Origin of the sequence: Brumicola pallidula DSM 14239 = ACAM 615, assembly GCF_000428905.1 — a bacterium.
GTDB classification, from domain to species: Bacteria; Pseudomonadota; Gammaproteobacteria; order Enterobacterales; family Alteromonadaceae; genus Glaciecola; species Glaciecola pallidula.
This window is the reverse complement of sequence record NZ_KE386815.1, coordinates 115,343-173,013: the sequence shown is the minus strand read 5'-3', so window position 1 is coordinate 173,013 and position 57,671 is coordinate 115,343. Positions and strand designations below refer to the sequence as shown.

Here is a 57,671-nt window from a genome sequence, read left to right as displayed (position 1 = left end):
TCTAATTGTAAAAATAGCTTACCAACAACTTGCCCTTTTTCAATAGGAGCTTCAAGACTTTCGGTTAGTTCGAAATGTGCTTTCAACTTACTTGATTGTCCGCGCGGTATTGTAATCGGAGTCGCTTGATTTAATCCTAGCTCAACTGTGTCACGGTCGCCCATGTAGATACGATGAGCAACAAAACTATCACCCGCTTGATAAGGAGTTACGGACTCGAAAAACCGAAAACCGTAACGCAGTAATTTTTTATTTTCAACTTTGCGAGAGCGTTCACTATCAGTGCCCATAACAACGGATATTAAACGCATATCGCCTTGGCTTGCTGATGTAATCAAGCTATAGCCAGCATCTGATGTATGTCCGGTTTTAATACCATCTACATTTAAACTCTTGTCCCACAAAAGACTATTGCGATTAAATTGTTTAATACCATTATACGTAAACTCTTTTATGCTATACAGGGCATATGCTTCAGGTAACTCAGAGATCAAAGCTGAAGATAATGTTGCCATGTCGCGTGGCGATGTATAGTGGTCTGCGTCATGTAAACCGTGGCTATTAACAAAGTTACTAGCGGTCATCCCTAGGTTTTGTGCATGTGCATTCATCATACTCGCAAACGCCTCCTCGCTGCCGGCAATATGCTCAGCCATGGCGACACATGCGTCGTTACCCGATTGCACAATAATGCCTTTCAATAAATCTTCGACAGATACTTTGGTGCCAACTTCAATAAACATTTTTGATGAGTCAGGAAAGTTTTTCGCCCATGCGTTTTCAGATATTGTCACCATGTCGGTTAAACTAATATTGCCGGCTTTGAGTTCTTTTCCAATGACATAGATGGTCATTATTTTGGTTAAACTTGCCGGTGCAAGTCGCATATCAATATTTTTTTCAGCGATAATATGACCCGTGTTGTGGTCAACCAGCAGAAAACCACCTGCTGCAACATTAGGTGGAGGAGGTATAACAACCGCTGCATTTGCTAAAAAGCAACAGGCTGCAAGAACTAACATAGAAACTATTTTTAAGCGCATTTATTCAACCATTATCTTGAGATTTTTATCATCGTGCATTAACTTGCAAGGCATATTCTACCGAAATTTTCGGATCCCTCGGAGTGCTTTCTTAATGAGCATATAACCACGTGATTTATTAAATATGGATCTTATATCAATCCACCTATGAACCGCCAGTTATTCAGCGGATTGTTTTATTTATTTCGCTTGTATTTCTATTGACACTAAAAGTCAATAACTGAACTTAAAAATTGTTAGTTATTTTAACTAATTAGCAGGCAATGTTAACGGAAAAGCACTGTCGAAACCGATACTTTTCAAATCTTGGATTAACTTTTCAGCCTTTTGTTCATTTTTTAATGGTCCAAGTCTTAGTCTATAGATATTATCAATCATAGGAGCGTCAAACGGCAGTTGATATAGTCGCGCTAATCCTTCAGATAATTCGATGACCGTTTCTTGATTAGAAAAAGCGGCCACTTGAACAAATATTTGATTTGGCTTGCTATCATTTGCTATTGCTGCCGCCAAAGCCTTAGAAATCGGTGGTGCCGCGGATTCGATTTCCACTCGGTCTTCTAATGTCGTTTTGGTATTCAGCATAGCTACCATTACTGGTGAGTTTTCGCCTTGCGCTAAAGATGGTGGTACGTCTGGTTGCTGGGGTTTACCGGCGCCAACTGTCATTACGCCAGCTTCATCGACATGCACTACTTCAACTTTGACATTAGCAACACCGGTCGACAAAATATCTAATTTTTTTGCTGCTGCGTAGGATAAATCGATGACTCTACCTGGATGAAAAGGACCTCTGTCGTTAACCCGAACAATAGTGACTTTTTGATTATCTAGGTTAGTGATCTTAACAAACGAAGGAAGAGGCAAGGTTTTGTGTGCCGCCGTCATAGAAAACATATCGTATATTTCGCCATTGGAGGTTAGATGGCCATGAAACTTCTGTCCATACCAAGACGCCTGTCCATATTCTTCAAAACCTTTGGCTGTGCGCATTGGTGTATAATATTTACCCAGCACAGTGTAGGGGCGAAAATTAGCCGGCGCGTACGATTCATATCTCGGCGTGGCATCGACAAGTGTCAGTTCACCGTAATGAAACTCAGGCACACTGTCCTGTTTTTGTGAATAACGACTATTGTTGACACTGCAAGCACTTAAACCCGAAACAGCAAATATCAATATTGTGTAATTTTTTAGCGCATTCATTCCATGGCCACTTTTATTATGATTATTATTCTATCGCGACATTAATCGCTTTTGCGTGCTAATTGACATTAGAATACCAAAACCGGCTAACAACGTCACCATTGAAGTTCCGCCATAACTGACGAGTGGTAGGGGAACACCAACAACAGGCAGCAAACCAGAAACCATGCCCATATTAACGAACACGTAAACAAAAAAGGTCAGTGTTATACTGCCAGCAAGTAATTTACTAAACGCATCTTGGGCATAATTTGCGATCATTAATCCGCGAATAATGATACACATGTAGATGAACAATAGTCCAATAACGCCAATTAGACCAAATTCTTCACTAAAAACCGCGAAGATAAAGTCAGTATGTCTCTCCGGCAAAAACTCGAGCTGTGATTGAGTGCCTTGCAGCCAGCCTTTTCCGCTGACGCCACCTGAGCCGATAGCAATTTTTGATTGGATAATATGATAGCCAGCACCTAGGGGGTCACTTTCTGGGTTCAAAAAGGTGAGAACACGTTGTTTTTGATAACCCTGCATCAAGAAAAACCACATTATTGGCGCAAAAGCACCACCTAATGCACTGATGAAAAAGATTAAACGCCATGTCATACCTGACAGAAAAAGTGCGAATATACCGGAACTAGCAACCAGCAGACTGGTCCCTAAATCGGGTTGTTTAGCAATCAGAATAGTGGGAATAAAAACAATGACAAAGCCAATTGCGATGTTACGAGAACGCGGCGGCAAATTAAATTTACTGATATACCAAGCGACCATCAGTGGCACGGCTAATTTCATTACTTCGGATGGTTGAAAACGAATCACGCCTAAATCCAACCATCGCTGCGCACCTTTGCCAATCACTCCTACTAGCAGCACGAGGATTAGCATAATAAGCCCAAAGCTATAAAAGTACACCGCCAAACGTCGATAAGCCATCGGTGGAATTTGAGCCAGAATAAACATCACGATGAGGGCAATTCCCAAGCGGGTTAGTTGCCTGTTTACTAAGTTCCAATCTTGACCTCCAGAGCTATAAATGGTCACAAGGCCAATACCCATGAGGCACATAAGTGCAAACAATAAAAAGCCATCAATATGCAGGCGTTCTAACATCGTTGTTTTTATCGTTGTAAATTTAGCTTCAGCCACCGCTTGTCTCCGTCGTAATTATTGCAGCGGTATTGGCTGATACGCGTGCTTGACTGATACTATCTGAATCATTTTTTTGGGTTTTTAAGGCAATGCCTTTAGGCTTGACTTTACTAAAGTAGTAATCCATTACAATCCTTGCTGCAGGCGCTGCATTTGAGCTACCGCCACCCGCATTTTCGATAACTACTGAAATACTAATTTCAGGATCGACATAAGGTGCGTAGCCAATATACATTGCGTTATCTTTTAATCTGGCCGAGACATTTTCTTCGTCATACTCAGCGTCTTGAGCGACTGAGAAAAGCTGCGCAGTACCGGTTTTGCCCGCTGACACATAATCGGTATCTTTAAAGGCACCACGCGCAGTGCCATGGCTACGATTTACTGTGCCATATAGCGCATCTAGCACAATATCCCAATTGTGTTCATCTATGATAGGTATAGGCGACTGCATTTCAACAGGCAAGACATCTATCGCCCCCTCAATCATGTAACCCTTAATCAGACGGGGAGTGTGGCGTTGACCTTTATTAATCAGAAAGTTTAGCGCTTGTGCTAATTGCAATGGGGTTGCGTTCCAGTAACTTTGACCGATCCCGACCGGGATCGTATCACCAATATACCATGGTTCATTAAATCGAGCTCTTTTCCAACCCCGGCTAGGCATATTAGCACCGGACTCTTCCAATAAGTCGACCCCAGTGTGTCTACCAAAGCCAAATAATTGCATAGATTCGCTAATCCGGTCTATGCCTAATTTATAGGCTAAGTCGTAATAAAAAATATCACAAGATACTTCAATCGATTTAGTCACGTTAACCGTGCCATGCCCATACTTTTTCCAATCACGCCAAACATGATCTACGTTTTTTAAGCGATAGGTACCGCGATCATTTATTTCGGTGGTTTCGTCAATCACACCCTCTTCAAGGCCTACAAGTGCTAAAAAAGGTTTAATGGTCGATGCTGGGGGGTAGCGTCCTTGTGTTGCTCTATTCAGCAAAGGACTGTCTTTGGACGCCAGAAGCTTATTATATTCTTTTTGACTTATGCCGTGCACAAATAAATTGGGATCATAGCTTGGACTGCTATACAACGCCAAAACGCCACCATCATTTGGATCTGTAATTACAACTGAACCTCTTCTTCCGGCTAGCACTTCTTGTGCTTTTTTCTGTAAATCAATATCGATATTTAGCACAATATCTCGGCCAGGCAAAGGAGGTTCAAAACTCAATACACGAATAACTCGCCCTTGATTATTAACTTCAACTTGCTGATAGCCAACTTTACCGTGAAGTGTTTCTTCATGAAACTTTTCGACACCTTGTTTGCCCATATCATGTGTAGCAGCATAGTTTGCAAGTTGGTCATCTTCGTCAAGCCTGACTAACTCTTTCTTATTTATCTTTGCTACATAGCCAAGCATGTGAGTTAACGAATCTTTGAAGGGATAATAACGCGATAATCTTGCCTCGATACTGACACCTGGAAATTGGTGTTGTTTGGCGGAGAAAAGGGCCACTTCGTCATGTGATAGTTGTTGCCGAATAGACACGGGTTTAAAGCGTCGTTGGCGTCTAATATTACTTTTAAATTCTTTGACTTCGCTGTCAGTTAACGACATAAGTGCTGACAGATGCTCGATTGTCGCGTCCAGATCGTCAACGTCTTCGGGTGTTATCTCTAAGCTAAATACCGGTTTGTTTTCCGCTAGGATCTCGCCATTCCGATCGTAAATAAGGCCACGATTTGGGGCAACCGGCACCACTTTAATTCGATTGCCATTAGAGCGTGTTTGATAATCTTCATATTGGAGAACTTGCAACTGGTATAGGTTTATAATAATAACCGACATAAGAACGCAAACAAATACAATAGAAACAACAGTGCGTCTGGCAACCAGATTAGCTTCTGCTGTGTGATCTCTTATTATTTGACGCTTTGGTGGCATATAATACTCTTGGCTCTACAACCTGCTTTATTCTCGATGGTACGGATGATTTTGCGTCACTGACCAAGCGCGATAGATGCTTTCAGCTACAATGACTCGTACCATGGGATGAGGCAAGGTCAATTTTGACAGTGACCACTTTTGCTCGGCCGCATGTTGGCATTCTTCTGATAGCCCTTCTGGACCGCCAATTAAGAGGCTAATATCGCGCCCATCCATTTTCCATTTTTCTAACTGTTCAGCGAGTTTTGGCGTACTCCAGCTTTGCCCCAATACTTCAAGTGTGACGATTTTATTTCCTTTAGGAACTTGCTGTAAACACCGTTGTCCCTCGTCAATAAGGATGCGTTTTACGTCAGCGTTCTTGCCTCTTTTACCTGACGCTACTTCCGTAAAATACAGTTGGCAATCAGCCGGAAATCGTCGAACATACTCCTGAGTGCCTTCGACAACCCATTTAGGCATTTTGTTCCCGACAGCGATAACTTGTATCCGCATCTTTTATGATACCAAAATTGCAGAGCTTATATTTAGGCTATTGCCAAAGCTTCTCTAACTGGTAAAAGTCGCGGCTTTCGTCTTGCATTACATGCACTACAACGTTGCCTAAATCGACTAATACCCATTCACCTGTTTGTTTACCTTCAACGCTTAATGGCGGTATGTCTGCAGATTTCATTTCAACCACAAGGTTTTCAGCTATAGATGAAACATGCTTTTTTGAGTTTCCTGAGCATACTATTAGCGTGTCGGTCACGGTAGATTTACCTTCAACATTTATTTGTACAATGTCTCTGGCTTTCATGTCTTCAAGTTTGTCTATGACAAATTGAACGAATTCACTTTGATTCAATGTTATTCCTATGATTTTTTCTGTTCGTATAATTGATGTTGTTTTATATATCTAAACACCTCTAAAGGCAATATTTCGCCGGTTTCCAACTGTTGGTAGTCCTTCTTTTCGACTTTTTCTCGAATTAGAGTTGAAGACACCGCAACTGATGGAAAATGGCAAGACACGACAATTCCGCTTTTTGTCGATAATGCCTGCTTGTTCGCTAAGGATACCGCATGATCGGGTCCACATGAAATATATTGCGTTACTTCCTGTAATATTTTTAACGCCTGGTTGTTTCTGTTCAATACTATAATATTACAAAGCTGCAATATTTCCTGCCATCTATGCCAAGTTTTGAACGATTGAAATGAGTCTGTGCCCATTACAAAATAGGGCGTTTTTTGATTGTTTTGTTTTAGTTTTTGTAAGGTATTAACGGTAAAGCTCATCTCATTATTTTCTAATTCCATATGCTCTATATACAGCGATGGCTCTAGTTTGCAAACAATCTCTAACATTGCTAATCGGTGCTTATTGCTGGTTTTTAGCGTTTTTTTATGCGGCGGAATATTACATGGCAGCAAGCCTACTTTGAGAATGTCAAGTGCCTGCATAGCCTGTTTCAAGGGCTTAATATGACCCCAGTGCGGGGGATTAAAAGTGCCACCAAAAAGTGTTATCTTCTGAGAATTAGTCATTGTTTAATTTAACGACATATTTTGCAGTGGTGCTGGTAAAAACAACAATGCCAAATGACTTAACAATATATATGGTCTTGCGGTTGTTTCACTTTTTAAAATAAGGTCGGCTTGCTGTAAGTGAGTGTTCAACAAACTGATATGACTAGGCGTGAGTCGTCTCAACGCATTTTGATATAACACCTGTTTATTTTGCCATATACGTAACCTAGTAAAGTTAATATTGCCTTCTAGACTTTGCATTGCTTGGCATTCAGCCAATGTTTGTGCTTCTTTTATCAAATTCCAGAGGATAATGTTAGGTTCAACACCCTCGCTTTCCAAGCGATATAAAATTTTGATTGCTTTTTGGATGTCACCAGCAAGTAAATCATCAACAAATTGAAATACAGTGAATCGAGACTGATCAACCATGCCGGCTGCTAGTACTTTTTCATTCACTTGCTGCCCACTGTCAGCATATACTAGTGCGAGTTTTTCAATTTCTTGCTTTGCTGCAAGTAAGTTCCCTTCACTAAAATCCGCTAAAAGGTTTACTCCCGCTGGACTGATATTAACCTGCGAGGCGCGGCAACGTTGTTCAATCCATTGCACTAATTGTTTTCCTTCAAGGGGATAACAAATTGAAAATATACCCTGTGAATCCAGTGCTTTAAACCATTTTGCTTTTTGTACATCTTTGCCAATCTTAGGGCCTTGAATTAATATCAAGATGTCCGTCGATGGGTTTTCAGCAATTGCAGTCAGTACTTTGCTGCCTTCCGCTCCCGGTTTACCGGTTGGTAGCGTCAATTCAATATACTGTTTATCAGAGAATAAAGACATTGTTTGGGTTGCTTCGATGAGCTGTGACCACGAAAAATCAGTATCAGCAACCAGTGTTTGACGTTCGTCGAAGCCTTGCGATTTAGCCACAGCACGAATGCTATCAATCATATCCAGTTTTTGTTGAGGTTCGTCACCAAACACCAACATAAAAGGTGCTAAGCCTTGCTGTTGAATATGTTGCTTAAATCGATTTGGATAAACTTGCATTAGGGCTTGTTTACCTTAATTTTTGCCGCTTCTCTGGTTTTTCTAGCTTCGATAGAAACTAAAGCTTGCGTATATTGACTCGAGAGTAATCGGATCATTCGGTCAGCTGACTCAGCTCGCATTTCATCAAGCACCAATTCTAGCTCTCGTGACTTGGCAAGTACTTGGTCTGGATCGTCTTGATATTCTCTGGCCACAGTCATGAACGCACTAATGGGTTCGGCAAAAGGGAAGATAACTTCATAACTAACCGAATAAATAAGTTCGTATTCAGCCACTTGGCCACTTGCAAATATAGACAGTAAACGGCGTTCAAGTGCTTCAGGTTCTAATTTTATTACCACCACCGTTGTCGGCTCAATACCGGGTGGAATTGTTTTTTCGCCAACAATACTTTGCAATTGATAGACTGGAAGTCTTTTGTCCAATGCTCTGGATAGCGGTAAATAATCAAATTGAGAAAGAATAACCACGTTATTTAAATAACTTGGTAATGCTTGTGAACCACGCAATTTAAAACCGCATCCTTGTAGAACGAATGCCATTATCACAATAATAAAAGCCAATTTTGACTTTTTAATCATTGCGCAAATAATCGGCCCCCATTTGGGCGGGCTTGCGAAAACTTGGCTCAATAGGCTAATCAAGATCTTACTCCATTAATATGGCCTAAAACGGTCGTGGTTCTAGGCCTTTAAATTAGTACTTTAGGGTTAACGGCTTCAGAAAATAGGTATTAACAGTATCACTATTCGTCGCTATTTAAATGTCAAAGTCGGGTGCATAATATGACTAAATAACTAGTTAGCGACAATATTCACCAGTTTACCTGCGATATAGATAACTTTTCGTATGGTCTTCCCCGCAATGAACGGTTGCACATTTTCTTGCGCCAACGCCTCTTGTTGTGCTTGTTCACTGCTGATGTCAGTTGCGACTGTCATTTTTGCGCGCACTTTACCGTTAACTTGAACAACAATCAGTTTTTCATCTTCTACTAAAGCAGAAGCGTCGACTAGAGGCCAAGGCGAAATTTGTAATTCCCCTTTACCGCCGAGTAACGACCACAGCTGTTCGCAAATGTGTGGTGTAATTGGGTTAAGCAATTTAACCATTGCCATCAACCCTTCGTGCAGAAGCGCGATATCATTGTCATTACTTATTCCAGCTTTCTGTAAGCTGTTTAATAATTCCATGACCTTAGCCACTGCCGTATTAAAAGTTTGTCTGCGACCTAAATCGTCAGTGACTTTTTCAATGGTTTGATGAATTTCTCGGCGCAACGCCTTTTGCGACTTACGCAACGAAGCTGCATCTAATGCCGGCACTGCGCCTTTACTCTCGCACAACTGCACATGTTCATTGGCCAATCGCCAAAAACGTTTCAAGAAACGGTTTGAACCTTCAACGCCTGAATCAATCCACTCAAGGGTTTGCTCTGGTGGCGCGGCAAACATAGTGAATAATCTCACCGTGTCAGCGCCATAAATATCGATAACTGCTTGGGGGTCAATACCGTTATTTTTTGACTTACCCATTTTGATCATTCCCGCGTGCTGAACTTCAGTGCCGTCAGCTAACGTTGCTCTGGCAATGCGACCCTTGTCGTCTTTTTCAACAGTAACGTCGGTTGGTGCATGCCAGATTTCTTTACCTTTCTCGTCCTTAGTAAAAAACGCATCAGCTAATACCATGCCTTGGCATAACAGTTTTTTGAATGGCTCGTCGCTGCTAACTAGTCCTTCATCACGCAAAAGTTTGTGAAAAAAGCGGGCGTACAATAAATGTAAAATAGCGTGTTCAATACCGCCAATATATTGATCAACAGGAAGCCAATAATTGGCTTCTTTGGGATCAAGCATCGCGTCAGACGGGGCTGAGGCATAACGAGCGTAATACCATGAAGATTCCATGAAGGTATCAAACGTATCTGTTTCCCGTGTAACTGGCTTACCATTGTGCAATGCTTTTGCCCACTCTGGGTCGGCTTTTATTGGCGAGTTTACTCCGTCCATTACAACGTCTTCAGGTAATACAACCGGTAAGTCTTGTGCATTTACAGCAAAAGACTCACCTTTCTCGTCAGTGACAACAGGGATCGGTGCTCCCCAATAACGTTGACGTGATACACCCCAGTCGCGCAGACGATAGTTAACCGACTTCTTACCTTTACCTAATGACGCTAGTTTATCAGCAATGGCATCAAAACCATCTTGGAACGATAAACCACTGTATTGAGCTGAATTCACTAATGTGTTTTTTTCGGTATAAGCTGCGTTCTTAATATCAGCAGTGTCGACATCGCTAGCCTTGAAAGCGACGACTTGTAAAATAGGCAATTGGTATTTAGTCGCAAACTCCCAATCTCGCTGATCGTGGGCGGGCACCGACATTACAGCACCTGATCCATAACTCATGAGTACAAAGTTGGCTATCCAGATCGGTATTGTGTCGCCCGTTAACGGATGAATGGCAGTCAAACCTGTTGGCATGCCTTTCTTTTCCATTGTTGCCATGTCGGCTTCAGTCGTTTTAGTATTTTTGCAGTCGTCAATAAATGCGGTTATATCGGGGTTTGCCTTTGCCATTTCTAAGGCAAGGGGATGCTGTGCTGCAACTGCTAGATAAGATGTGCCATAAAGCGTATCGGGTCGAGTGGTGTAAACTTCAATCTGACTAATGCCGGCTGTTTCAGCTGTTAAATCAAACGTAACGTCGACACCTTCAGAGCGACCAATCCAATTTCGTTGAGCGGTAACGACTTGCTGCGGCCAATCGCTGAGTTTGTCCAAATCGGCCAATAGCTGCTCAGCGTAATGCGTTATTTTAATAAACCATTGCGGGATCTCTTTTTGTTCAACCAATGCGCCAGAGCGCCAACCACGGCCATCAATAACTTGTTCGTTTGCCAACACAGTTTGATCAATCGGGTCCCAGTTTACGGTGGCATTTTTCTTGTACACCATGCCTTTGTCGAATAAACGAGTAAAAAACCACTGCTCCCAGCGGTAGTAGTCCTGTTTACAGGTAGCTAGCTCGCGACTCCAATCATAGCCAAACCCAAGTGAATTTAGTTGGGTTTTCATATAATCGATATTTTGATAAGTCCATTTGGCTGGCGCTGATTTGTTATTAATAGCCGCATTTTCTGCTGGCAAACCAAACGCATCCCAGCCCATAGGTTGCAGAACATTTTTTCCCTGCATGCGATGAAAACGACTAACAACGTCACCAATGGTATAATTTCGAACGTGCCCCATATGCAGACGGCCGCTTGGGTAGGGGAACATCGACAAACAATAGAATTTTTCTCTATTATCATCTTGCTTTGCAGTAAAAATTTGGGTTTTGTCCCAATGTGTTTGTGCTGCTTTTTCAACGGCTTGCGGGTTATATTGATTTTCGTTTTGGTCTGTATTGGCCATTTAAGTGTGTATCTCTGGGCTTTTTATTATTTTATAGCACATAGAATACCTTGTTGGAGGGGCATGCGACAATAGACGAAATGGATAAAGCACGTCAAAAGCGGATCATCTGACGTTATTTTTACAATTTTATACAGATGATGATTTGAGCTGTTGTTAAAATGCACAGCGGCATGCCCAAAAAATGCCAAAAGCTATAAATCGACGCAAAAACTACAGCAATCTGCAAGCACATCAATTACCATGCAATGAGAGGAGCACAATGCGCAGACTCATAGCTCAACAAAAATTATTATTACAATATTCATAAACTGAAAAGAAAGAAGAAAAAAACATATATGGCTGCGAAACTCACTTCAGTTCAAAACATCACTCATAACCTGAGCATTGCAGCAGCTGATCTTAGCGCTGGTGTCGACAACGATATGTTCAATAAAGCGATGCAAAGCCAAGCCGGAGAAATGGCATTAATCGGACAAAATCGAGCCAAAGAGGCCTTGAGTTTTGGTTTAGGCGTGAACTCCACAGGTTATAATTTGTATGTGATGGGAGAGCAGGCCACTGGTCGATACACACTGGTGCATAACTTTATTAATCAGCGGGCGCATCAGCAACCAACACCTAATGATTGGTGTTATTTGAATAACTTTGATGATCAACGTCAGCCTATTGCTCTGCAACTACCGAGCAGTCAAAGCAAAGGCTTTGTTGAAGACATTGAAAGCTTGCTTGATGAATTAATGGATACCTTTCCTGCGGTTTTTGAAAACCCAAGTTATCAGCGGCGCAAGGCAGCTATTACTCGAGCCAATGAACAACGCTACGACAAAGCCATTGATGAAGTTGAAAAAGTTGCCCTGAGTAAAGGCGTAGCGCTAATTGAAAGTGACGGCAGTATCAGTTTTTTACCTATTATCGACGGAAAACCAATTACTGACGCCGACTTTGCACAACATGGTGATGATGAAAGACAGCTTTATTATGAACTTATTGATGAACTTGAAGCATGTTTGAGCGAAGCACTAATTGAAGTTCCATTATGGCAGCGAAAAAGCGCTGAACAGTTGCGCAAACTAAAGCGTGAAACTGCAGAGCAGGGCATTCGGCCATTGCTGAAAGAACTGGAACATAAACACGCAGCAGATATTGCAATATTAAAACATTTAAAACAGCTAAAACCGCATTTAATTGATACGGTAACAGAGTTATTAGTACCAGAAAGCAAAGAAGATAAGTCGGACAATTTTGATAAACGAGCTATTTTGGTTGATACCTACGTACCAAATGTACTCATAAGACATGCCATTGATGCCGGTGCGCCGATTATTTATGAAGCAAACCCAACACATCAAAATTTGTTTGGTAAAATTGAATACACCAGTGTTCAAGGCAGTGTTTATACTAACTATAGAATGATAACTCCGGGGGCGTTGCATAAAGCTAATGGGGGGTATTTGCTGCTTGATGCTGATAAACTGGTCGAGCAACCCTATGTATGGGAATCATTGAAACTGGCATTAAAGTTCGGTCAGTTAAAAATGGAATTGCCACAACAGGACGTGGGAATGGTTAATTCAATTACGCAAACCCCACAGGTCATTCCCCTTAAAGTAAAAGTCATACTATTAGGTTCCCGTGAGCTTTACTATGCATTGCAAGATTACGACGATGAATTTAAAGAGTTGTTTAGAGTTTTAGTCGACTTTGATCATGAAATTCCACTTAATCAACAAAATTTAAATGACTTTGTGGCGCGAGTAAAGGCGCATGTACAACATATTGGCTTACAAAGTATCGATGCTGACGCGATGCGCAGGCTCCTAGAACACAGTTTGCGCCTTGCTGAACATCAATCAAAGCTCAGTGCAAAATTTGCAGATGTGATCGAGTTGATTAATGAAGCTCATTATTTTTGTCTACAGCAGATCCAAACTGAACTTCAAGCGATCCATATTGAAGCTGCGTTAGCGGCTAAGAAAAATCGCACCGGACGCGTTAGTGAGTCATTGCTAGAAGACATTAAAGAAGGGCATGTCCTGATTAATACTGATGGACAGGCTGTTGGCAAAGTAAATGGTTTGACAGTACTTGAAGTTGGGGATACTGCTTTTGGTACTCCTGCTCGCATAACTTCAACTGTTTATGCTGGTTCTAGCGGTGTTGTCGACATCGAACGTGAAGTAGAATTAGGCCAGTCAATACATTCAAAAGGAGTCATGCTACTCACTGGTTTCCTTGGCCATAAATACGCGCAATTTTTTCCACTTACGCTATCTGCCAATATCGCATTAGAACAATCATATGGCTATATTGATGGCGATAGTGCATCGCTAGGCGAGTTAGTGGCACTGATTTCTGCCTTAACTGAATTGCCTGTTGATCAAGGTTTGGCTGTAACTGGATCAATTAACCAATATGGTGAGGTACAGGCGATTGGTGGTGTAAACGAAAAAATTGAAGGTTATTTTTCATTGTGTTTACAACGTGGATTGAATGGTAATCAAGGTGTTATTATTCCAAAATCGAACGCCTTAAATTTGGTCTTGGACAATGAAATTATTGAGGCCGTTAAGCGGGGACTATTTCGCGTTTACGCGGTCAGTTCGGTTGATGAAACTTTGTGTTTATTGATGAAAAAAGAAGCGGGTGAGTTAAGCGTAAAGGGACGCTATCCTAAAAATAGCATCCATTACCAAGCTGTTAATCGTCTATATAATATTGCCAATATTGTTAATGGTGGACAAGACGAATAACTCATCTATCGACTGAGCTATACTTAGTCGATTGATTGTCTTATTTGGGAGGCATTCTTAAGGCACCGTCTAAGCGCACCGTTTCGCCATTTAAGTAAGCATTTCCTGCCATATGCAATACCAATTTACCAAATTCTTCTGGTAAGCCTAAGCGTTTCGGAAATTGCACGTTGTGCACCAATGCGTCTTGAACTTTTTCAGGCATAGCAAGCAGCATAGGTGTGCCCATTACACCCGGCGCGATGGTATTTACGCGAATGCCTAATGGGGCTAAATCTCTGGCCATAGGCAAACATAAAGCAATAATACCGCCTTTACTTGCGGCATAAGCGGTTTGCCCTATTTGACCTTCATAACCAGCAACTGACGCAGTATTAACGATTAAACCACGCTCGTTAGCTTCACCTAGCGGTGCGTTTTTGGCCATAGCGCTGGCAGCAACGCGAGAAACATTAAAGGTACCGTTGAGGTTAATATTAATCACCGACGTAAAGTTTGCTAATGGCATTGCTTCGCCTTCGCGATCAAGTATTCGTTTGGCTGGCGCCACACCAGCGCAATTGACGCATAGCCGTATTTCTAATTCGCCTTTAGCAACTTCAGCCACCGCATTCTCAACGCTAACATCATTGCTTACGTCTACTTTATAAAAGTGACAAAACGCAGCGCCAAACTCATCAACTCGTTGTTGGCCCATTTCTTCATTTAAATCAAAAATGGCAAGATGATAGCCTGCCTCACGCAGAATAACCGCGGTGGCATATCCAAGTCCTGAGCAACCACCGGTTACAATGGCAATGCTGTTTGTGTTTTTGGTCGTCATATATGCCTCATATTGCTATTTTTGGATGAGCTTACACACTCAAGCACTTTCGCCTGAGTATTTAAAATGATGATGAGCTAACGGCAGAAAAAGGCGATTATCGCTTAGGAATACTGATTTTTCTCTCGTCACTTTGACGATACATTACGAGTACGTGCCCAATCGCTTGTACTTGTATTGCTTTTGTTTCACCAATAATAGCATTCATAATAAGCTGCTTTTCTTCTTTGTCATCACTTGGTACTTTCACTTTAATTAACTCGTGAAAACCAAGTGCGTTCTCAATTTCGGCTAAAACACCCTCGGTTAAACCGTTATTTCCTAATTGGACAACTGGTTTCAATGGGTGTGCGAGGCCTTTTAAATACTGCATTTGTTTATTTGATAAATTCATTTGTTGTCTTTTGTAGCGATTAGTTTGTGTTAAACACCTTGAAAAAACGTATTCTACCTTTATATATACAACAATCCAAATCAGATTCGACATTGTTGATAAAAAAGAAGGGCAGCGTGAATAGCAAGTTTTAGTGAAAAGTGTTTTTGAGCATGTTTTTCCTGTGTTAAGGGACAGTAAACAAAAAATCCTAAACTTGCAGTAATGAACGTTGTGCGATGAAGAACATATATTGAATTCACAACTGGCTGTAATGCCATTGTCTCAATTCTATCGCACACTATGACGAATGCGAGTAATAATTCAACAGTAAATCAAGGTGGCTAAATTGCTTGATGTGAACTAGCATTAAGTAGGTATCACGGCGTGTTGCAGCCGAGTGGATGTTTTGCAACGAAGACATACTCATTATCAGTGTAATAATGTGACGCGCGATTGTAGCGAAGGGTTTTAAATTATAGTAACCTCGATGTCATCTATTTTTTCGTGTTCCACGTATAGATGTTTGTCGAGTAATTCCAGATTCATTTTATTAGAGGTAAGTAGCGTTGAGCGACATGGCAAAAAATCTCATTTTATGGCTCGTCATAGCAGTTGTGCTAATGATGGTGTTTCAAAATATATCCGGCTCAGAGAATACGACGAATAAGCTTGCTTATTCATCATTCTTAGAGCAAGTCAAACGTGGTGACATAAAAGAAGTTACGATTGACCAATCAACTAATGAAATACGTGGCGTGCGCAGCAATAACGATACATTCGTTACGCAAATTCCATACTTAGACATGAAGCTAATGGATGAGCTGTTGTCTGACGGCAATGTAATCGTCTCTGGTAAGAAGCCGGAAGAACAATCATTGTTCGCATCAATTTTAATTAATTGGTTTCCAATGTTGCTACTCATAGGCGTTTGGATATTTTTCATGCGAAAAATGCAAGGCGGTGGCGGTGGCGGAGCAATGTCATTTGGTAAGAGTAAAGCAAAATTACTGGGCGAAGACCAAATCAAGACGACATTTGCTGACGTTGCAGGGTGTGACGAAGCAAAAGAAGATGTCTCTGAACTTGTCGAGTTTTTGCGTGACCCATCTAAGTTCCAAAAGTTGGGTGGTAAGATACCTAAAGGTGTTCTTATGGTCGGACCACCAGGAACAGGTAAAACCTTGTTAGCGAAAGCAATTGCCGGTGAAGCAAAAGTGCCGTTCTTTAGTATTTCAGGCTCAGATTTCGTTGAAATGTTTGTCGGTGTCGGTGCATCACGAGTGCGTGACATGTTTGAGCAAGCGAAGAAAGCCTCACCGTGTATTATTTTTATTGACGAAATTGACGCTGTCGGCCGCAAACGTGGTGCAGGTATAGGTGGCGGTAACGATGAGCGCGAACAAACGTTGAACCAGATGTTGGTTGAAATGGACGGCTTCGAAGGCAACGAAGGTATTATCGTGATTGCGGCAACTAACCGCCCTGACGTACTAGACCCTGCATTGTTGCGACCAGGACGTTTTGACCGCCAAGTAATGGTAGGTTTACCTGACATTCGTGGTCGTGAGCAAATTCTAAAAGTACATATGCGTAAGGTCCCTTTAGGTGACAACGTGGAGGCATCGTTAATTGCTCGTGGCACGCCTGGTTTTTCTGGTGCGGATCTAGCAAACTTGGTAAACGAAGCAGCTCTTTTTGCAGCTCGCACCAACAAGCGTGTGGTTAACATGGAAGAGTTTGACAAGGCCAAAGATAAAATAATGATGGGCTCTGAGCGTAAGAGCATGGTCATGTCGGAAGAAGAGAAAACCAACACGGCATATCATGAAGCAGGCCACGCGATTGTAGGTCGTTTGGTTCCAAAACATGATCCAGTATACAAAGTGTCGATAATTCCTCGTGGTAATGCACTAGGGGTAACTATGTACCTTCCTGAACAGGATAAGTACAGTAATTCGAGAGAAGAATTAGAGTCGCGTATTGCGACGTTGTTCGGCGGTCGTATTGCTGAGGAAGTCACGCTAGGTGCAGCAGGCGTAACAACCGGCGCATCGAACGACATAGAAAGAGCAACCAACATCGCGCGTAAGATGGTTACTTCTTGGGGTTTATCATCCAAAATGGGACCAATCAATTACGAAGACGATGAAAATGAAATGTATATGGGTGGCGGCGGCAAGGCAAAATCAGCTGAAACTGTGCGCGATATTGACGCCGAAATACGATTATTGATTGATCGCAATTACGCATTAGCCGAGCAAATCTTGAAAGACAACATGGATGTACTCGAAGCAATGAAAGATGCATTGATGAAGTATGAAACAATTGATGCCAAACAGATTGATGACTTAATGAATCGTGTTGAAGTTCGTCCTCCTGCTGATTGGGAGAGAGATGCTAAGCCAGATCCTAGTAAACCTTCGGGCGGTGCAACAATTAATGCCGGCGGTGAATCCAAGGATGCACCAGCTAGCGACCCGAGTGACGTAACTCACTAATTGACGTGGTTAATAAAATAAAAACGCTGGTTTATACCGGCGTTTTTTTATTTCTAAATTTATTGATGTAAAAACTAACATGAATAACTCCTATTTAATGTATTTTAGAGGCGACATGAACTTTGACTCGTAAACATATGATCAAATTCAGGCACCGCGAGATTAAATTCGACACACCTAAAGTAATGGGTATTTTGAACGTGACTCCAGATTCATTTTCGGATGGAGGTCACTTCAGTACAGTTGACACTGCTATGCGGCAAGCTGAGTTAATGGTAAATGCAGGCGCGGCATTTATTGATGTTGGCGGAGAGTCTACCCGCCCTGGAGCGGTGGCAGTTGCATTGCAAGAGGAACTAGATCGAGTTATTCCTATAATCGAAAGCATTGGTAAACAGCTTGATGTCGTCGTGTCAGTTGATACCAGCAAAGCGCAAGTAATGACGCAAGCAGTCGAGAGCGGGGCGGGACTGATCAACGATGTAAGGGCACTGAGAAACGAAGGTGCGTTGAATGCGGCTATACATGCTGCTAATCATTTTAACGTCCCCAGTTGTTTAATGCATATGCAAGGTAAGCCTCAAAATATGCAATATAAACCGCACTATGTCGGCGTTGTTGAAGAAGTGCTTAGTTTTTTCGAGCGGCGCATACAAGAGTGCACTGATGCGGGACTCAATTATCAACATATCTTGATTGATCCTGGTTTTGGCTTTGGTAAAACGTTGGATCACAATTATCAAATTCTGAAAAATTTACAAAAATTCAATAAATTTGAGGTACCTTTACTGGTGGGTATGTCGCGAAAATCGATGATTGGGAATTTATTACAAAGAGATGTTAATCAAAGGTTGGCAGGAAATATTGCCACTGCTACTATTGCCGCCCTTGCGGGAGTTGAGATTATCAGAGTACATGATGTTGATGAAACAATGGACGCTATTAAAATAGTGAACAAACTACAAAGCGTAGAATAAAGGAAGGAAGTTGTATGACCGAACGAAAATATTTTGGTACCGATGGCATTAGAGGTAAGGTTGGCGAAAGTCCAATTAATCCGGAATTTGCCATTAAGTTGGGTTACGCCGCTGGTAAGGTATTAGCAGGGCAAGGCACCAACAAAGTACTTATCGGTAAAGACACCCGAATTTCTGGTTATATGCTTGAATCCGCATTGGAGGCCGGGCTTTCAGCGGCCGGCATTAATATTGGTCTGCTGGGTCCTATGCCGACACCAGCAGTTGCTTACTTAACAAAAACGTTTCGTTCCGAGGCTGGCATCGTGATAAGTGCCTCGCATAATCCTTATTATGATAACGGCATAAAGTTTTTCTCTTCGACGGGGCAAAAATTGGACGACACAATAGAGTTGGCAATTGAAGCGCAGCTGGAAAAACCTATTGTTTGTGTTGAATCTGACAAGTTGGGCAAAGCGACCCGAATTAGTGATGCCGCGGGGCGTTATATCGAATATTGTAAAGGCACATTCCCCTCAGATTTATCACTCAAAGGTTTAAAAATTGTGGTCGATTGTGCGCATGGTGCAACTTACCATATTGCGCCCGATGTATTATCGGAGCTTGGCGCTCACGTAATTGAAATAGGAACCTCACCGAACGGCACTAACATTAACCATCAAGTAGGCGCAACGTCGATGCGTGCGTCTGTTGAAGCTGTTAAAGAGCATAAAGCAGACCTTGGTTTTGCTTTAGATGGTGACGGTGACCGCATCATGATGGTAGATGAAAATGGCAAAGTCATTGATGGTGACGAAATAATTTTCATTATCGCTCGCGAGGCAATGAAAAGTGGTCAATTACAAGGCGGCGTGGTGGGTACTAAAATGTCTAATTTAGGCATGGAAGTGGCATTAGAAAAACTAGGTATTCCGTTTGCTCGCGCCGACGTTGGTGACCGCTATGTAATGGAAATGCTACTCGCTAAAAATTGGAAAATTGGAGGTGAGAATTCAGGTCATGTGCTTAACTTGAACCTAGCTTCTACCGGTGATGGTATTGTTGCTGGACTTCAGGTTATCGCTGCTATGTTGCGATCAAATATGAAATTGAGTGTGTTAAATTCAGGATTCACCCGATTTCCGCAGCGACTTATTAATGTTAAATTTGCTGACTCTAGCAAAAATCCTCTTGAATCTGACGAAGTTAACGCCATTGTTCAAAAGGCAGAAGAGGAAATGGGTGAAAATGGGCGCGTTTTGCTGCGTAAAAGTGGAACAGAGCCTTTAATAAGAGTAATGGTTGAAGCGATTAATAAGAGCCTAAGTGACCTTTGGGCAGAAAAAATTGCCGATGTGGTGAAAAAAGCATCATAAACACCTAACTTACTATCTATTTATCACACTGATACTTGTATAATTGTGAGTGGTTAGTTAATATCACGCCCGCTTTGCAGTGGGCTCGGGAGAAAACATGACAAGTTCTCAAAGAAAACCTTTTGTAGCAGGCAATTGGAAAATGAATGGAAGCGACGAGTTAGTTGAAGCCTTCTCTTCAAAATTAGCCTCAAACCAAGCAGTTGATATTGTTATATGTCCTCCAGCGGTTTATTTATCAAAATTCAGCCAGGCTGCATTTGCAATTGGCGCGCAAAATGTGAGTGAGTTTGCTTCAGGGGCACATACCGGCGAAGTTTCATTGAGTATGATTGCAGAGGCTGGCTGTAAGTACGTTATTCTGGGCCATTCCGAGCGCAGAGAGGCGTATTATGAGTCAAATGAAGTTGTCGCTAGAAAAGTTAAAGCAGCAATAGCGGCAGGCCTTACGCCAATATTATGCATTGGCGAGCCGTTAGAAGTGAGAGAGAGTGGTCAGGTATTTGATTTTGTAAAAGCACAGTTAGATGCAGTTGCGCACGAGTGTGGCGCCCACTATGTAAAAAATTCAGTGATTGCCTATGAACCGATATGGGCAATTGGAACGGGTAAAACAGCAAGCCCGGAGCAAGCGCAAGAGGTACATGCGTTTATTCGAAAAGAGTTAGCAGCACTAGACGTTAGTGCAGCGGCAAGCGTTAGAATTTTGTACGGTGGCAGTGTTAATGCCGCAAATGCAAAAGAGTTGTTTGCAAAAATAGATATAGACGGTGGCCTTATTGGTGGCGCCAGCTTAAAAGTAGAAGATTTTACAACAATTTGCCAAGCAGCAAGTTAACGAGGAAAAAATGTTAGAACAAGTGTTAAGTGTTAGTTATTTGGTCGTTGCATTACTGTTGATTGGGTTTGTATTAATCCAGCAGGGCAAGGGGGCTGATATGGGAGCATCATTCGGTGCCGGCGGTTCTAATACCGTATTTGGTTCATCAGGTTCAGGTAATTTCATGACTAAAATAACGGCTGTTTTAGCGACCTTTTTTTTCGTTATTAGTTTACTTTTAGGTACTATAGCTGCTAATAAGCATGAAAAAGTAGATGAATTTGATAACCTTGAAGTGCCCGTTGTTGAAGAGCCTGTTAGCTCTGAAATTCCAACATTAGCTACCGAGTTGCCTGTGGCATCTGATTTACCGGCACCAGTACCCAACGAAGAAGAAATTAAAGAAGAAGACGTTCCAAACTAGTTGAACGTTTAGTAAGCAAAATGCGGAAGTGGTGGAATTGGTAGACACGCCACCTTGAGGGGGTGGTGGCTTAGGCCGTGAGAGTTCGAGTCTCTTCTTCCGCACCATATACAGGTTCACTAAGAACCAATAAAGACCTGAAAGCCTATTTTAAACGAGGCTTTTAGGTTTTTTTATGTCCAAAGGTAATTAATAACGACTTGTAATAATCAGCTTTTTTAGTAACATCATTGGTAACATTGAAATGTATTTTTAAAGCTGGTGTTACCAAAATGGCCAAAACAACTAAACCACTGACCAATACAGAAGTTAAACAAGCTAAGGTCAAAGATAAGGATTACACCCTGTTAGACGGTGAAGGCCTTCAGCTTAGAGTTAAAACTAGCGGTACTAAAAGTTGGCTATTTAATTATTATCACCCCATTACTAAAAAAAGAAAAAACCTCAGTTTAGGTCAATACCCTGCTTTAACATTAGCTGAAGCCAGAAAACAGCGAGCAAGCTCAAAAGAATTACTGGTAAACAATATAGACCCTAAAGAACATCGTGATGATTTGTTAAGTGATAAAAAACTAAAAATGAGTTTTACGCTTGAGTCTATTGCGCTTGATTGGTTTGAAGTTAAAAAAAGTAAAATCGCTGAAACTACCTCAAGAAGTTTATGGCGTAATTTTGAAAACCATCTATTCCCAAGTATCGGCCATAGGCCAATAGATAAAATACTAGCGCCGGAGGTAATCAAAACGCTAAAACCATTAGCAAGCAAAGGTAGCTTAGAAACATTACACAAAGTAATTGGTCATTTAAATGAAATAATGAAGCATGCCGTTAACACAGGTCGTATCCACCACAACCCGCTTGCCGGTATTAGAACTGCCTTTAAAACCCCCAAAGTTACTCATATGGTAACGATTAGGCCAGAAGAATTACCGGAGTTAATGAAAGCTATTAGTTATTCAAACATTACGTTAGTTACTCGGTGCTTATTGGAATTTCAATTACATACAATGGTTCGCTCTAGTGAGGCGGCCAATGCTAGTTGGGATGAAATAGATTTTGAAAATATGTCGTGGGAAATACCTGCTGAACGCATGAAAATGAAAGTAAAACATACAGTGCCAATAACAAAACAGGTATTAGACCTGTTAGAGCATGTTAAACAGCTTACAGGTGATCGTAAGTATATATTCCCAGCAGATAAGCAACCAAATAAGCCTAGCGGTTCAGAGAGAGCTAACAAAGCATTACAGCGTATCGGATTTAAAGGTCGTTTAGTTGCTCATGGCATGCGTTCGCTCGCTAGTACCACGTTAAATGAGAAAGGCTTTGATAGTGATGTTATTGAAGCTGCGCTAGCTCACCAAGAAAAAAACGAAGTAAGGCGCGCGTATAACCGTAGTGACTATTTAGAACGTAGACGGAAATTGATGTACTGGTGGTCTGAATTTATAGAGCAGGCTCAACATGGAAATTTTAGCACTTCAAATAAAGGTCTAAAGGAGGTTGGTTAAAATGCCTAGTAAAAAAATAATAGATGATTTATCAATAAGTGCGACCTCTGTAGGTATATCTAAATGTAATGATGAGATGATAGATAAACTTAGGGCTTCATTTGCCTTTGATCCGGAATTCAAACTACAGTTGGCAATAGATGAAGCTGAATCTTGGTATTATTCAATTTCCGAAAACCCTAAGAAGTCTACTTTTAAGCAAACTAGAGATAGACTCAATAAGGTAAATAATTTGATAGTTGAGCTTAAAGGTTCTTTTTCTAATCTTAGCGTCAAAGAAAATATTTCATTAATGAGAGCTTCAGAAAATAGACGTATCAAATTTAAATCTAATGACAATCTGAGATATTTAAACCAACTATCTCTAATTATACGTTCATCTATTCGAAATGATTTAGACAAAGTAAGTAGAAACGGTCGAGTAAAAAAAACTGAAAATAGGTTTTTTTTAGACGAGCTTCATAAAGCATTTGAAGTAGGCACTAGCAAAGTAGCAACTTGCAGTTATGATGATTACCAATGTAGATATAAAAGTAAATTTGTCGACTTTTGTGAGCAGGTAATTAATATTTTAGGTTTACCAATATACAATTCTTCCATAGGTGAATTTATGAAATCAAAGGGAAAAAATGGTGATTAAAAAAGTGACTTTATCCCTTTATCTATAAACCATTATTTATTCCATTATTACCCCGAAAAGACTAACAACATTTTTTAAAGGGTAAATATGTACAATATCAATCAACCTAGAATACTTAGAAAGCCTGACGTATTAGCGTTAACCAATCTCTCAAAATCAACTATGTATAATCGTATTAAAGAAGGTTTATGGCCGACACCTATTAGCTTAGGCTCAAGGGCTGTAGGTTTTGTTCAATTTGAATGTGAGACAGTTTTACAAGCCATGATTGCGGGGCAGTCTGCTACTGAAATTAAAGTCCTAGTTAAAGACTTACTAACTCAAAGAAAGCTAGAAATCGGAGGTGGCTACCGTGGAAAAGTTAAAACGAACTAAGCAACTAAAATCACTGTTACATATTCTCGACAATCCGCGAGGAGTATCTGAAAAATCAATTAACAGAGCGGCTCATACAATGAGTGGACGCAACGTTCCCACAGATATTGAGCGATTATATAATATTGAGTTTGTTAAGCCTAGGGTAAGGGGAACAGCCCGTGATGGCAGTAGATATAGTATTTATCAACTAACAGACATTACCCAAGTTCATAATTTGATAAAACTAGTTAAGTATAATTGCTTAACCAATAGATTTAAGTCTATCGACCAAATTTATTTTAACTATGCTATTCAAAGTTATGAGGCCTATTTTAAAGCAGCAGCCGCTAAGAAAAATTAATTTCAAAGCAGCTCTTAATAATCGGCTAGAGGGTAAGTTTTGACGGCTAAACCACGAGCCAATAACCGGAGTATAACTGAGAATTTAAGGTTAGTGAATCCTTACGCTTTATAGCCAGCAGATAAGAGGTTGTTCGTTACTGTACATTAATTGTAGGTTTTTAACCCTACAAATATAGACAGCCTATTACGAATGCCTTTTGTATTGCTTATCGAAGCTGGTAAGGGTCAACTAACTAAGAGATAGGTAATTACTAATATCCTTTCTCTAAATATCTTTATAATTAACTATATATGCCAAACATTACAAAAGATAAAGCGATAACGGTAAACGAAAAAACTTGGTGGGTAAATTCGGCTGGAAGTGGTCTTTTAACGAATTCGATTAAAGCAATGATTAATCAAGTTGATGCTATGTTGAGTCACCATAGCAAAATTCATTTAATCAGGTTTGATTTAAGGTTGTATGAGTATACCGAAACGAACAAAATTATAACGGTATTTAATCGTAAGTTGTTTAAATGGCTAAAGCGTAAATACAACTTAAAGCGAATTGGTTTTATCTGGTGTAGAGAATTAGAAACTGCTAGACAGCAACATTACCATTATGCGGTTATGATTGATGGTCATAAAGCAAATTATCCGTGTGTCATTAACGATAAAATTAAAGATATATGGCAACAATTGGACGGTTCAGCGTACTTCCCTGCGCACTGCTACTACAACATGGAAAGAAATGATTTCCGTTCGATACAAGCGGCAATCTGGCGCATATCCTACTTAGCTAAAAATAGGGGGAAAGGATACAAGCCAGCGCAAACCAAAAACTACGGAGCAAGCAGAATAAGACTTAAATATATCAACTAATTAATTAGTTTTAAATTCAGGTATCTGTTCACCTTCAACACCACATTTCTTTTCACTAGCTATAATCATTAGGTGGTTGTATCGTTGCCTTAAGGCATTAATCTCTACTTGTTCTGACTCACTTAAATCCATAAAGAACAAAGGTACGATAAAGAAAAAACCTGTAATTCCAAGTGCCGTGTTAGTACCTGTCTTTTCTGTTTCTGGAATTAACCTTTGAATTTCAGCTTGTACCAGACTCATCTCTCTTTCCAGAGTGACACAAGACTTGTTGCTATCTCCATACTGCTGAATCATTACTGGGTTGGCTGGCCTGCCGGCGCAAGCTGAAAGGGCGACGACTAATGAAATGGTTCCAATTACAGAGTAAATTTTCAAAACAAATTCCTTGTAGTTACTACTTTTAATATTGTAAAAATTACTGTACTTAATTCTACATTAGAAATCAAAAAATAAACTAAATTACCCGATAAAACTTTATTACAGCCTGTTTTTCGTACAAGAGAAAAGATTGTAATATAAAAATTGAATATACATGAGACTAAGATTTAAGTATGACGAAACTAAAACAGACAAAATACATGAGTGGTGACATTGGGCATTTGATAAATGAAGCTATTCAAAATGAATTAGTCAATTTATCAGCAACACTCGCAGAAATTAAAGACCCAATTCAAAGGTTAAACTTTCTAGCCAGGTTAATGCCGTTTTTTTGCGCGCCTGTTAAACAGTTTGAGGTTAGCATCGCGCGTTCAGAAGTAGGCGAAAATGAAGTGTTTTTTCTTTATTCTTTAGGAGTTACTAACAATGCCAAAAGGCCAACATTACGGCAGAACACAGACGAGAGCTTACACTACAGAGTATTACCGAATACATGCCAATTTTTTAAAACCGTTACTCACAAAACCACTTGGTAGCTATTGTATCAATTCTGAATTTCTAGCTGACGGTCATAAGAAGCTATACCTTGAAGAGAGTAATATGGGCATTCGCTATGTGACTTTCAGTATAAATGATAATCTTCATCAAATAGCGTTAAAACTTGATAACCGCAGCGCAAGCAATAAACTTTATATCACCTGTCCTTACTGTCAAAAGCAACGTCAGCACCTGTATGCTATCAAAACAGCCTATGTCTGCCGTAAATGTATTGGCCTGCATTACCCAAGCCAAAGTGAACGATCTAATGAAAGATTAATTAGACGCATTAGAAAGTTGAGAATACAGCTATGGGGTTATGATTGGCCTGATGTAAATAACATGTTTAAGAATGTTCGATATTGGCCTAAGCCTAAATGGATGCGTTGGAAAACTTTTGAGCAGAAGCGAAATAAGATAACTGAGTTAGAAAACAGATATTGGCCTATGGCTGTTGTTCAAATCAAAACAACTTTTAATGAGTATTTTATGACGGATAGTAAAAAATAAAGGTTTTTCTAAGGTCACTATATTTAAGTTACATCAATCGAATAATACATCCTATTGATATGAGCGAAATCAATGACTAAATTAACAGGTCGCGATTGATCCTTTTTCATAGTTTAATTTTGAGTACAAACCTAATATGGTTGTAAGTTCTTAAGTGACGAAAACGCTAACGGTATTATTATTCAGAAGGTGTAAGATATCTTGTCGAGCGAATCATCAGAAAATGGATTTAATCATGAAAAAGGTATTTTTTATTATTATTTTGTTGGCTGTTCAAGCCTCTTTATACGCAGCTCCTGACAATGGAGTAACGAGCTGTATGGGAGGATTTAACGGAATTAGAGACTTAGTACTAATAATAGATAAAGGTACTGTAGTAACGAAATCAAGTAAGGCTTTCCTTTTAAATCAAAAAGAATGGAAGAAGTATGATGAGTCTGAGGAGTTCTTGGTATTCAAAAAATTGGGCTTTAAATCTTTTGAAGATGAATATGAGTTGTTGATTGTAAGTAAAGATGGAGAGCATATTTCCTCTTATACTGCGGCTAAATCAAGTAATGGAATTTTGTTTGAAATGGAAGAGTTTAAGTGTTCTGGATTCTAACGTGTTAATAGGCACTAAAATTATTCCACTATTTGCTAACCTAACATTATGGCATATCATTTTGAATCGCTACTTTTAATATTACAATAATTATCTGATACGCTTTATATTTTAAAAAAGGAAGAAGCATGAAATTTTTTACATTATCGTTAATGGTATTAGTTAGCATCAATGTCCCTGCTGCTGATGAAAGCTTCAATTGGTTAAAAAGTACTTCAAATCAAAATTCAACATTATCTGGCACTTGTGATTACATCAATGCTCGCGATTTAAAATGTAACCTTCGCCAAATTCAAGTGAAGAAAAAGACTTCACCTGAGGACGTGCTTAAAAGTATTCAAGAAATGAAAGATGAAGTCTATAGCAAACTTCAAAATCAAACCGTAGAAGAGTTTAGAAAAAGCGAGTTTAACGACTTTTGTTCTCAATTAGACGCTAATAAAGATCAAGTTAGTGAAGGCGTTTATACCGTTTTTAATAAAATGTGTAAGGAAACTTCAAAAGATACAATCATTGACGCACTTTCTTACACAGTAAAAATTGAAGGTGAAACCTGTAACGTTAAGGACTTTGACTTAGGTGACTCCATTTTCGAGCGAGTAAATGAAAACAAGTGGGTTAGCACAAATGGGCCATCAGGCGAATGTGGCACTGTCGCAGTATTATCGATAGAAAGAGAACCAGATCATCAATTTCTATGGAACTATGCACAGGTTAGGCACTATACAAACACCGAAACAGAATTGTGTAAACAGTTTGTCGAAGTGAATGAGCCTATGTCGTATAGCTGGAAAGGAAAATCACCAATTGAAATGAGTTGTAAGTTTATTGAGTTTGGTTTTTAGTTATTGAATAAGCCACGTAATGTGAACTTTTAGATTGTTAATCATCAAATGTTTTTCTATAGCAAGGTCATCCGACTGGTTTGACAGTGATGAACTGCTGCAATTCGCTCTTGGACTAAAATGGTTATTAAGATAGTCAGTAGGAACAAGCCGCTACCAAAATGTTGCTGACGGTCCGATTAGATAACATTTTAATATTTTAAACTGTAAGATCGGATATGATTTAATAAACCTTAATTAGCTTTGACACGATCTAAAACGGAAATAACTATTCCCAGTTATTATTTATGTGATTTTATTTTTTAGTAACACTAGTAGTAACACTACTTATATAAAAATTAAGTAAAAGCTATTTATATCAATATTTTAGATTATTTTTTCGAGTCTCTTCTTCGCACCATATAAAGGAAAGACTAGCAATTGACATTGCTAGTCTTTTTTTTTGCTTGATTGTAATAAGCTCATATTTATTCTCCATCAATTACTTCACCTAGCCCTCTTCCTAGCCCTCTTCCTAGCCCTCTTCCTAGCATTCCTTGCAATAAAGACAAATATAAAATGGATAATGGAAATTCAAGTAATCGCGGAAATCTTGTTCGTGGATAAACTGTTTTTCTATCCATAATTGAGCGCAACCGTCGGCTATTAATGCTGCAAAGGTGTATCTTGTGTCTATATCGATGCCTTCAAGTGGTTGAGTTAACTGCTGAGTATTCAATTTAGTTCACCAAAAAATTATGCTGAATCTGTGATTGATAAGCTTGCTTATTGATCACATTTATTAAAACCCCCATATAAAATATAGGCGCTTAGACGTTTAGATGTCTATATTAAATTATTATCACCAGAATGCAAGCTAGCTATGTAAGAAAAACTTACAAAAAAATAGTTGTTATAATTTGTCTGAAAAGCTAGCTTGAAATCTTAAAAGCTAAGCATAAAAACTAAAGTTTGTTTTAGCAAAAAGAAAACGCATAAATAATTAGTTAAAATGACAAGGAAAAAATATGAAAAAGTGGATTTTCGGTGCAATTGCACTGACGCTTGGCGCACCATACAGTTCTGCTTTAGCCGATGAGGGCATGTGGCAGCCGCATCAACTCCCCGATATAAAAGAACAACTCGTCGCAGCAGGGTTAACGTTAAACCCAGATGATATGTCTGACTTATCAAAATTCCCAATGAACGCTATTATTAGCTTAGGCGGATGTACGGCAAGTTTTATTTCGGATCAAGGTTTAGTGGTGACAAATCATCACTGTGCTTATCGTTCAATTCAGCATAATAGTTCAGAAAACAATAATTTACTTGCTAACGGGTTTGTAGCCAAAACAAAGCAGGAAGAGTTGGCGGCAGCGCCTGGTAGTCGCGTGTATATAACTGAATCGTTAACGGATGTGACCGCTAAAGTCACTGATGGAATTTCAGCGGAATTGACGGGTAGTGACTATTATCAAGCAATAGAAAATAAGCGAAAGGTGTTAGTTGCGCAATGCGAAACTAATGGTGATTATCGCTGTTCGGTTTCTAGCTTTCATGGTGGTGTTAGCTATGTATTAATCAAATTATTGGCTATAAGAGATGTACGCTTAGCTTACGCGCCGCCCTCTAGTATCGGTAAATTTGGTGGTGATACTGATAACTGGCAGTGGCCTCGTCAAACGGGTGATTGGGCATTTTATCGCGCTTACGTTGGCAAAGATGGCAAACCAGCAGATTACAGCGAAGACAATATTCCCTTTAGCAATAAAACCTTTTTAAAAGTAAACGCCAAGGGTGTTGATGAGGGTGACTATGTCATGGTGTTAGGCTATCCGGGCAGCACCAATCGCTATCGTACTGCAGTCGAAGTCAAAAACACCTTTACCTACAGCTATCCAACAGCCAAATCGTACCGTCAAGAATATATTGATGTGATTAAGCAAAACTCAGCGCCAGATAGCGATGAGCGTATTAAATACGCCAGTAATATTGCGGGTTTAGCTAATTATGCTAAAAACTATGGCTCAATGGTAGAGAGTTATAATAAAAGCGATATGTTAGTTAGAAAACAAAGCTTAGAAACAGATTTAGTAAATTGGTTAGCTAAAGATACTCAGATGAATACTAAATACGGTGCGAGTTTAGTGACGCTGAATAAGTTGATTGAACAATCAGATGCTACTAAAGAACGTGATTTATTGATGGCTTACATCGGTAGAACTACCATGATGTCTGTCTCCAAAGGCCTCCTTCGTCTATCTCATGAACAAGCAAAGCCAGATGCCGAGCGCGAACGAGGTTATCAAAAACGTGATTTAAAGGGCTATGAGCAATCATTGGCATCCATAAATTCACGTTATGTTGCCGATATTGACAAAGCTCTTTTTAAGCATTTTTTAGCTAAGTATGTTTATTTACCGGCTGATCAACGCGTTGCTACGTTGGACCAATTTTTTGATATTAAAGACACAGACTTAACTAAAGCCAACGCCAAAGTTGACAAAATGTATGCTGATACTAAGTTGGGCGAACTAGACACACGTCTTGCTATGATGAACATGTCAGAAAAAGAGATGCGTGCAAGCGCTGACCCTTTCATTCAATTCGCAGTAAGCCAATTTGACTATAATATGGCACAAGAAAAGCTAAGTAATTCACTGTCAGGCAAATTACAACGAGTGCGTTCTGAGTATATGAAAGCCTTACTTGCATTCAAAAAATCACGCAAAGAAGCAGTTTATGCGGATGCCAATAGCACTTTACGGATCACCTTTGGTAATGTTAAGGGTTATAGTCCACAAGATGGGCTAAGGGCAACGCCTTTCACAACCGCTGAGGGCATGTTGGCCAAGTATATTGCGGGTGATGATGAATTCGATTTGCCGGTAAAGTTGCGTGAAGCTATACAAGCAAAACGATATGGCAGCTACGCTGACGCCAAGTTGAATTCTGTCCCCGTAAACTACCTAAGTACCTTAGATATCACTGGTGGCAACTCAGGCTCGCCAACACTAAACGCAAAAGGCGAATTTGTTGGGCTCGTTTTTGATGGTGTTTACGAGTCTATTATCGGTGGTTGGGATTATGATCCAACATATAACCGAGCTATTCATGTCAGCAGCCCTTTCATGTTGTGGGTTATGGATGAAGTCGACGGTGCCGAAAACCTAATAGAAGAAATGGAAATTGTAAGGTAGGTTTAGGTAAAATAGCGTATCAAGTGGCCAAATACGTCGGCCACTTGATATCTTTTTAATGTTATAAATATAGCGTTACAAAGAATTATCCTAAGTAATATTTACATCGGTTAAGTCGGCTATTATTTGTTGATGGTGTAAGTCGGACTAAACTGTCTTTTATTGCCGCGACGTTGTCGGTCTAACTGACGCTTTGCTCTGCTAATCGAATTATAGAATGCATCCTCAATTGTAATGGCTGTATTTGATGTTGTCGCAGATCCATCCGGTAATAGCTCAATGACCACTGAACATTGAATAACTTTTTGACCAAATTGATCAATGTCGTTTTTGAAAGAAGTATTAACAATTTCAATGATTTGCGTGTATCTTCCCAACTGCATGCTCAGTGTTTCATTCAAGCGTTTCACTTGATCTTCACTTATTTGGACATCAAATTGCACAATTTTGAGTTGCATGACTACACTTATGAAAGGTTTTCCTGTCTATGTGGCAAGGTTATCAACTTAAAGTGAACGAATATATTCGTTTAAATGTATAAAAAAGGTTCGAAAAAACTGACGTACTTTTATGCCTAGGAATAAAACACCCAATGTCTGAAAATTTAAATTATAAACACCTCCATTACTTTTGGGTTGTTGCAACCGAAGGTAGCATTGCAAAGGCGGCCGAGAAGCTCTTTATTACGCCACAAACAATTAGTGGGCAATTAAGTATGCTGGAGGAGAGAATAGGTCAGCCACTATTCGATCGCGTGGGACGCCGGTTACGATTAACAGAAACGGGGCGTTTAGTATTACGTTATTCGGACGAAATATTTGAATTAGGGAAAGAGCTCAGTGATGTATTGCGCGGAGCTCCACTAGTGGGCACCTCGGAATTTATTATTAGCGCAGCCAGTGCGTTACCCAAAACCATCGTTTACAAAATTATTGAGCCAGCACTTAACTTATCAAAAGAAGTCAGCTTGGTATGCAAGGAAGGGCCAGTTGCAACTATTCTTGCAGAGTTAGCCATTCATGAAGTTGATATGGTATTGACTGACACGCCACTGTCTAGCAATTTCAGTGTGCGTGCCTATAATCACTACTTAGGGCAATCAGGGTTAACTTTTTTTGCGGTGAAAAAAGTCAAAGAACAGCTCAGCGGTGAGTTCCCACAATGTCTTCATCAAGCACCCATTTTATTACCAACCAAGCAATATGCTATTCGACAATTATTTGATAAATGGTCTAATGATAATGGCATATTCCCTGTAATAAGAGGGCAATATGATGACAGTGCCTTGATGAAATCTTTCGGCCAAGCTGGTTTTGGCGTGTTTTTTATGCCTACTATTATTGAACAGGAAGTCTGCGAAAGCTTCAAAGTAGAAGTTGTTGGACGGATGCGTGACATTAAACAAAAGTTTTACGCAATATCGGCTGAGCGAAAAGTCACTCATCCCGCAGTTGCCGCTGTATGTAATTCAGCAAGAGATGTAATTTTTAAATAGCAATCAATGCGTTTCGCCGCTATACTATGCACCGCATTAATAAGCATAAAATACAAATAAACTAAAGGATAGAGTGTGACTCCTATTACTAAAACATTTCAGTATGGTCAGCATACTGTCACCCTAGAAACGGGTGTAATCGCAAGACAAGCAACTGCAGCAGTAATGGCAAGCATGGATGACACGTGTGTGTTAGTTTCAGTTGTTGGTAAAAAAGAAGCTAAAGCAGACCAAGGCTTCTTCCCATTAACCGTTAATTATCAAGAAAAAGCCTACGCAGCAGGAAAAATTCCTGGTGGTTTTTTCAAACGTGAGGGCCGCCCTTCAGAGAGCGAAACCTTAATTGCACGTTTAATTGACCGTCCAATTCGTCCTTTATTCCCAAATGGGTTTAAAAACGAAGTTCAGATTATTATTACTGTGGTTTCTGCAAATCCAGAAATTCCAACAGATATCATCTCATTAATAGGCACCTCTGCTGCCCTAGCTATTTCTGGTATGCCATTCAATGGTCCGATCGGTGCAGCACGTGTTGGTTATAAAGATGGCGGTTACATCTTAAATACACGTTCTTCTGAACAAGAAGAAAGCCAACTTAACCTTGTTGTTGCTGGTACTAAAAGTGCAGTACTAATGGTTGAGTCTGAAGCTGATATCTTATCTGAAGATGTTATGCTAGGTGCCGTTGTATATGGCCATGAACAATCACAAACGGTTATTAACGCGATCAGTGAATTCGCTGCTGAAGTTGATACAGAATCTTGGAATTGGGAAGCAGAAGCAGAAAATACGGGCTTAAAAGCGCAAGTTAAAGAACTAGCCGAAGCGGGTATGACTGAAGCTTATCAAATTTCTGACAAAATGCTTCGCAAAGACGCTATCACTGCAGTAACAGAAAAAGCAATTGCAGCTATTGTTGACGCAAATCCAGCACAAGACCGTAAAGAAGCTAGTGATTTATTGCACCATTTAGAAAGTGACGTTGTACGTTCACGCATCCTAGCGGGTGAAAAACGTATTGATGGTCGTGAGCCAGACACAATCCGCGCGCTTAATGTTGCAACAGGTTTATTGCCAAGAACGCATGGTTCTGCATTATTTACACGTGGTGAAACTCAGGCAATTGTAGCTGCTACTTTAGGTACAGAACGCGATGCGCAGATGATTGATGAACTAGGTGGCATGGCTAGCAGTCGCTTCATGTTGCACTATAATTTCCCTCCATATTGTGTTGGTGAAACTGGCTTTGTCGGCTCACCTAAAAGACGCGAAATTGGTCACGGTCGTTTGGCTAAACGTGGGATGCAAGCGGTTATGCCTTCTGCTGAAGAATTTCCGTATGTGGTTCGTGTGGTTTCTGAAATCACTGAGTCGAATGGCTCTTCTTCAATGGCATCAGTTTGTGGTACATCATTAGCCCTTATGGATGCTGGTGTTCCCATCAAAGCTTCTGTTGCTGGTATCGCAATGGGCTTAGTAAAATCAGATGATAACTTCGTTATTCTGTCTGACATCTTAGGTGATGAAGATCACCTTGGTGACATGGACTTTAAAGTTGCGGGTACTACTAATGGTATTACTGCACTTCAAATGGACATTAAGATTGAAGGTATTACTCAAGAAATCATGCAGTTAGCATTGAAGCAAGCAAAAGAAGCTCGTTTACATATTCTTGAAGTAATGGATTCTGCAATTGCGGGTCCACGTGACGAAATGTCTGAGTACGCTCCGCGTATTTACAAGATGAAAGTTGATCAAGATAAAATCCGTGATGTTATTGGTAAAGGCGGCGCTATGATCAGAGCGATCACTGAAGCGTCTGATACTAACATTGAGATTGAAGACGATGGTACTATCAAAATCTTTGCAACTGAAAAAGCCAAAGCAGACATTGCTATCGATCGTATCAAAGCCGTAACAGCTAATATCGAAGTAGGCACAGTCTACAACGGTAAAGTGATGCGTATTGTTGACTTCGGGGCGTTTGTTGAAGTGTTGCCAGGCAAAGAAGGCCTTGTTCACATCAGTCAAATTGCTCATGACCGTGTAGCTAAAGTAACTGACTTCTTAAAAGAAGGGCAAATGGTTGACGTAAAGGTCATGGAAATTGATCGTCAAAATCGTGTACGTTTGAGTATCAAAGAGTTGTTAGAAAAACCGGCTACTCCAAGCGAAGGCGAATAATTCAACTTGAATTCTGTGGTTTAGACCATATTCATTATTGATAAGTAAAAAAGGAGCTTCGGCTCCTTTTTTGTTAATTTATATAGGAAAAATAGAATGAACGAAAAGCAAACAACTGAAGTCGAAGCAGCTGCATTTAGACGGCTTATCGAGCACTTAGATAACAACAAACAAGTCCAGAATATTGACTTAATGTTGTTGGCTGATTTCTGTCGAAACTGTTTGTCTAAATGGTATTTAGCAGCGGCGCAAGAACGTGACCTTGCGTTAACAGATGACGAAGCTCGCGAAGCAATTTATAAAATGTCGTATAGTGAATGGAAAGCGAATCATCAACTTCCTGCGACCGAGGAGCAAATGGCGGCCTCCGATGCTAAAAGAGTAGCTAAGCAGCAAAAATAAGTGCGTGCTATACTTCATGACATCATAAATCAATGAAATGAGTTGATGTGAAGACGATGAGGATCACACTTTGGTAAATAAGGAATCTTGTAAAAGTGAATAAACAACGCTTAGGTATTTGTGCCACGATAGGCTTACTTCTTCTATTATCGGGCTGTTCAACGCAAAGTAATAACGCTTACGGTCCAATGGGTAATTTGCTATTAGCCGAGCCAGAGCCTGTCAATACTCGCTCACAAATGGCAATTGCGCGCTACAACCATATCCTCACACAAGCTCCATTGAAAGATGAAGAGCGTGCTGAGCTTCTGTTTCAGCGCGGTATGCTGTATGACAGCGTGGGTTTGTCTAGTTTAGCAAGATACGACTTCATACAAGCATTGCAATTGAAGCCTGATATGGCAGAGGCACATAATTCAATTGGTATTCATTACATCCAACAAATGGATTTTATAATGGCTTATGAATCCTTTGACTCGACATTAGATATCAATCCTGACTATGATTTTGCGATCCTCAATAGAGGTATCGCTCTTTATTACGGTGGAAGGGCTGAACTGGCAATTTCAGACTTGAATCGTTTTTATGAAAAAGACAAACATGATCCATATCGTGTTCTCTGGACATTTATTGTTGAGCAGAATATTGATAGAGAGAGAGCGATAGCTAACCTGGCTATCCATAGAAAAGAATTAGACGATGAAAATTGGGCAACCAGCATTGTCGATTTTTACTTAGGTAAGGTTGATGAAACTGCCGTTATTGCTGACCTAGTTGACGACGTTAAAAGTCAAAAACAATTAAATGATCGCTTATGTGAGGCCTATTTTTATTTAGGTAAGTATCATAGCGACCTAGGCAATAAAATCAAAGCTGCTAATTACTTTAAGCTTTCACTGAGTACCAATGTATTTGAATATGTTGAATACCGATTTTCTAGGGTTGAGTTGGCTAGATTGCGGGAAAAAAGGAAAGAGGACACTAGTGATTCAGACGATAAAAGTAGTGAGCTTACTCAATAGCTGAATAACGTAAACTTTTTACTTAAGATCACGCAATAAATCATACAAAACGACCACTAATGGATGCAACACAGGATAGTGAACGAGTGAATTTAACCATTAAATACCTCAAAATATTACTTGGTGTGTGTGGCATCTGCTTCTTCCTACAAGCAGATAATTGTCATTCACCCAAGAGGGTATTGCCACAACATCTAGAACTTCAAAACCCTCAATCCGGATATCTACTTTATCCATTGGTTAAACGAGGAAACACTGACGCTTTGTCGGCGTTAACTAAGTTAGCAATTGATTCAGATGACCAATATTGGTTAGCATTATCGGGTAAGCTCGGAAGTAGTGGTGCTCTTTATTATGCAGCGATGCGCAGTCAAAACCCTGTAGAAATAGAGGCATGGTTAAAGACGTCTGCTGAGTTAGGACACACGCAAAGTCAGTTTGAGTATGCATTGTTGCAAGTTTCAAAAGATGAAAAACGTCGCTGGATGCAGAAATCTGCTGAGGCTGGCTACGAGCCTGCAATCATATCAATGGCAAAGTATATTTTCGAATCTGAGGACAACTCACAAGCACTGATATGGTTAAAAAAAGCCGCGGAGTTTGATGCATCAAGTGCATTTAAGTTAGCCAACTTGTACTGGAAAAAGGGTAAAGCAGAAAAAGCCAAAATATATTTCGATAAAGCGGCTCAACAAGACTTTGGGTCAGCTAAGACGGCACTGCGGGTGATTAAGCAGCATAAAATGGAACCGCTGCGATCATTATTAAGTGTCCCGGTGCAAGGTCCAAATTGCGCTCAAACAATTCAATTTGTTGCCACAACACTGGTTTCATTTATTCAAGCTACCTCGTTTCAAGAGCAATTTGAAAAAGATAAGAGATTAGCCGACTTACCACTCTGCGTTTTGCCTCCTATTTGGCTACAAAAGGACAGTTTGGCGTGCAGTAATAACTTTGATAATAAGGCTAGATTAGGTTGTGACCTTTATCCCTTGAGTCAATTAAAAACACCATTGAGCTTTACCCATATGATTGTTTTTGCGGAGCAGGGTAAAGCGAATGTTAATAACGGTGTCATGTTTCTGGATCAATCCGATGCGTATTCCGTTTTTGTGCATGAGCTTGCTCATTTTGCGGGTTTTGTTGATGAATATGCGTTGCCTGACGATTTAGCTAATTATCATTGCAGCAAAAATATAGCACCCAATTTATTGCTATCACCATTGCCTGAAGCGTTTCTTAGCAGTCAGACTGCAAGTGAGGTCAAGAGCGAAGTTAACACACCAGAGACGCAGGTCAGCATCAAGAAGAACAACAACAATGAAAACCTACAGTTAACGAGCGAAGAAGTGATCAAATCCCGCTATGTGCCTTTATCAAGATCAAATAATTGGCAAAGAGCACTAGATGCGCACAATGAGTTACAAATATTGGAAAGCAATAATCCAGTTTTGCATCATATTGCGCGCTCCAGAACATGTAAAAACACGCAATATGAATCGTTTAAACCAACTCAGCAAATGACATTTTTGGAATACCACGACGTTCCAAATATCCCTAAGGTGTATCGGACATTGTGGCGTCAAGCATTGCTCAGGCAAGCAAATTATTCAGCGCTGAATGACAATTTAGCTATTTCTGCATTTGCAAACAACGATGACATAGCCGGCCTGTTTTGGTCTACGTTATAAGGTTTTTTCAGTAAATTCGTCAACCCACAGCGACGTTGCACCACAAATAGAAACAGGCATTACTAAGAAGTTCACGAGCGGGATGAGTGAGAAAATATTCACCATAATACCAAAACTAAAGCATTTACCTTTGTGTTGGTTTAAGTCCTGTCGCATTTGTTTAAAGGCAATTTTATGATTGTCAAAAGGATAGTCACAATACTGTATAGCCATCATCCACGCGGTAAATAAAAACCATAAAATTTGACCGATAACAGGTAATAAGAAAAACAATATTAAGAAACCTACGGCACGAGGAATAAAGTGTAAGACTTTAGAAAATTCGCGATCTAATGTTCGTGGTACATCTCTTACTGCACTTAATAATCCTTCGTTGCCCATATCTTGCCCAGTTAAGTAGCGTTCCACTTTTTCACTTAACAAGCCATTAAATGGGGCGGCTATCCAGTTAGCTAAAGTACCAAAAATAAGCCCGAAAATGAGTAGTACAGTGATAACCGCAATTGGCCAAAGTAGAAAGCTCAGTGCTGTTTTTAACCAACCAAGAAAGTCAGGGATAAAGTTGATCAAGTAATCTATGGCTAGCTCTAACTGCGACCATAGAAAATAAAATGCCAATGAAAATAAGAGTAAATTAATGAATAGGGGAACAAAAACGAAGCGCTTAAGCCCCTTTGTTTTAATTAATGAAAATCCTTCAAAAAAATAACTAGCGCCACTTCTATTACTCATGTCTTTCCTTTATTTTCTCTGTAGTTCTTGCTATCAGCAATGACTAGTATATCTTGCTAATGAGAGGGATGTAATGAGCAATTGTTACCAAGTTTTACTTTTGTTACATTTACATTAGTCTTAACTATCGTTATACGGGGTGTAGTTGTCACACAAAATACAAATAGATAGATAAACACAAGAGTTAAAAAAATAACTAGATGTAGTCTTACCGTAATAATTGGAATATTTCTTTTGCTTCAAACATTTATTTACATTACATGCGCTTAAAAAAAATCAAATTAGCAGGATTTAAGTCATTCGTAGACCCTACCACTATCCCATTTCCGGGTGAAATGACAGCAGTGGTGGGACCAAACGGCTGTGGAAAATCTAATGTTATTGATGCTGTGCGTTGGGTGCTGGGCGAAAGTTCTGCTAAAAACTTGCGTGGAGATGCCATGACCGACGTGATTTTCAACGGCTCCACTGCGCGCAAAGCGGTTTCACAATGCTCCGTTGAATTGGTCTTTGATAATGCGTCGGGGCGGATTGGTGGCGAATACGCAAACTACAGTGAGTTGTCAGTAAAGCGCACTGTGACTAAAGAAGCTATTTCTAGTTATCTACTTAATGGCACTAAATGCCGCAAGCGAGACATTACTGACTTATTTTTAGGAACTGGACTAGGCCCACGCAGCTACGCCATTATTGAGCAAGGCATGATTTCTAAGCTCATAGAAAGCCGGCCTCAAGAATTACGTGTGTTTGTGGAAGAAGCAGCTGGCATTTCGAAATACAAAGAACGTCGCCGCGAAACCGAAAATAGAATAAAGCACACAAAAGAAAATCTAGAACGCCTAGATGACGTGCGTAGTGAGTTAGGGGAGCAGTTAAGTAAACTTCAACGGCAATCTGTGGCAGCGACAAGATATAAAGAGCTAAAGGCGTCTGAACGAGAGCTTAAAGCTCAACTTGCTGTTGTCCGATGGTTAAAACAAAGTAATTTGATTAATCAAGCTGAAGCTAATATTTCAGAAAAAGAAATTGAGTTAGAAAGAATAATTGCTCGAAAACGCGGTGACGAAAGCAGTATTATTCAGTATCGTGAAGAACAGGAAAGCTGCAAGATTGAAATAAACGACATCCAGCAAGAAATCTTCAAAGTCAGCACTAACATAACCAAAATTGAACAATCGCAATTGTTTTCTAAAAAGCGAAAACAGCAAATTCAACTGGAATTGCAGCAGTTGCAAACTCAAGCTCAACGAACCGAAATGCTATTCACAGACACGGCGCAAGAATTAGTCATTGTGCAAGATGAACTGGTTGATTTAGAACCGAATAAAATGGTTTCGGAAGAAGCGCTTGAGAATGCTCAGGCTGCCCGTCGTGAGTCGGAAAAAGTACTTCTTCAGTTTAATGAAAAAAATAGAGAGGGAGAAACTCAATATCATTCCCTCAAGCAACAATTACAGAGTTGCCATAGCCAAATTCAAAATACAATGAGTATGCAGCTTCGCACTGACTCTCGAATTAAAGAACTCAAGCAAGAATTGGCCGAACTTGATGACGAAGATATAAAACAACAATCTGAAGAGTTGCAAACTGATTTGCTGCTAGTGAATGAAGGTTTAGAGCAAGCAAAAAAAGAGGTGTTATTTACCCAAGAACGTCAGCAAAAATGGGTGCTTGAGCAAGGTGCAGCGCGAACAGAAGTAGAAAAGCAAAATGGATTGATGATTAATTTGCAAGCTAGCAAAGATGCCCTGCAAAATATTCAGAAAAAAAATATGACCGATGCAAGTCTGCGGCCTGCAATTAACGAGCAATATGAGTTCGAAACTCGGTTACTCGCATTGTCCGCGTTTTTAAAGGTTACGCCGGGATACGAAGGACTATGCGAAATTGTATTTTCACATATTGCAAGTTCAAAAGTGATACCGACATTGTCTAGCGAGCAGATAGAATCAAGGTTTTTTGACAACAAACAAGGTCAAGCTTTGCTATTTGAAAAGCACATGACAGCGGAAAAAGTATCGGGAAGCTTAGCTGAAAAAATTAATAACCGGTGTGTGCCTCAGTTTCTGAATCTGATCAGCTTAGTGGACGATGTTGGAACGGCATTAACTTCGCAAAAGCACCTCCGTCCCGGGCATTCGGTGCTTACGCCATGTGGCTTGTGGTTGTTCAGCGATATGTTAATTAACGGCGCTGGTAAACAGGTTGACGCGAGTATCAGTCGCGCCGCAGAAATAGCGTCGTTAACAATTCAAATAGAAGTGCAAAGACAAAACGTCGATATGGCCGAACAAGGCTTCGAATTAGCAAGCGCATCACTGAATGGTGTGTTGGCGCTTATTGATGATGCAAAATTAATTTGTGCTGATTACACAGAACAAGCGTTTAAATTGAGTACTCAATTAAGTCAGCATCAGCAGCAAATGACACAACAAGTCATGCGTCACGAACGCTTTTATCAAGAATTAGAGCGCCAGAAAATAAACGCGCAAGATGAATTAGAAAGACTTGAAATGCTAAATGAGGAGGTCGAAATACATGCAATGGATTTGGTTCAGATTGAGGCGCTTATTGACGAGCAAGTTACCCATACTGATTTATTGCAGGCGCGTGTGCAATTGGCTCGTACGCAAGCAGAACGATTAGTTACACGAACTCATGAATTAGCCATGCAAGTTCAGCAGACAAAAAATAAATACAATTTATTAAAAGATAAACAGATTACTCGTGAAGAACAGATTAACGAAAATAAAGAAAAAATAGCTATACTGCAAGAAGAGACCCAAGAGTTGTCTATGCCTTTTGAAGATCAGCAAGCGAGATTGCAGGTGTTGTTAGAGAATAAGACCTTATTGCAAACTCATCAGCAAGAGATACACTTAACGCTAACGCTAGTTGATAAAAAGCGATTAGAGGCCGAAAAAGGACAGTCGGGGATCAATCAAGCTGCCGAGACTATCAAAGCTGAGATCGACAGCATGAAGTTGCAAGCCGAAGGTAGTAAGGTGCGAGCTCAGTCATACTTAGAGCAATTGCAAGATATGGAACAAGCGTTGAAACCGGTGCTCGAAAGCTTACCTGACGACATTGAAGAGGGGCAATGGCAGCGTAACCTTGAAAAAACAACGTCGTCGTTAACACGCTTGGGCGCCGTTAACTTGGCCGCGGTTGAAGAGTTTGAATCGCAATCGATCAAAAAACGCTATCTAGACGAACAAAACGACGATTTAACACAGGCCCTAGAAACGCTAGGGACAGCAATTAAAAAAATTGATAAAGAGACCCGAACACGCTTCAAAGCAACATTTGATCAAATTAATAGTGACTTAAAAATATTATTCCCTAAAGTGTTTGGTGGTGGTAGTGCTCACCTTGCGTTAACAGAAGATGATATGCTCGATACAGGAGTGACTATTATGGCGCGACCGCCGGGTAAGAAAAATAGTACAATCCACCTTCTTTCTGGTGGAGAAAAAGCGCTAACAGCATTATCATTAGTGTTTGCTATATTTAGATTAAATCCGGCACCGTTTTGTTTACTCGATGAAGTAGACGCGCCGTTAGATGATGCAAATGTAGGGCGCTTTTGTAAATTAGTCTCAGAAATGTCAAAAACTGTACAATTTATCTATATTACGCACAACAAAGTTGCTATGGAGATGGCGAGTCATTTAACAGGTGTTACAATGTCGGAACCAGGTGTGTCGAGAATGGTCGCAGTTGATGTAGAAGAAGCTTTAGCTATCGCAGAATAATAATAAGTAGAGTAGTTTAAAATGGAAGATTTGCGCTTAACATTTTTAATTTTTGGTATTGTTGCCATTGTTGCCATTCTTGTTCACGGTTTGTGGACCATTAGAAAAAACGCCAAAGGCAATGAAAAAGCAAAACTTGAAGCTAGGAACTGGCAGAATAAAAGTGATCCGTCGCTAAATGACGAAGATCAATTCGATGCTAATGGCGTTGGCAGCGTCAGAGTGGTTTCTAGAAGCAAAACAGTGAGTAATGACACCGATGAGCAAGACGAAGAAGAATACGCTCACGAGCCACGGGCTGCTTCACATTCTGGAGTGCGGGCTAGAAAACACGTTAACCCTCAAGACGACGCTGATGATGCTTATGAAAGTAAAGTGAATAGTGGTGATGATGTTGAGACTGACTTTTATGGTCAAGGTAATCTAAACGGTGGATCAGGTGCGTCACAAGAAGACGCTGCTGACATTAACAACACAGCGAAGAGTGATAATAACGAAAAACAAAGCAATGACGCTTTAGCGTTAGATGATGAGCTTTCGTTAGAGCGCACCGAAATGGATTTTGCTAAGCTGGCAGAAGAGCATGAACAAGTTGCGCCCAAACTCTATGGCAGTGTAGTAACCCAACCTAAGCCCGGGTTTCAGCGCTCTGCTAGAGTGCCTGAAACTTCGCATTGGCAATCACAGAATCAAGATAATTGCCAAATCCCAGAACCTCCACCGTTTTTGTTAAAGTCTGCAGCAGGGGAGCCTGAAGTGGACCCTGAAGCAAACCAAATTGCTGAATTTGTGCCTGAGATCGAACTCGCAAGGAGTATTGATCCTAGGGGCAGAGTTGAACCGGAATTTAAACTTGATGCCGAAGAGGCTCCAGTTGAACCAGCAAAACCAATCAGCTTAGCCGCGCAGGCAAGAAAGCTCGTTTCGCGCCGTAAAAAGAGTGTAGCAGACGTCATTCGCAAAGAGCCGCTATTACAGGCGGCCAATAAACTCAATGAAGAACAAATGCGTATCGACTTTTCGAACGAAGAGCCCTCAGCATATAAAGAGCCCTCAGCTCATAAAGAGCCCTCAGCACATAAAGAGCCCTCAGCGCATAAAGAGCCCTCAGCGCATAAAGAGCCCTCAGCGCATAAAGAGCCCTCACTAGGAACACCGACAACGACTCAACAACCTACGTCGAGTCAGCAAACACCCAGTGAGCAGCCAACCGACGTACTGGTGCTCAATATACGAGCCCCTGAGGATCGCGAAATAACGGGTGCAGCGCTGTTACCAATGCTTTTAACCCTAGGGTTAAAATTTGGAGAACAGGATATTTTTCATCGCCATGTTAATACAAATGGTAAAGGCCCCGTGCTATTTTCACTTGCTAATTTATTTAAACCGGGTGTTTTCGATATTGATAATATAGAAACCTTCAGCACTCGAGGTTTATCTTTGTTCATGATGTTACCCATTGAAGGCGAGCCACAACAAGTCTTTAATATGATGCACAATGCAGCTCGAAAATTAGCAGATGAATTCAGCTGCCAGATCCTCGATGGTAGCCGCGGTGTTCTTACCAAACAAGGTCTGCAAAAATATTCAGAGCGAATTCGCGAATTCGAACGCAAACGTATTAATCGATAGTAAACATGACTGAAATAAACCAGGCAAAAGCGCACATTGATACGCTTAAATCGCAGCTAGAAGAACATAATTATCAGTATTACGTGATGGATGCTCCAAGTATTCCTGATGCACAATATGATCGCTTAATGACTGAGTTAATAGCCTTAGAAAAAAAACATCCAGAACTCGTAAACCCTGATTCACCCAGTCAAAAAGTCGGTGGACAGCCGTTGTCGAAATTTGACACCGTTGTGCATGAAGTTGCGATGCTTTCACTCGACAACGGCTTTGCAGAGGCCGATCTCATTGCATTTGAAAAACGTTTACAAGACAGGTTGCTGTCATTTACTGACATACAATTTAGCTGTGAACCCAAACTTGACGGTTTGGCCGCCTCAATTCTTTATGAAAACGGTGTGCTAACAAGAGCAGCCACGAGAGGGGATGGGCAAGTTGGTGAAGATATCACACAAAATGTTAAAACCATTGCTAATGTGCCGATCAAGTTACGCGGTGAAAATATTCCTAGCAGAGTAGAAGTACGTGGCGAAGTTTTTATGCCAAAGGCTGGATTTGAGCAACTGAATGAAATGCAAAAGAAAGCGGGTAGTAAAGTGTTTGTGAATCCAAGAAATGCTGCAGCAGGCAGTCTACGTCAACTTGATTCACGAATTACTGCAAAACGACCTCTATTATTTTACGCCTACAGTATGGGGGTTATCGAAGGCGATAGCCTCACTGAACTACCTTTACACACTCAGCGTTTAGCGGCATTAGGTAAATGGGGTATTCCGTTATGCAAAGAATCGTCGGTTGCTAACGGCGCTGATGAATGTATTGCTTACTTTGCGAAAATAGGTGAAATGCGCAACTCGTTATCTTACGACATCGACGGTGTTGTGTTTAAAGTGAATGACATTAATCTGCAGCAACGTCTGGGTTTTGTTTCCAAAGCGCCGCGCTGGGCTATTGCACAAAAATTTCCAGCCCAAGAAGAGCTTACGACATTGTTAGACGTTGAGTTTCAGGTTGGCCGAACAGGGGCCATTACGCCCGTGGCGCGATTAGAGCCTGTTTTTGTTGGTGGTGTGACAGTATCTAATGCGACACTGCATAACCAAGATGAAATAGCGCGCTTGGGTGTTAAAATTGGCGATAAAGTTGTTATTCGGCGTGCCGGCGATGTAATCCCACAAATCGTATCTGTTGTTTTAGAGCAACGCCCAGATGATGTTCGGGATATTGTCTTTCCGACTCACTGTCCTGAGTGTCATTCACACATAGAGCGAACCGAGTCTGAGGCTAAAGCAAGATGCACCGGTGGATTAGTGTGCGGTGCACAGCGAAAGGAGGCTATCAAGCATTTTGCTTCTCGTAAAGCCTTTGATATTGACGGATTAGGTGACAAAATAGTTGAACAATTGGTCGATACGGCCCTTATTGAAAATCCGGCTGATTTATTTCGTTTAAATATGCCGAAGCTGATTTCATTGGAAAGAATGGGTGATAAATCTGCAGTCAATTTGCTTAACGCACTGGATAAATCGCGCGCGACAACATTATCAAAATTCCTCTACGCTTTGGGTATAAGAGAGGTAGGGGAGTCCACTGCGCGCAACCTTGCACTGCACTACATGACCCTAGAAGAGATTATGCAAGCGGATATCGATTCATTGAAAGAAGTGCAAGATGTTGGCGCTATTGTGGCCGAGCATCTCTTTCATTTTATGCGCGAACCCTTAAACCTCGCCATTATAAATGATTTAATTGAACTGGGTATTCATTGGCCAAAAATACAGCAAGCATCTGAGGATGAACAACCATTTGCTGGAAAAACCGTTGTTTTAACCGGTACTTTGTCGCAAATGGGGCGAAGTGAGGCTAAGGCAAAATTACAGGAACTCGGTGCAAAAGTATCCGGCAGCGTGTCTGCTAAAACTGATCTATTGATTGCAGGTGAAAAAGCGGGATCAAAATTAAGTAAGGCTGAATCGTTAAATGTAGAAGTGTGGGATGAAGCTAAAATGGTTGCTTTTTTTGAGCGACACTAAACTCATAATAAAAAAATGATGATGCGACTGCTTACTTCTTGCGTGGCCTACGCGCCTTCCATGCGCGCATAACTGACATTTTCCAAATCCAATCCAAACTAAAGTAACCCAGCAGACCAAAAAAAACCGAACATATTCCACACCCTAAAATGAAGGCTGGGCCTATTGTTGTAAGGCTTTCTAGTAACCACGACCAACTCAATTCAAAAGCGAAGTGGTCAACTTCAGTCCCAAGTACAGTACTCCCCACCAAATAAGCACCGTAGAATATAGGCGGCATTGTCAATGGATTGGTCAACCAAACGGTTGCGATTGAAAGTGGCAAATTAACTCTAAAAATAATGGCGGCGGCAGTTGAAAAAACCATTTGGAATGGTATTGGCCAAAAGGCAAAAAACAGACCAATACCGAAGGCACCGCTCGCGGAACGTCGGTTTAAATGCCATAAATTTGGGTCATGCAAAAGGGTACCAAAGATACGTAAATATTTACTCTCTCTAATCGTAATATGGCTAGGTAAATAGCGTCTTATAAATTTCTTTGGCATTTATCTAATCTCGTGAGGGAAACAAGTTGAGTAAGCTACATCGCGCAATGTTTGCATTCATTATTGTATTCCTAAGTAGCCTTTTTTGGCCTGTGCTACCTTCAATTCAGATTGTGGCAACTTGTGTGTTAATCGCTATTGTGGTCGCATTACGTCTTCGTTTTCAAGTCAAGACCTGGGTTATTGGTGCAATACTTGGTTTCGTCTGGGCGAGCAGTGTAGGACATTGGTATTCGTCTTGGCAACTACCAAATCGATATTTTAACCAAAATGTAATTATAGAGGCCACTGTTGAGTCATTGCATATTCAACTAAACGCCGCAACTCAATCCTATGTGCTTAAAAGCACGCAAGTATACCCTCAATCTAGCAATAAGCTATCTGAATACAAAACCTTAATACTGCAACTCAACAAGATAGGTAAAACAAGGTTATATCACTCGCCAAGGATAAGACTTTCATGGTTTGAGCCGGACATTGTGTTGCATCAAGGAAATAAAGTCAGGTTACTGGTCAGTATTAAACGCCCTCATGCGTTAGCCAATGAATTTGGCTTTAATCGGCAGAAATGGTTAGCTAGTCAAAATATTGTCGGCATCGGCAGCGTCAGGAGCAGTCCGAGCAATTCACTTTTACAAACTAGCAACTCACTGCGGCAAGCTCTTGCTAATCGTTTGCTGAAGTATGCAATTAAGCTTAATTTGCAAAACATAAGATGGATCCTCGCACTGTCATTTGGCGAAAGAAGCTTATTCACCAAGACTGATTGGAAGCTACTGCAAACAACAGGGACTGCGCATCTATTTGCAATCTCAGGATTACATCTTGGTATAGTTAGTTTGTTGTTTTTCCGGCTTACAAAGACCGTGCTGTTTCTCGCCATAAGAGTGAAGAGTAGCAATTATCAACCTAATATAGTCCCTTGGGCACTGGTGGCTAGTATCCCGTTTTGTCTGTTTTATGCCTATTTAAGTGGTTTTTAGGTACCGGTGATACGATCAACAATCGCTATTTTATTTGTTGCCTACTTAATGTTTTATCAACTTCATTGGAGGCCGGTTGCTGTTTTTATTAATCTACTCGTGTGTTTTTTTGTACTCTTTCCACTGTCGATCATTGGAATGAGTTTTTGGTTTAGTTTTGGTGCTATTTTTGCGATTTGTTTTTTTATGTGGCGCTACCCTCGTAGTGATCATTCTATCTGGCAGGCAGCAAAACAAACCATTGCGCTGCAATTATTTTTATCCTTGATAATGCTACCGCTGGTTGCTATTAATTTTGGTATGCTTTCAAGTGTCTCTGCACTCGTAAATTTAATCGTTATGCCCGTGGTTAGTTTGTTGCTCGTGCCTATGTGTTTATTGCTTGTCTGCATGATGATATTTAATATTAATTTGTTGATTAGACCGCTTCTTCAATCGTTAGACTGGTGTTTTGAACAACTTATTCTATTCATGCAAGTGTTTAATACTGCGCCACATGCGAGCATAGAAGTTCAAGGCATACCCTCATCAGCATGGTTTATGGTGCTTGTTACCATGTTACTCTTATTTTTACCATGTTGGCCGCATCGCAAAAAAATCATGGTTGCACTGGGGGTTGCCATTTTAAGCCAAAGCATGGCTAAAGTGGGCGAACGCGCGAGTTGGTCGGTCAGAGTTTTTGATATAGGGCAAGGATTAAGTGTACTTGTGCGTCAAAATAATCAGTTTTTACTATATGACACTGGACAATCTTTCATCAACGGGAGTAGTTTGGCTAAGACAGTGATTGCGCCGTATTTTTTGGCACAAACCCAAAATATGGCGCTGGCGTCTAATACTACCTCGCGCATTCCGACGATTGATTATTTAATAAATAGTCATATGGATAATGACCATGCTGGCGGTAACACTTTTATTTTTTCGCATTACAACGTCACTCAATGGCTTGCACCTGCTAGCGGCTGCTCGGCCAATGACAGTTTTGTCTGGGGAGAATTAAGTTTAACTATTCTGTGGCCTGATAAAAACCTTTCAGGCGATGACAACAATCACTCCTGCGTAATAAAGATAGCCAGTAAAAATGCCAGTGTGTTATTAACTGGTGATATCGAAAAACAAGCAGAGCAGACAATCGCCAGCAAATATGAGGGGACCTCATTATTGAAATCGACGGTGTTAGTTGCCGCACATCATGGCAGTAAAACGTCCTCAACACGCCCCTTTATTCAAGCGGTACAGCCTAAATATGTTGTGATTAGCAGCAAGTATTATAATCAATGGGGATTTCCCCATACCAGCGTTATGGCCAATTTTATAGAGGTGGATGCGACGATTTACAACACCGCTTATGACGGTGAGGTTATCTTTGAATTCTCGAATAATAAGTTACGAATACAGGCCTATCGCCAGCGCTGGTTTGCTCCATGGTATATGCAAATACATTAATGCAAAGGCGACTCACCAGCAAAGCTTTGTGAATCAGAGGGCTTACGGTAGAATGCGTAACGCAAAAAGCTGAAACCAAGCAAATCGCTAAACTAATTAGAAAATAAGATAAAGGAGCAGAATGACTGCTAGCATTGAAAATGAGCCGAAAGTTGTCAAACGATTCCTGACTTACTTATCGCCGTTTAAACTTCCATTTTTCATCGCTATTCTTGGTATGCTGGGTTACGCAGGCATCGATGCCTTTGTGATTTCGCAATTACAGCCAATGATTGACGTCGGTCTCAAAGACACTAGTTCAGATTTTTTAAGGATTGCTGCGCTTGCCATTGTCCCACTTTTCATTATACGCGGTTTGTTTAATTTTATGGGGAGTTACACGCTGAGCTGGATCAGTTCTCAAGTTGTGATGAAAATGCGTCAGCAGTTGTTTGATAAGTACATTCATTTACCGGTTGAATTTCACGACCATCAATCAGCCGGCACTCTCATTTCTAAAGTCACTTTCGATACTGAACAAGTGGCCAATGCTGCGGGCAAAGCATTCTTAATACTTATTCGCGAGGGTGCGTTCGTGATTTTCTTAATTGTCGTTATGTTTAGCAAATCGTGGCAATTGTCGGTAATCTTTCTGTTGATAGGCCCTATTGTTGGCATTATCGTCAGTGTTGTCAGTACGCGTTTCAGGAAAATTAGCAAAGCAATACAAAAGGCAATGGGGTCCTTAACAACCGGCGTTGAGCAAGTAGTTAAGGGACATAAAGTAGTCTTGATGTTCGGTGGTCAAAAGATAGAGTCAGATAAGTTTCGGGACACTAACAATAATAATCGTCAGCAAACGATGAAATTGGCAACCACGCAAATTCTAAGTGTGTCTACTATTCAGGTGATTGCGTCAATTGCACTCGCGTTTGTCCTATATCTTGCTAGCACACCTAGCATGTTGAATGAGTTAACCGCCGGTGTTTTCATCGCCGTGTTGATATCAATGATAGCGCTGTTAAAGCCATTAAAACAAATTACAACGGTAAATAACGAATTTCAAAAAGGCATGGCAGCGTGCGCAAGTATATTTGAATTACTAGACAAAGATATTGAAGTGGATATAGGTAAAAACGAGTTGAACCGTGCCCAGGGCAATTTAGAGTTTAAAGATGTGACCTTTACTTACCCTAGTAAAAGCAAGCCAGCATTACGCAATGTCTCATTTGATATTAATGCCGGCCAGACTGTTGCGTTGGTAGGACGTTCAGGCAGTGGTAAATCCACATTATCTAGTTTATTAACCCGTTTTTATCAACCGCAATCGGGAGAGATATTAATTGATGGTGTCGCTTTGAATGAGGTCACATTAACCTCATTACGAAAGCAATTTGCATTAGTGTCACAACAAGTCATCTTGTTTAACGACACCATTGCTAATAATATCGCTTACGGTTGCACAGACAAGGTTACCAGAGAGCAAATTATGCAGGCCGCTGCGGCAGCTCATGTGTCTGAATTTGTGGCACAGCAGGAGAATGGCTTTGACACAATTATTGGTGAAAATGGAGTCACTCTGTCCGGTGGACAAAGGCAACGTATTGCTATTGCAAGAGCAATTCTAGCTGATTCACCGATTTTAATACTCGATGAAGCAACCTCGGCTTTAGATACTGAATCTGAAAAATTGATCCAGCATGCACTAGAAGAATTACAAAAAAGCCGTACCAATATTGTGATAGCGCATCGTCTTTCAACCATTGAAAATGCTGATCTGATACTTGTCATAGAGCAGGGTGAAGTTGTTGAACGTGGAACGCATAATGAGTTGGTCGTCAAGGATGGTATGTACGCGCAGTTGCATAAAATGCAATTTTCACAAGGTTGAAAATGGCCTTACATAACGCTTGGTATGAAGATAAAAAATGGGTGTGGTTGTTACTGCCTATGACTATTGTGTTTTTTTGTTTAAGCAAACTACGCAAATTTTTCTTTAACGTGGGTGTGTTTGCATCTGCTAAACCCAAGGCCTTCGTTATTATTGTGGGTAATATATCGGTGGGTGGCAATGGTAAAACGCCTACGGTTATTTCAATTGCAGAATATCTGATTAGTCAGGGTTATCGCTGTGGGGTTTTGTCACGCGGTTATGGTGGCTCACAAACGCAATTTCCGCATCTTGTAAATGTCAACGACGAGCCAAGCCTGGTGGGTGATGAGCCTAAACTTATGCAACATCGCCTTTGTTGTCCCATCGTGATTGATCCAAAGCGTGTGCGCGGTGCTCATTTTTTGGTTGAAAGTCATCACTGCGACGTGATTATTTGTGATGACGGTTTACAACATTACGCTTTGCAAAGAGATTTTGAAATTGTGGTGATGGATGCAAGAGGTGTTGGAAATGGGTTTCTAATGCCGATGGGTCCGCTAAGAGAATCTGTGTCGAGACTTAGCAGTGTCGATACTGTTGTTTTTAATGGTCAAATAAACAATGATATCTTAGTCGCACCCGATAAAATTGCCAGTATGACGCTGCAACCAGATTGTTGGGTTAATGTGAAAACCGGTGAAAGTAAGATCTCACTGCCCATTCTAAACGCAACTGCGATCGCTGGCATTGGTGACCCCAAGCGTTTTTTCTCGAGTTTAGTTAACATGGGTATCGTGTGCGAAAAAAGCATCGGATTTCCAGATCACCACGCGTATAAATTATCAGATATTCCTCAAGGAATGGTGCTGATGACAGAAAAAGACGCGGTAAAATGCAAATCGTTTGCGCACGATAATTGTTGGTACTTGCAGGTTAGTGGTAATATTTCAAAAAATATGTATCAGCTCATTGATAACAAGTTGAAAATGTACCAACAACACGTTTAAATCACGCTATTATTAAGTCAGGTTTTACTACCTCAATTTATTCTAAAAATTTAAGGACTCACATGGCTTTTGATAAGCAATTATTAGACATATTGGCTTGCCCTGTTTGCAAAGGTAAGTTGTTGCTCCCGGTTGAACAAAAGGAACTGATTTGTCGCTTTGACCGCTTGGCCTATCCCATAAGAGACAACATACCTGTGTTGTTAGATAGTGAGGCGCGCGAATTATCGTCAGAAGAGTTGGACGCATTAAAGCAAAAAGGTGGCTAGTTTGAATTTTATAGTCGTTATTCCTGCGCGATACGGGTCCAGTCGTTTCCCAGGTAAACCACTCGCGTTGATCAAAGGCAAACCGATGATCCAACATGTTGTTGAACGTGCGAATGAAGCCGGCGCCCAAAAGGTAATTGTGGCTACTGACGATGACCGCATAGCAACTGTCGTTAAGGCCTTTGGCGCGCAGGTTTGTATGACTCGCAACGACCATGAATCAGGTACTACTCGTATTGCTGAGGTATTAGCGACGCTAAATTATACAGACGATACTATCGTAGTTAATGTGCAGGGTGATGAGCCGTTTATACCGGCAATAAATATTCAGCAAGTTGCTCAAAACTTGCATGATAATTCGCACATACCGATGGCAACGTTGGGCTTTCCGATCAGTGATGTCAACGACATATTTAATCCCAATGTTGTCAAGGTCATCACCAATAGCAGTAAGCATGCGATGTATTTTTCACGCGCAGCAATGCCATTTGATCGTGATGCGTTTTCAAAAAAGTCAGTCGATAATATGAGTATGGATGATTTAAGCTCAGTGTATTTGCGACATATTGGTATTTATGGATATAGAGCGGGTTTTGTTAAGCAATACCAGAGTATGTCTGCAACACAACTAGAGAAAACCGAGTCTTTAGAGCAGTTGAGAGTGCTTTGGCATGGCCATGTAATTCACGTTGATGTGGCAAAAAATGCGCCGCCCCATGGTGTAGACACACCGGAGGATTTACAAAAATTTCAATAGGTCTAAGCGAGCTTTTTACGCAGCGGTAAGGAACAAATAAGAGGACATGCGTCCCCTTATTTCAGAGCCCCCTTATCTCAGTGCTGACTTGTGTTCTAACTAAGCACCTTGCTCAAGTGCTTGTTCGTATTCTTGTTCTTCAACAGGAACGGCCCAGAGATCATGTTCGTCAGTGTGAATGATTTCTACCCACAAGCGCTGACCTGGTTGAATATCAAAGACCCCATTCAAATGCACTACTCCGTCAATTTCAGGGGCATCACCAAAAGTACGCCCAACAGCACCTTCGGCATCAACCGAATCGATAACGATGTTATATTCGCTGCCTATTTTGTCAATCAGACGTTGTTTACTTATTTGTGATTGCACTTGCATAAAACGTTGTAAGCGAATGTCTTTGATATCTTCATTAATCGGGTCCGGTAGGTCGTTTGCCTTTGCACCATCAACAGGTGAATACTTAAAGCAGCCCACACGATCGAGTTGTGCTTCTTCCAGAAAGGTAAGTAACTCTTCAAACTCTTCCTCGGTCTCACCAGGAAAGCCAACAATAAAAGTTGAACGAATGATCAGTTCAGGACAAATCTCTCGCCACTTTCTAATTCTTTCAATGGTTCTGTCTGCACTGCCTGGACGTTTCATCAAGCGCAGAATACGTTTGTTCGCGTGTTGAAAGGGAATATCCAAATACGGTAGTATTTTACCTTCAGCCATTAATGGGATCAGGTCATCCACATGTGGGTAAGGATAAACATAATGCAGTCTTATCCACATATCCATTTCGCCCAGTTTCTCGCACAGCTGTTGCATGTGTGTTTTTACAGGCATGCCGTCCCAAAAGTCGGTCTTGTACTTCACATCAACACCATAGGCACTGGTATCTTGAGAAATAACCAGTAATTCAGTGACACCAGCGGCTTTTAATCGTTTGGCTTCACCTAGCACATCACCAACTGGGCGACTGACTAAATCACCTCGCATCGAAGGTATGATGCAAAAAGTACATCGATGGTTACAGCCTTCAGATATTTTCAAATAGGCAAAGTGTTTTGGTGTTAGTTTTACACCATGGTCAGGTACTAAGTGCAAGAACGGGTTGAATTCAGGTTTAGGTAAATGTTCGTGAACTTGGCTAACAACTTCCTCATAAGCATGAGGACCCGTAATAGATAATACATTTGGATGAACCTCACGAATTTGGTCTTCCTTTATGCCTAAACAGCCAGTCACGATGACTTTTCCGTTTTTGGCAAGTGCTTCACCTATTGTGTCCAAAGATTCCTGTACGGCAGAATCAATAAAGCCACACGTATTAACAATAACTAAAGCAGCGTCATCATAAGTTGATACAACGTCGTAACCTTCAATGCGCAGTTGTGTCAAGATACGTTCTGAATCGACTAGGTTTTTCGGACAGCCCAAGGATACAAAACCAATCTTGCTTGTTGGTGGGGCGTTATCAAGCTGTTTAACCTGAATTGACTGCTCTTTAATAACTTGTTTGGGCCCATCCATGGTCGTGGTTTGTTTTGGGTTGAACTGTTTGACTGTCATTTAATTATGCCCTTGCACTTTTTATTAATCTTTATGTTGCTCTGTCTTTTATCAGATGAATTCTTATTTGGGCTGTATTTGCTTAGACTGAACTTATTTGCTCAGCACCCAATTTGGCGCGCATTATAACGGATTAATACAAGAACAAATAGTGCTAACAGGCGGCGAATATTAACAACACCCGTCATCGTTTATCGGCGTATTAGTATTGCTTGCAAGTAATATGTCAATATAGTTGTTTACACCACAATAACTTACTAGAATGGAAATAGAGGAATTTTCTGAATTGCTTTACTACACATGATTTTTCGTTTTTTTTCAATTGCTTATATTAAAAAAATAATGAAAAACCGTGGTGATAGTTTTCCAAGTAAAATCGTTTTATTAAAAGTTGGTATATTTTGAATATTAGATGTTTATTGTTGTTACCTCTTATTTTTTTTGCATTGGATACAAATGCGCAAGAAACAGATCAAGTCGATCAATTTATTAAGGACGTTAAGGTAAAAACCTATGATTGCCCAAGTGGTGACATGATCCCACAATTGGAAGAATATTTAGCCAATACGGATATCAGTAAGTCTCAACGTTTTCAACTTCAGCTTGAGAAAACCCAGTGGCAAATATGTAATGGCAATTATAGCGAGGCAGAAATGACTGTTGATGCAATTATTGCCAATCCTATTGCCGAGCAACTCAAAGAATATTATGCATTTGCTGTATATCAGAAAGGTTTTCTTTTTGATGTTAAAGAGGACAATCGTCGCTGTGATTTTTATCGACAAGCAAAAGAGCTGTCGCTAGGCAAATTTGATGACATTAGTTTAAGTTCAGAACTAGGATTAATGACCTACTGTGAAGCTGGTATTAATGAAGGACAAAAGCTAAAACGTTTGTTTAACATATTGGAGTTCTACTCCTTGCGAGGCGAGGCGTCAACTGTCGCTCACATACACAATAATATTGGCTTGCTTTATGGCCGCATCGGCCAACATGTGCTTGCTGCAGAGCAATATCAAAAGACCTATGAAATTGGTTTTTCTCATTATCAAGGCACCAATAAATATGCAACGTTAATCAGTGCGTTTACTTCCTTACTTGCTAGCGATCAATATGCTGAAGCCGAACTGGTCATTAATGAGTTAGATAATGCGCGTAGTGAACTCGATGTTCCGCTGATGCATGCTTGGTATTATTATGCGAAAGCACGCTTTTATCATCGTTTAAACCGGTTTGACGAGTTAGCTCAAACCGTCATTGATTGGGAACCTCATTTAGTTACCATGCAAAATACGATTTATAGCAGTATGTATCATTGGTTTGAGATTGAAGTTTGCGTTGATCAAAGACAAATCGAATGTATTCAGCGATTTGTGCTTGAAGAGGAAAGTGGCGGACCAAAAGCCTTGAGCTTTTTAGGTCGTAATGTTGATTATCTAACGTTGCGAGCCAAAGCCTATTTGGAACTCGGTGAGCTTGAAAAATCAAGAGAATATTGGTCAGCGTTTTCTACTGAATTAAGGGCAAAGCTAGCCAGTAATCAGTCTTCAGGGAAAGTACTTGGTGTTGCTAATATGTACAATGAAATCGGTGTATTAGAAAACACACTAAAAAGAGAGCAACGCAATAGAGATAGAATTACCGTAGGTTCGATTATTGTTTTTATGTTGGCAACATTGCTAGTTGTCATAATGTGGCGCAAGAAATTAGCTGAAGCGAGTTCCTATGACTCCGTAACGACGTTGTTAAAAAGTCGTGCTGCTATCAGTAAAATTACAAAAGTTGTGGCACCATCAGAAAATAAAACCAATGCCTTGGCGCTTTTTGATTTAGCCAATTTCAAAGAAGTGAATCGATTACTTGGCTCAAGTAATGCAGATGACGCTATTCAAAAAATTGCACAGACGTTTAAAAGTATCACTAGAGGAAGTGATATTTTAGGCCGTTTTGCGCCTGAACAGTTTATTTTGTGTTTACCTGATATTGAAGAAGAAGGTGCAAAAGCGCTTTTCGAACGTATCCGTTTGGCACTCGAAAATACTAACTTGGGCGATCATAAAGGTATAAAAATTAAGATTAGGTCCAATATGAGTATTTATATCACAAGCAGCACATTGGATGACCTAGATGAAGTATTGGATGACATGATGCTTTCTTTAAGCATGAAGTCTGAAAAAGCCTAAAATGCTTTTATTAAAACGGCTGCTAGTAAAACGCGGGTATTAAAAGTAAGACCTTGAAAGTTAGCAACCAACGATCGATATTTTATCAGTCGTTGGTTTTTTAAGGTTAACAACCTTTAATTCATTGGTCTAGTCGATAATTATTTTGATATAGCATCGGCATTAAGCCTTGATGTTTCAGTATTTGCCTATACTTCTTGAGCATGAAATTGAAACTTCCACTACATAAATACGATGAAGCAGGGCGAGTAAAACCGCCATGGGTATTGTTTTTGTGTCTGTGTTTTCTAGCAAGAGGTATCGTCGTTTTTATTGCATCTTTGTCGTTTAGGCAAGATGGAGGCTTACTACTTAGTCTATTTTATCCGCTCAAGTATCAGTTTTATCTCTCCTTGTTCACTGCGTTACCCGCGCTATTCACATTGTTTTTTTTGGGATTTAGAGAGCGGGTATGGAAGGCCGATAGAGGCGGTTTTTATGCAGGCTTACCGGTCGTTATAGCCTATCTGATTATTTCTGATCTTATTATTCAGCTTTATATTTTGCGCGCGCAACATTTCGCCTTCGCTTGGCCCACGGCATTAACGTTATTTTCAGTATTCTTGTTTGCCTGGTATTTAGTATCCAGCAAGCATATGAAGATCATGCTTGCTGATTGGCGCCTAAATTCATGATATAGCGAATATGATAGATACGTTCAATATCGAATGTACTCTTGATAGCGCGGATATCTTCTATATCGAATATACCGTTACTACCGCGGATACTATCAATAACCGATTTTATTGCGTCGCGGGGCCAAGTGCTTGTTTAAAATAACGTTGTACACTCACATTGCTATCATTAACTAAGCGCTCGTAACAAATACCAGCAAAAGCAAAGGTGTTGTCCTGATACATCAGCATAATTGAGGGGGCTTCTTCATCTTGCAAATTATATTGCCATTGACCGCCAGCAAGCTT

At 40.5% G+C, this 57,671-nt stretch carries 48 protein-coding genes, 1 tRNA gene and 1 pseudogene (2 of these 50 running past the window's edge); 32 read left to right on the top strand and 18 right to left on the bottom strand.

What is annotated here, in order from left to right; translation table 11 throughout:
* The 10 genes from G399_RS0114630 to leuS all read right to left on the bottom strand — a co-directional run.
* Positions 1 to 1,043, bottom strand: the 5' portion of a protein-coding gene (locus G399_RS0114630; RefSeq protein WP_006010339.1) for a D-alanyl-D-alanine carboxypeptidase family protein. Its footprint begins 112 nt before the window's first position; 1,043 of the gene's 1,155 nt are visible here — the first part of the coding sequence; the start codon lies at positions 1,041 to 1,043; the stop codon falls past the left edge of the window.
* A 249-nt stretch (positions 1,044 to 1,292) separates the two neighbouring features.
* Positions 1,293 to 2,249, bottom strand: coding sequence for a septal ring lytic transglycosylase RlpA family protein (locus tag G399_RS22790; RefSeq protein WP_006010338.1), 957 nt, complete (start codon positions 2,247 to 2,249; stop codon positions 1,293 to 1,295).
* A gap of 30 nt (positions 2,250 to 2,279) precedes the next feature.
* Entirely contained in the window at positions 2,280 to 3,359 is a 1,080-nt protein-coding gene (gene rodA, locus G399_RS0114620) for a rod shape-determining protein RodA (RefSeq protein ID WP_051288606.1), read from the bottom strand.
* 28 nt (positions 3,360 to 3,387) lie between these two features.
* Complete coding sequence (mrdA, locus tag G399_RS0114615; protein ID WP_006010336.1) at positions 3,388 to 5,352, bottom strand: penicillin-binding protein 2; 1,965 nt, start codon at positions 5,350 to 5,352, stop codon at positions 3,388 to 3,390.
* A 27-nt stretch (positions 5,353 to 5,379) separates the two neighbouring features.
* Entirely contained in the window at positions 5,380 to 5,850 is a 471-nt protein-coding gene (gene rlmH / locus G399_RS0114610; RefSeq protein WP_026843767.1) for a 23S rRNA (pseudouridine(1915)-N(3))-methyltransferase RlmH, read from the bottom strand.
* Positions 5,851 to 5,887: 37 nt separating this feature from the next.
* On the bottom strand, positions 5,888 to 6,205 hold the full coding sequence (rsfS, locus tag G399_RS0114605; protein ID WP_006010332.1) for a ribosome silencing factor: 318 nt from the start codon (positions 6,203 to 6,205) through the stop codon (positions 5,888 to 5,890).
* Positions 6,206 to 6,213: 8 nt separating this feature from the next.
* Positions 6,214 to 6,888 (bottom strand): nicotinate (nicotinamide) nucleotide adenylyltransferase, encoded by a 675-nt coding sequence (gene nadD, locus G399_RS0114600; RefSeq protein WP_006010330.1) that lies wholly within the window; start codon positions 6,886 to 6,888, stop codon positions 6,214 to 6,216.
* A gap of 3 nt (positions 6,889 to 6,891) precedes the next feature.
* Positions 6,892 to 7,923, bottom strand: coding sequence for a DNA polymerase III subunit delta (gene holA, locus G399_RS0114595; protein WP_006010328.1), 1,032 nt, complete (start codon positions 7,921 to 7,923; stop codon positions 6,892 to 6,894).
* The gene (locus G399_RS0114590; RefSeq protein ID WP_006010326.1) at positions 7,923 to 8,570 is read right to left on the bottom strand and encodes an LPS-assembly lipoprotein LptE; all 648 of its coding nucleotides are present in this window, start codon (positions 8,568 to 8,570) and stop codon (positions 7,923 to 7,925) included. The genes holA and G399_RS0114590 overlap by 1 nt, the downstream gene beginning before the upstream one ends.
* A gap of 153 nt (positions 8,571 to 8,723) precedes the next feature.
* Complete coding sequence (gene leuS, locus G399_RS0114585; protein ID WP_006010324.1) at positions 8,724 to 11,348, bottom strand: leucine--tRNA ligase; 2,625 nt, start codon at positions 11,346 to 11,348, stop codon at positions 8,724 to 8,726.
* 338 nt (positions 11,349 to 11,686) lie between these two features.
* Between leuS and G399_RS0114580 the strand changes: the two genes are divergently transcribed.
* Positions 11,687 to 14,101, top strand: coding sequence for a Lon protease family protein (locus G399_RS0114580; RefSeq protein ID WP_006010321.1), 2,415 nt, complete (start codon positions 11,687 to 11,689; stop codon positions 14,099 to 14,101).
* Between the two features lie 40 nt (positions 14,102 to 14,141).
* Here the strand turns inward: G399_RS0114580 and G399_RS0114575 are convergent, their stop codons facing one another.
* Both G399_RS0114575 and yhbY read right to left on the bottom strand, forming a co-directional pair.
* A complete protein-coding gene (locus tag G399_RS0114575; protein ID WP_006010320.1) occupies positions 14,142 to 14,924 on the bottom strand; it encodes an SDR family NAD(P)-dependent oxidoreductase in 783 nt (260 codons plus the stop codon).
* A 97-nt stretch (positions 14,925 to 15,021) separates the two neighbouring features.
* Positions 15,022 to 15,318 (bottom strand): ribosome assembly RNA-binding protein YhbY, encoded by a 297-nt coding sequence (gene yhbY, locus G399_RS0114570; RefSeq protein ID WP_006010319.1) that lies wholly within the window; start codon positions 15,316 to 15,318, stop codon positions 15,022 to 15,024.
* Between the two features lie 548 nt (positions 15,319 to 15,866).
* Here yhbY and ftsH point away from each other — a divergent pair.
* The 11 genes from ftsH (at position 15,867) to G399_RS0114515 (ending at position 25,109) form a co-directional block, all read left to right on the top strand.
* Positions 15,867 to 17,798 carry an ATP-dependent zinc metalloprotease FtsH gene (gene ftsH, locus G399_RS0114565; RefSeq protein WP_034897311.1) on the top strand — a complete coding sequence of 644 codons (1,932 nt, stop codon included), beginning with the start codon at positions 15,867 to 15,869 and terminating at the stop codon, positions 17,796 to 17,798.
* Between the two features lie 140 nt (positions 17,799 to 17,938).
* Positions 17,939 to 18,775, top strand: a complete 837-nt coding sequence (gene folP, locus G399_RS0114560; RefSeq protein ID WP_026843765.1) for a dihydropteroate synthase — start codon at positions 17,939 to 17,941, stop codon at positions 18,773 to 18,775.
* Between the two features lie 14 nt (positions 18,776 to 18,789).
* Positions 18,790 to 20,130, top strand: a complete 1,341-nt coding sequence (glmM, locus tag G399_RS0114555) for a phosphoglucosamine mutase (protein WP_006010316.1) — start codon at positions 18,790 to 18,792, stop codon at positions 20,128 to 20,130.
* Positions 20,131 to 20,227: 97 nt separating this feature from the next.
* Complete coding sequence (tpiA, locus tag G399_RS0114550; protein ID WP_006010315.1) at positions 20,228 to 20,968, top strand: triose-phosphate isomerase; 741 nt, start codon at positions 20,228 to 20,230, stop codon at positions 20,966 to 20,968.
* A 10-nt stretch (positions 20,969 to 20,978) separates the two neighbouring features.
* Complete coding sequence (gene secG / locus G399_RS0114545) at positions 20,979 to 21,374, top strand: preprotein translocase subunit SecG (protein ID WP_006010314.1); 396 nt, start codon at positions 20,979 to 20,981, stop codon at positions 21,372 to 21,374.
* Between the two features lie 22 nt (positions 21,375 to 21,396).
* Positions 21,397 to 21,481, top strand: a tRNA-Leu gene (locus tag G399_RS0114540).
* A 165-nt stretch (positions 21,482 to 21,646) separates the two neighbouring features.
* On the top strand, positions 21,647 to 22,885 hold the full coding sequence (locus tag G399_RS0114535; protein WP_006010312.1) for an integrase domain-containing protein: 1,239 nt from the start codon (positions 21,647 to 21,649) through the stop codon (positions 22,883 to 22,885).
* A gap of 1 nt (position 22,886) precedes the next feature.
* A complete protein-coding gene (locus tag G399_RS0114530; protein WP_006010310.1) occupies positions 22,887 to 23,525 on the top strand; it encodes a hypothetical protein in 639 nt (212 codons plus the stop codon).
* Between the two features lie 87 nt (positions 23,526 to 23,612).
* Complete coding sequence (locus G399_RS0114525) at positions 23,613 to 23,900, top strand: helix-turn-helix transcriptional regulator (protein WP_006010308.1); 288 nt, start codon at positions 23,613 to 23,615, stop codon at positions 23,898 to 23,900.
* Positions 23,878 to 24,243: a hypothetical protein gene (locus G399_RS0114520; RefSeq protein ID WP_006010305.1), complete on the top strand. Its 366-nt coding sequence runs from the start codon at positions 23,878 to 23,880 to the stop codon at positions 24,241 to 24,243. Before G399_RS0114525 ends, G399_RS0114520 begins: the two co-directional genes overlap by 23 nt.
* A 293-nt stretch (positions 24,244 to 24,536) precedes the next feature.
* On the top strand, positions 24,537 to 25,109 hold the full coding sequence (locus G399_RS0114515; protein WP_006010303.1) for a YagK/YfjJ domain-containing protein: 573 nt from the start codon (positions 24,537 to 24,539) through the stop codon (positions 25,107 to 25,109).
* Here G399_RS0114515 and G399_RS20800 read toward each other — a convergent pair whose 3' ends face one another.
* Complete coding sequence (locus G399_RS20800; protein WP_051288584.1) at positions 25,110 to 25,487, bottom strand: hypothetical protein; 378 nt, start codon at positions 25,485 to 25,487, stop codon at positions 25,110 to 25,112.
* A gap of 176 nt (positions 25,488 to 25,663) precedes the next feature.
* Between G399_RS20800 and G399_RS22375 the strand changes: the two genes are divergently transcribed.
* The 5 genes from G399_RS22375 to G399_RS0114480 all read left to right on the top strand — a co-directional run bounded on the left by G399_RS22375 (position 25,664) and on the right by G399_RS0114480 (position 31,165).
* On the top strand, positions 25,664 to 26,026 hold the full coding sequence (locus tag G399_RS22375) for a hypothetical protein (protein ID WP_193362907.1): 363 nt from the start codon (positions 25,664 to 25,666) through the stop codon (positions 26,024 to 26,026).
* 64 nt (positions 26,027 to 26,090) lie between these two features.
* The gene (locus tag G399_RS0114500; protein WP_193362906.1) at positions 26,091 to 26,537 is read left to right on the top strand and encodes a hypothetical protein; all 447 of its coding nucleotides are present in this window, start codon (positions 26,091 to 26,093) and stop codon (positions 26,535 to 26,537) included.
* 235 nt (positions 26,538 to 26,772) lie between these two features.
* Positions 26,773 to 27,141 (top strand): hypothetical protein, encoded by a 369-nt coding sequence (locus G399_RS0114495; protein ID WP_154658923.1) that lies wholly within the window; start codon positions 26,773 to 26,775, stop codon positions 27,139 to 27,141.
* Positions 27,142 to 27,269: 128 nt separating this feature from the next.
* Positions 27,270 to 27,986 carry a hypothetical protein gene (locus G399_RS0114490; protein ID WP_006010293.1) on the top strand — a complete coding sequence of 239 codons (717 nt, stop codon included), beginning with the start codon at positions 27,270 to 27,272 and terminating at the stop codon, positions 27,984 to 27,986.
* A 1,007-nt stretch (positions 27,987 to 28,993) separates the two neighbouring features.
* Positions 28,994 to 31,165, top strand: a complete 2,172-nt coding sequence (locus tag G399_RS0114480) for a S46 family peptidase (protein WP_006010291.1) — start codon at positions 28,994 to 28,996, stop codon at positions 31,163 to 31,165.
* A 122-nt stretch (positions 31,166 to 31,287) separates the two neighbouring features.
* On the opposite strand, the gene G399_RS0114475 is transcribed toward G399_RS0114480, so the two are convergent.
* A complete protein-coding gene (locus G399_RS0114475) occupies positions 31,288 to 31,623 on the bottom strand; it encodes a hypothetical protein (protein WP_006010290.1) in 336 nt (111 codons plus the stop codon).
* 134 nt (positions 31,624 to 31,757) lie between these two features.
* Here G399_RS0114475 and nhaR point away from each other — a divergent pair, with 134 nt between their 5' ends.
* From nhaR to G399_RS0114450, 5 genes are all read left to right on the top strand, one after another.
* On the top strand, positions 31,758 to 32,660 hold the full coding sequence (nhaR, locus tag G399_RS0114470) for a transcriptional activator NhaR (RefSeq protein ID WP_006010289.1): 903 nt from the start codon (positions 31,758 to 31,760) through the stop codon (positions 32,658 to 32,660).
* Between the two features lie 75 nt (positions 32,661 to 32,735).
* A complete protein-coding gene (pnp, locus tag G399_RS0114465) occupies positions 32,736 to 34,844 on the top strand; it encodes a polyribonucleotide nucleotidyltransferase (RefSeq protein ID WP_006010288.1) in 2,109 nt (702 codons plus the stop codon).
* 96 nt (positions 34,845 to 34,940) lie between these two features.
* Complete coding sequence (locus G399_RS0114460) at positions 34,941 to 35,246, top strand: DUF1244 domain-containing protein (RefSeq protein ID WP_006010287.1); 306 nt, start codon at positions 34,941 to 34,943, stop codon at positions 35,244 to 35,246.
* A gap of 95 nt (positions 35,247 to 35,341) precedes the next feature.
* Positions 35,342 to 36,268 (top strand): lipoprotein NlpI, encoded by a 927-nt coding sequence (nlpI, locus tag G399_RS0114455; protein WP_006010285.1) that lies wholly within the window; start codon positions 35,342 to 35,344, stop codon positions 36,266 to 36,268.
* Positions 36,269 to 36,327: 59 nt separating this feature from the next.
* Entirely contained in the window at positions 36,328 to 37,959 is a 1,632-nt protein-coding gene (locus G399_RS0114450) for a tetratricopeptide repeat protein (RefSeq protein WP_006010282.1), read from the top strand.
* Here G399_RS0114450 and cysZ read toward each other — a convergent pair.
* Positions 37,954 to 38,691 (bottom strand): sulfate transporter CysZ, encoded by a 738-nt coding sequence (cysZ, locus tag G399_RS0114445; RefSeq protein ID WP_006010280.1) that lies wholly within the window; start codon positions 38,689 to 38,691, stop codon positions 37,954 to 37,956. The two genes, G399_RS0114450 and cysZ, sit on opposite strands and share 6 nt — an antisense overlap.
* 260 nt (positions 38,692 to 38,951) lie before the next feature.
* Here cysZ and smc point away from each other — a divergent pair, with 260 nt between their 5' ends.
* From smc to ligA, 3 genes are read left to right on the top strand one after another with little or no spacing between them, the layout of a single operon-like run.
* Positions 38,952 to 42,446 (top strand): chromosome segregation protein SMC, encoded by a 3,495-nt coding sequence (smc, locus tag G399_RS0114440; protein ID WP_006010277.1) that lies wholly within the window; start codon positions 38,952 to 38,954, stop codon positions 42,444 to 42,446.
* Between the two features lie 21 nt (positions 42,447 to 42,467).
* Entirely contained in the window at positions 42,468 to 44,078 is a 1,611-nt protein-coding gene (zipA, locus tag G399_RS0114435; protein WP_026843761.1) for a cell division protein ZipA, read from the top strand.
* Between the two features lie 5 nt (positions 44,079 to 44,083).
* On the top strand, positions 44,084 to 46,111 hold the full coding sequence (ligA, locus tag G399_RS0114430; protein ID WP_006010272.1) for an NAD-dependent DNA ligase LigA: 2,028 nt from the start codon (positions 44,084 to 44,086) through the stop codon (positions 46,109 to 46,111).
* A 31-nt stretch (positions 46,112 to 46,142) separates the two neighbouring features.
* On the opposite strand, the gene G399_RS0114425 is transcribed toward ligA, so the two are convergent.
* Complete coding sequence (locus G399_RS0114425) at positions 46,143 to 46,658, bottom strand: DUF2062 domain-containing protein (RefSeq protein WP_006010270.1); 516 nt, start codon at positions 46,656 to 46,658, stop codon at positions 46,143 to 46,145.
* A gap of 47 nt (positions 46,659 to 46,705) precedes the next feature.
* Between G399_RS0114425 and G399_RS22595 the strand changes: the two are divergent.
* The 5 genes and pseudogenes from G399_RS22595 to kdsB all read left to right on the top strand — a co-directional run bounded on the left by G399_RS22595 (position 46,706) and on the right by kdsB (position 52,972).
* A pseudogene (locus G399_RS22595) lies at positions 46,706 to 49,087 on the top strand (DNA internalization-related competence protein ComEC/Rec2).
* Positions 49,088 to 49,208: 121 nt separating this feature from the next.
* Positions 49,209 to 50,957: a lipid A export permease/ATP-binding protein MsbA gene (gene msbA / locus G399_RS0114410; RefSeq protein WP_006010269.1), complete on the top strand. Its 1,749-nt coding sequence runs from the start codon at positions 49,209 to 49,211 to the stop codon at positions 50,955 to 50,957.
* Between the two features lie 2 nt (positions 50,958 to 50,959).
* Positions 50,960 to 51,946, top strand: coding sequence for a tetraacyldisaccharide 4'-kinase (gene lpxK, locus G399_RS0114405; RefSeq protein WP_006010268.1), 987 nt, complete (start codon positions 50,960 to 50,962; stop codon positions 51,944 to 51,946).
* Between the two features lie 62 nt (positions 51,947 to 52,008).
* On the top strand, positions 52,009 to 52,215 hold the full coding sequence (locus G399_RS0114400) for a Trm112 family protein (RefSeq protein ID WP_006010267.1): 207 nt from the start codon (positions 52,009 to 52,011) through the stop codon (positions 52,213 to 52,215).
* 1 nt (position 52,216) lies between these two features.
* Positions 52,217 to 52,972: a 3-deoxy-manno-octulosonate cytidylyltransferase gene (gene kdsB, locus G399_RS0114395; RefSeq protein ID WP_006010266.1), complete on the top strand. Its 756-nt coding sequence runs from the start codon at positions 52,217 to 52,219 to the stop codon at positions 52,970 to 52,972.
* A gap of 99 nt (positions 52,973 to 53,071) precedes the next feature.
* Here the strand turns inward: kdsB and rimO are convergent, their stop codons facing one another.
* Positions 53,072 to 54,526: a 30S ribosomal protein S12 methylthiotransferase RimO gene (gene rimO / locus G399_RS0114390; RefSeq protein ID WP_006010265.1), complete on the bottom strand. Its 1,455-nt coding sequence runs from the start codon at positions 54,524 to 54,526 to the stop codon at positions 53,072 to 53,074.
* Positions 54,527 to 54,927: 401 nt separating this feature from the next.
* On the opposite strand from rimO, the gene G399_RS0114380 reads away from it, so the two are divergent.
* Together G399_RS0114380 and G399_RS0114375 are read left to right on the top strand one after the other, a co-directional pair.
* Complete coding sequence (locus G399_RS0114380; protein WP_244877409.1) at positions 54,928 to 56,709, top strand: GGDEF domain-containing protein; 1,782 nt, start codon at positions 54,928 to 54,930, stop codon at positions 56,707 to 56,709.
* A gap of 203 nt (positions 56,710 to 56,912) precedes the next feature.
* A complete protein-coding gene (locus G399_RS0114375) occupies positions 56,913 to 57,383 on the top strand; it encodes a DUF2919 domain-containing protein (protein WP_006010260.1) in 471 nt (156 codons plus the stop codon).
* Between the two features lie 108 nt (positions 57,384 to 57,491).
* Here G399_RS0114375 and G399_RS0114370 read toward each other — a convergent pair whose 3' ends face one another.
* Positions 57,492 to 57,671: the 3' end of a hypothetical protein gene (locus G399_RS0114370; protein WP_006010258.1), read on the bottom strand. It continues 228 nt past the right edge of the window; the window shows 180 of its 408 coding nt (coding positions 229-408); the start codon falls outside the window, past its right edge; it ends in the stop codon at positions 57,492 to 57,494.

Excerpts from the sequence above, each read along its gene's own strand:
- G399_RS22790 (WP_006010338.1), bottom strand. The coding sequence starts at position 2,249 with ATGAATGCGCTAAAAAATTACACAATATTGATATTTGCTGTTTCGGGT.
- rodA (WP_051288606.1), bottom strand. The coding sequence starts at position 3,359 with ATGTTAGAACGCCTGCATATTGATGGCTTTTTATTGTTTGCACTTATG.
- mrdA (WP_006010336.1), bottom strand. The coding sequence starts at position 5,352 with ATGCCACCAAAGCGTCAAATAATAAGAGATCACACAGCAGAAGCTAAT.
- rlmH (WP_026843767.1), bottom strand. The coding sequence starts at position 5,850 with ATGCGGATACAAGTTATCGCTGTCGGGAACAAAATGCCTAAATGGGTT.
- nadD (WP_006010330.1), bottom strand. The coding sequence starts at position 6,888 with ATGACTAATTCTCAGAAGATAACACTTTTTGGTGGCACTTTTAATCCC.
- holA (WP_006010328.1), bottom strand. The coding sequence starts at position 7,923 with ATGCAAGTTTATCCAAATCGATTTAAGCAACATATTCAACAGCAAGGC.
- leuS (WP_006010324.1), bottom strand. The coding sequence starts at position 11,348 with ATGGCCAATACAGACCAAAACGAAAATCAATATAACCCGCAAGCCGTT.
- G399_RS0114580 (WP_006010321.1), top strand. The coding sequence starts at position 11,687 with ATGGCTGCGAAACTCACTTCAGTTCAAAACATCACTCATAACCTGAGC.
- G399_RS0114575 (WP_006010320.1), bottom strand. The coding sequence starts at position 14,924 with ATGACGACCAAAAACACAAACAGCATTGCCATTGTAACCGGTGGTTGC.
- yhbY (WP_006010319.1), bottom strand. The coding sequence starts at position 15,318 with ATGAATTTATCAAATAAACAAATGCAGTATTTAAAAGGCCTCGCACAC.
- glmM (WP_006010316.1), top strand. The coding sequence starts at position 18,790 with ATGACCGAACGAAAATATTTTGGTACCGATGGCATTAGAGGTAAGGTT.
- tpiA (WP_006010315.1), top strand. The coding sequence starts at position 20,228 with ATGACAAGTTCTCAAAGAAAACCTTTTGTAGCAGGCAATTGGAAAATG.
- secG (WP_006010314.1), top strand. The coding sequence starts at position 20,979 with ATGTTAGAACAAGTGTTAAGTGTTAGTTATTTGGTCGTTGCATTACTG.
- G399_RS0114535 (WP_006010312.1), top strand. The coding sequence starts at position 21,647 with ATGGCCAAAACAACTAAACCACTGACCAATACAGAAGTTAAACAAGCT.
- G399_RS0114530 (WP_006010310.1), top strand. The coding sequence starts at position 22,887 with ATGCCTAGTAAAAAAATAATAGATGATTTATCAATAAGTGCGACCTCT.
- G399_RS0114525 (WP_006010308.1), top strand. The coding sequence starts at position 23,613 with ATGTACAATATCAATCAACCTAGAATACTTAGAAAGCCTGACGTATTA.
- G399_RS0114515 (WP_006010303.1), top strand. The coding sequence starts at position 24,537 with ATGCCAAACATTACAAAAGATAAAGCGATAACGGTAAACGAAAAAACT.
- G399_RS22375 (WP_193362907.1), top strand. The coding sequence starts at position 25,664 with ATGACGAAACTAAAACAGACAAAATACATGAGTGGTGACATTGGGCAT.
- G399_RS0114500 (WP_193362906.1), top strand. The coding sequence starts at position 26,091 with ATGGGCATTCGCTATGTGACTTTCAGTATAAATGATAATCTTCATCAA.
- G399_RS0114495 (WP_154658923.1), top strand. The coding sequence starts at position 26,773 with ATGAAAAAGGTATTTTTTATTATTATTTTGTTGGCTGTTCAAGCCTCT.
- G399_RS0114490 (WP_006010293.1), top strand. The coding sequence starts at position 27,270 with ATGAAATTTTTTACATTATCGTTAATGGTATTAGTTAGCATCAATGTC.
- G399_RS0114480 (WP_006010291.1), top strand. The coding sequence starts at position 28,994 with ATGAAAAAGTGGATTTTCGGTGCAATTGCACTGACGCTTGGCGCACCA.
- G399_RS0114475 (WP_006010290.1), bottom strand. The coding sequence starts at position 31,623 with ATGCAACTCAAAATTGTGCAATTTGATGTCCAAATAAGTGAAGATCAA.
- nhaR (WP_006010289.1), top strand. The coding sequence starts at position 31,758 with ATGTCTGAAAATTTAAATTATAAACACCTCCATTACTTTTGGGTTGTT.
- G399_RS0114460 (WP_006010287.1), top strand. The coding sequence starts at position 34,941 with ATGAACGAAAAGCAAACAACTGAAGTCGAAGCAGCTGCATTTAGACGG.
- G399_RS0114450 (WP_006010282.1), top strand. The coding sequence starts at position 36,328 with ATGGATGCAACACAGGATAGTGAACGAGTGAATTTAACCATTAAATAC.
- cysZ (WP_006010280.1), bottom strand. The coding sequence starts at position 38,691 with ATGAGTAATAGAAGTGGCGCTAGTTATTTTTTTGAAGGATTTTCATTA.
- smc (WP_006010277.1), top strand. The coding sequence starts at position 38,952 with ATGCGCTTAAAAAAAATCAAATTAGCAGGATTTAAGTCATTCGTAGAC.
- zipA (WP_026843761.1), top strand. The coding sequence starts at position 42,468 with ATGGAAGATTTGCGCTTAACATTTTTAATTTTTGGTATTGTTGCCATT.
- ligA (WP_006010272.1), top strand. The coding sequence starts at position 44,084 with ATGACTGAAATAAACCAGGCAAAAGCGCACATTGATACGCTTAAATCG.
- G399_RS0114425 (WP_006010270.1), bottom strand. The coding sequence starts at position 46,658 with ATGCCAAAGAAATTTATAAGACGCTATTTACCTAGCCATATTACGATT.
- msbA (WP_006010269.1), top strand. The coding sequence starts at position 49,209 with ATGACTGCTAGCATTGAAAATGAGCCGAAAGTTGTCAAACGATTCCTG.
- lpxK (WP_006010268.1), top strand. The coding sequence starts at position 50,960 with ATGGCCTTACATAACGCTTGGTATGAAGATAAAAAATGGGTGTGGTTG.
- G399_RS0114400 (WP_006010267.1), top strand. The coding sequence starts at position 52,009 with ATGGCTTTTGATAAGCAATTATTAGACATATTGGCTTGCCCTGTTTGC.
- rimO (WP_006010265.1), bottom strand. The coding sequence starts at position 54,526 with ATGACAGTCAAACAGTTCAACCCAAAACAAACCACGACCATGGATGGG.
- G399_RS0114375 (WP_006010260.1), top strand. The coding sequence starts at position 56,913 with ATGAAATTGAAACTTCCACTACATAAATACGATGAAGCAGGGCGAGTA.